The sequence below is a fragment of the Alteromonas sp. G5_S2_22_S1 genome (genome assembly GCF_054968525.1).
Window position 1 is genome coordinate 57,672 of the sequence record NZ_JBQKUJ010000014.1, and the last position, 51,565, is coordinate 109,236.

Here is a 51,565-nt window from a genome sequence, read left to right on the forward strand (position 1 = left end):
GTAAAACGCGGTTCATTCAAACGTAGGTCAGCCGTCACGATAGCGGGAAGCTTCAGAGCTACAGTTTGTAGACCACCGTCGACTTCGCGTGTAACTAGCGCTTCGTCACCTTCAATTTTAACCACTGAGGCAAAAGTTCCTTGTGGGCGACCCATAATACCTGCAAGCATTTGACCCACTTGGTTGTTGTCGCTGTCGATAGCTTGCTTACCCATCATGATCAGGCCCGCGTCTTCTTGCTCGGCTACTTTCGCTAGTAAACGGGCAATAACTAATGGCTCTGGTTGCTCTTCTACATCAATACGAATGGCACGGTCAGCACCCATCGCAAGGGCAGCTAGGATCTGCTCTTTAACGATTTTGGGACCAATACAAACAGCGATAACTTCACTTGCTGTGCCCGCTTCTCTTAGGCGTAGTGCTTCTTCAACCGCTATTTCACAAAACGGGTTGATAGACATTTTGGTGTTGCTCAAATCGACGTCTGAGCCGTCCTGTTTAATACGTACTTTTACGTTGTAATCGATAACCCGTTTTACCGGAACAAGGATTTTCATAGTAAACCTTCTAATTCTAATTAAAATTGATCAACAGCAAATTCATACAGTGCTTGGGGGTTTTGTACCATTACACCAAAATGATGTAGTGCACGTGGCAACAAGCACTGGCTGTAGTACATCGCTGAAATACGCTTCTTAGCAAGGAACTCTTCACCGTACACGTCGTCGTTCGCGTCAGTTAAGGCGATAACGGCGAGTAAGGTACGGCCTTGCATCCAACCACCACACAAATAGCCCATTGCCATTAGCATATCGAAACAAACTGCTTGTGATAACTCTTTTTCGCTCGGTGCGTTAGTCAGTAGCCATTCTTTTGCCGCACGCGCTTTGTCCACGGCTTGGGCGAATGCTGCACCAAAGGCTTGCGCGTCGGCGTTGCTAGAAGCGCTCAATTCAGTGGCGGTAGCCGTCATGTCGTTTAATAGACTTTCCAGTGCTACACCACCGTCCATTAATACTTTACGACCAATAAGGTCGAGCGCCTGAATCGCCGTTGTGCCTTCATAAATAGGTAAGATACGTGCATCGCGGAAATGCTGCGCTGCACCTGTTTCTTCAACATAACCCATACCGCCATGAACTTGTATGTTAAGCGAAGTGAGCTCTTGTGCAAACTCCGTCATCCAACCCTTTACAATAGGTGTAAACAGTTCAAGACGCGCGTATTTTTCTTTACTGTTATTGTCGGCGTGAGCAAAGTCTAGCGCGGCAGACGCTTCTAGCGCTAAAGCGCGCATCGCTTCAACCCCAGAACGCATGGTTAATAGCATACGGCGAACGTCAGGGTACTCGATGATAGGCTTTTTACTACCATCTCTGTTTTTACCTTGAACTCGCTCACGTGCATACTGCACCGCTTGTTGGTAAGCGCGGTCTGAAATACCCAAACCTTGTACACCTACGCCTTGGCGGGCGTGATTCATCATGGTGAACATATACGGCAAGCCTTTGTGCGGTTCGCCAACTAAATAACCAATCGCGCCCTCGTTATCACCAAATGCCATAGTACACGTTGGCGAGCCGTGGATACCGAGCTTGTGTTCAATTGAGATGGGGTATACATCGTTGCGTTCGCCTGGTTCGCCGTTTTCGTCGAGTACGAACTTAGGTACGATGAACAGTGAAATACCTTTTACGCCCGGAGGTGCGTCGGGTAAGCGTGCAAGTACCAAATGCACAATATTGGGGGTCATTTGGTGATCGCCCCAAGTGATGAAAATTTTCTGGCCTTTAATGCGATAGTGATCGCCATCTGGTGTTGCAGTTGTTGATACTGCCGCGAGATCTGAACCAGCGCCTGGCTCGGTCAGGTTCATGGTGCCAGTCCACTCACCAGCGATTAAGCGGGGTAGGTAAAGGGCTTTTAGTTCGTCGCTACCATGAGCAAGTAATGCCTCTACAGAGCCGATGCTCAATAACGGGCAAAGTGCAAACGCCATATTTGATGCTTGCCACATTTCGCTGACTGCAGTGCCTAAAACCTGAGGAAGATTTTGTCCACCAAACTCTTCTGGTGCTGTTAATGTAGACCAACCGTTATCCACAAACTGTTGATAGGCTTCTTTTAATCCAGGAGATTCAGTGACGGCATTATCAGCCCACTGCGCAGGATTTTGGTCGGTGTCCCAGTTCAACGGAGCAAATACTTCTGAGCTCAGTTTACCGGCTTCTTCTAAGACCGCATCTGCTAGGTCAATATTAATATCTTCTAATTGAAGTTTTTCACACAAACCATCGAAACCGATTAACTGGTCAAGTACAAATTTAGCATCAAGTACAGGGGGTTGATATTGACTCATTTCAGAACCTATCCTAGTGATTAACGTTGTTGGATTATCCAAATAGTATAGGCACTAGTCTGCAATTTGCGCTTAATTTGTTCAATTACCAAAAAAGTCTATTGCTTGACATATTCGGACACTCGTTTGCTCACTTCATCAAACTATCTCAATCTGCATTTATATTAGTTTGGGCTGATGTTTTGGTGCTAGATAAGTGTGTTCTCGCGATATAAGGTAGGCGTCTGTCCAGTCCATTGTTTAAAGGCGCGCGTGAAGGCTGCTGGTTCAGAAAAACCTAATTTATTCGTAATGGTGGAAATCGGAATATCGGGTTGGCTGAGGTAATAAATCGCCATATTTTTGCGTAATTTATCTTTGATTTCTTGAAAGCTGGTACCTTCTTCGGTCAATTTCCGACGTAGCGTGCGTTCAGACACATTCACGCTATCAGCAATATCTTGCATGCTAGCTTCGTGCTCGCGGTACTCGGCCAAATAATCCATCACTCGGCGGGTATAAACTGGTGTGAATTCTTGACGTGTAAACCAGTTGAGTGGGGCTTGCTTGAAGTGTTCGCGCAGGTTCTCCGCGCGCTGGGTGACAGGGTTTACTAGTTCTTCTTCACTAAAAACGAAGGCATCGTAGTCATGGCCGTAGGTGATGGGGCAGGGAAACATAAAACGATACTCGGCGGCATGAGCGGGTTCTGCACCACGCATCTTAACTTGTTGCAGAGGAATACTTTTACCAATTAACCAACCCGGAAAACGGTGCCAAAGCAGCAAAAAGAAATCTCGAAACAGTAAGTTACGGTCGATTTCAGGTTGGACTTGACGCATGCGCAATTCAACCTGTCCTTTACTTATATACAATGACAGTGAAATTGACTGGTTAACCAAACTGTAAAAACGGCACAGGTGTTTATAAACCCGATGTAAATTTTGCTCTTGAATCGCCCCATCGGCGAATAAACGGAACACGCCATACTTACTGGGCTGCGTGGTTAAGCCTAAAAATTCATCGTCACTTTGCTCCCATACCGAGCGCATAAGTTGACTAAATTGTTGAGAGGTTATACGACTTTGCGGATTGTCGAGCAGAGGCTGGTTAAGTCGAGCACTTTGTAGAATCGGCTCCAAATTCAAACCGAGTTGGCGCGCTGCGTCTAACACCGCATTGGCAAAGTGCACAGAAACACTGTGACTGTAGTGAAGCGACATACCTAGCTCAATGAGTCATTCGAAATTGATGCTATTTTGCGAGAGCGGTAGCCGATTAGCAAGTACAACTTGGGTGGCTTTAGTGCGGGTGTGACAGCTCCTCTACTTGGAAAAGTAGTGTAATTGGACCAAGAAAATGGCGTAGTATGTGTATTCAAACACCGATACTCAGAAACATGAGTAATAACGACGACGAGAAAATATCATGCAAAAAAGACTGACGAGATTACTTTCTGGATTAGCTACCACGCTCGCTGTTTCAATGTCTGCAAGCTTCGCCGGCTATGCGTCTACAGTAGTGACCAACGTGACTGGGTATACGCTAAACCCGCAGGGTGAAATGGTAACCTTCAACACAATAGTGTTTGATGAAGGTAAAGTAGTGCAACTTAATCCCACCGAAATGCCAGCTGATGCAACAGTGATTGACGGCAACAATAAAGTATTACTGCCGGGGTTGATTGATGCTCACGGGCATTTGCTCGGTTTGGGCGGTAACTTAATGGAAGTCGATTTACGCGAGAGTTCCTCAATGCAACAGGCAGCCCAATGGGTAGCTGACTATGCCATGATGCATGCTGACCAAGAGTGGATAAAAGGCCGCGGATGGAATCAGGAGTTATGGAGTGATCGCTCATTCCCAACAGCCGCTGTACTCGATGCTAAACTGAAAAATAAACCCGTCTGGTTGACGCGAGTCGATGGCCATGCCGCTTGGGTGAATAGTAAAGCGTTACAGATGGCGGGTATCAATGACAGTACGCCTGACCCCGCTGGAGGCCAAATTTTGCGCGATGCTGATGGCAAGGCAACAGGTGTGTTGATTGACCATGCCATGGATTTAGTGTCAGCGATAATGCCAAAAGATTCAGCGTCACTCTATGCAGCACAACTCAACGCTGCAGGCGAGCATTTGCATTCGGTTGGCATAACCGCCATGCACGATGCGGGTATTGGCCATCATGTCTACGACTTTTACTTGGCGCGAGCCGCTCAGGGTGAACTGCCCGTGCGTGTTTATGCCATGCTAAGTGCGACAGATCCGCTGCTACCAGAGATGCTAGATGTTGGCATTATTCGCAGCCAAGACGACTTTTTACATGTGCGCAGCGTAAAAGCTTATGGCGACGGAGCATTGGGTAGCCGAGGTGCTGCGTTAATCAAGCCATATTCAGATGCACCTCATCAGCATGGGTTATTACTAACGCAACCTGAAGATTTTCCCAAAGTAGTACAGCAAGTGTTAGGCGCGGGTTTCCAGTTGAACTTTCATGCCATTGGGGATAAAGCCAATCAGTTAGTACTTGATGAATTTGAGCGTACCTTTGAGCTACTGGGTGGCCAAGCCCTGCGTAACCGAATTGAACACGCGCAAATCATTGCGGTTGAAGATTTGCCTCGCTTTGCCGAGTTGAAAGTATTGCCGTCGATGCAACCTACTCATGCCACCAGCGACATGAATATGGCGGAAGATCGCTTGGGTAAAGCTCGGATGGAAGGTGCCTATGCATGGAAAACATTATTGAACAGTGGTATTCCAATGCCACTAGGTTCAGACTTTCCGGTTGAGTTGGCCAATCCATTCTACGGCTTACATGCCGCAGTTACTCGCCAAGACCGCAATAATCAACCCGTCGCTGGTTGGTATCCCGAACAGGCTATGAGTATTCAACAAGCTTGGCGCTTACTCTACGTCAACAATTTTCAATGTATTGGTTGCACCCACTTTTTCCATTTCATCACCGTAAGTTAAGATGATGCTGTCACCACTTTTGACTAGCCCTTTTTCTTTTAACGATGCAATAACGTCGTATTTCAAACGGCCTGGTTCACTGTTAGATGAGTCGAAGAAAACTGGCTTAACACCACGACAAAGCGCCATCGTATTTAGTGTAGACTCGTGACGTGACATGGCAATTATTGGCAATGAAGTTGTAATGCGAGACATAAGTGTTGGCGTGCTGCCGCTTTCTGTTAAACCGACAATGGCTTTTACGCTTGGTAAGTGGTTAGCGGCATAAACAGCTGATAGGGCAATAGATTCACTTGTTGAAGAGAATTGTTCGTCCATGCGGTGTTTTGAAAGCTTAACACTTGGGTGGGTTTCTGCACCTTCACAAACTCGAGCCATAGCTGCAACGGTCTCAATAGGGTAGTTACCTGCAGCAGTTTCAGCCGATAACATTACCGCGTCAGTACCGTCTAGTACCGCATTGGCTACGTCCATGACCTCTGCACGAGTAGGCATCGGGCTGTCAATCATCGACTCCATCATTTGCGTTGCAGTGATCACCACTTTGTTTAACTGGCGAGAGCGAGAAATCAGCTTTTTCTGCACACCCACAAGCTCTGCATCACCAATTTCAACACCAAGATCGCCACGGGCAACCATTACCGCATCTGACGCTCTGATGATGTCGTCCATCGCTTCATCACTTGCTACAGTCTCAGCGCGTTCAACTTTGGCGCAAATTTTTGCATAGCAACCTGCTGCTTCAGCAAGCTCTCGCGCGTAGTTCAGATCTGCGCCACTGCGCGGGAAAGATACCGCAAGGTAGTCAACGCCAATTTTAGCCGCCGTCTTAATGTCTTCTTTGTCTTTCTCAGTTAAGGCATCAGCAGACAGACCACCACCTTGGCGGTTAATTCCTTTGTTGTTGGAAAGTTTGCCACCAACGGTTACTTCAGTAATAACTTTACGCCCTTCAACACCGGTCACTTTAAGCTGAATGCGTCCATCGTCTAGAAGCAAAATATCGCCAGCAGATACATCGTCGGGTAGGGCTTTATAATCAATGCCCACTTGCTCGGCGTTGCCTTCATCTCTACCTAGTTCTGCGTCAAGAATAAAGGTTGCACCCACCGCTAGTTGAACAGGACCTTCTGAAAAGCGGGCTACGCGAATTTTAGGGCCTTGAAGATCGCCCAAAATGGCGACGTATTTTCCAAGGTTTTGCGCTGCCTGGCGAACGCGCTTTGCTCGTTCAATATGATCCTCAGCCTGACCGTGAGAGAAATTCATTCGCACAGTGTTTGCACCTGCCGCGATTAACGCTTGAATTTTTTCTAGGGTGTCTGTTGAAGGACCAAGTGTGGCAAGAATTTTTGTTCTTCTAGTCATGAGATTCCGTCGCTGTTTCTAAGTTAGAAATGACAAAGAGTGATTGGTATCGGGTGATCCCCGCTACCTGTAATCGCTTTACGTAATTTTATTACAGAATAGTAGTTTAATTTGACAAAAATGTGAATGAAAGAAAGAAAAACTGCCAACTGGCTCGACCAGTTGCGGTGTTTTTTTGAATTCTGAACAAAATTTACAACGCGAAAGCAAAGAGCAAATCTTATTCTCCAATCACATTTTTAATTCACGTATTTAATTCACGTAGTGTAGAAATAAAAAGACGCTGTTAAGTAGGGTAGGACGCCATTAACGATATAGCAAATTGACCGAATAAACCGGTGTGTTGCTACACATCGTCAGTGGCTTTTTGAGCAGTGCCAAAGTGCACTTTGCGGATGGCTCATTGAGGCCGCATTGAGGACTAATTTACCGCTCGATTGAATTATTAGTAGTTTAGTCGTTTCGCTTCTCAAAGCGCGAGCCGCGCAATGTGTCTTTAACCCGCTTTAAATTCTCTCTAAACTTATTGCCTCGGCGCAGCGTAAAGCCTGTTGCAAGTACATCAATCAAGGTTAACTGCGCAATACGAGATGCCATAGGCATGTACATGTCGGTATCTTCTGGTACTTCAAGTGATAATACATAGCTACATTCTTGAGCCAGTGGGCTATCTGCAGAAGTAATGCCTACCACGGTTGCATCGTTCATGCGTGCAATTTGGGCAATCTCAACTAAGCTTTTTGTTCGTCCGGTATGACTTATCAAAACAACAACATCGCCGTCTGAACAATTCATACAACTCATGCGTTGCATGAGGATGTCTTCAAAATAGACAACCGGCACATTAAAGCGAAAAAATTTGTTAAGCGCGTCATGAGCAACAGATGCCGAAGCGCCAAGGCCGAAGAAAGAAATCTTTTGTGCCTGTGTAAGCAGATCTACAACGCGATTTACCACATTCACGTCAACAGATTGTCTTGCCACTTCTAAAGACGCCATGGTCGATTCAAAAATTTTATTGGTGTATTCGTCAGGGCTATCGTTCTCATCGACGTGACGATTTACATAAGGCGTACCGTTAGCAAGGCTCTGAGCCAAATGTAATTTGAAATCAGGGAAACCTTTTGTATCAAGACGTCGGCAGAAGCGGTTAACCGTTGGTTCGCTCACATCCGACATTTTAGCAAGGGTTGCTATACTCGAATGAATAGCTGTTTGCGGGTTAGCAAGTATAACCTCGGCTACCTTTTTCTCGGATTTACTGAATGCAGCTTTATTTTGAGTGATTTTTTCTAAAATGTTCATACAGACTATAGCAATTTAATGGTGCATGGATTTGTAAAGTACATGCGTAATAGTACCCATTGTGACGTCAGTGACAAGAAAAATGTAATTTTTTGACATTTTTTATTGATTAGATCGGGTTAAATCGGGGTAAACTGAGGGAAACAGCAAAGTTTCAGATCCGGTAGTTGGTTGAAGTTGTAATTTTACTACATTTGGTGTTAACTATGCAGTAATTAATGTCGATAGTATTGTAAACAACCATGCAATACATCGCACACACTCATTTAAAAGGTCGACGAATATGGTATTGGATAATTCCTACGAACCCTGTGATTTTGTACTTTTTGGTACACTGGGTGATCTTTCACGACGCAAGCTTTTGCCTTCGCTATATCAATTAGAAAAAGCCAATCTGATCCACCCAGATACCACTATTGTGGGTGTGGCGCGTCAAGAAATGTCGTTAGAAGCTTACATCGATGAGGTTCATGCCAACTTAGTTAAGTTCGGTGACAAGAACTTATGTGAAGCTACATGGGAAAAGCTAAAGGCGCGTTTACACTATGCGTGTGTAGACATGAAAGACGTTGGAAGCTACTGCGTTCTTGACGATCACGTAGACTCATCTCGTACAATGGTGTGCTATTTAGCTACACCTCCTTCAATTTATGGCGATATTTGTCGCGGTTTGCACAGCTGTAAAATTATCGACTCTAGCGTTCGCGTTGTTTTAGAAAAGCCAATTGGTCACGATTTGGCGTCATCGAAAGTTATCAATGAACAGGTAGCTGAATATTTCGATGAAAAGCAAATCTATCGCATAGACCATTATTTAGGTAAAGAAACTGTACTTAACCTTGTTGCATTGCGATTTGCAAATTCAATATTTGCGACCAACTGGGATCACAACTGTATCGATCACGTACAGATATCGGTTGCCGAGTCAGTAGGTATTGAAGGGCGTTGGGGTTACTTTGACGACGCTGGTCAAATGCGAGACATGGTGCAAAACCACTTGCTACAAATTCTAAGTTTGGTTGCGATGGAGCCGCCTACAACCCTTGATGCCGACAGCATCCGTGATGAAAAGCTCAAAGTCCTTAAGGCATTGCGCCCAATTAATTCGTTTAACATTAACGAAAGTACAGTTCGCGGACAATACACATCAGGTTTTGTTAAAGGTGAAGAAGTACCTGGTTACCTTGAAGAAGAAGGTGCCAATACACAGAGTAAAACTGAAACCTTTATTGCAATAAAAGCTGAAATTGACAACTGGCGTTGGGCCGGCGTGCCATTTTACCTGCGCACAGGTAAGCGTATGCCGACTAAGGTGAGTGAAGTTGTTATTTACTTCAAGCGTCAGCCGCACAACTTATTCGGTGACAGCTTCAAGAATCTTCCGCCAAACAAGCTGGTTATTCGTCTACAGCCAGACGAAGGGGTAGAAATCACCGTAATGAATAAAGTACCTGGCTTAACCAGCTCAGGCTCTATGGATCTACAAAAATCCAAGTTAAACCTAAGTTTCTCTGAAGCGTTTGCCGATGAGCGTATTCCTGATGCATACGAAAAACTCCTTCTTGAAGTTATGTTGGGTAATCAGGCGCTATTCGTTCGTCGTGACGAAATTGAACAAGCCTGGACATGGGTAGACTCAATTCTTGAAGCGTGGAAGCAATCGAGTGAGCCACCAGAACCGTATCAAGCAGGTACATGGGGGCCGGTAGACTCTATAGGTCTTCTTGCTCGCGAAAATCGCAGCTGGTACGAAAGCAAAACAGGGAAGAAAAAGTAATATGGCGTTAACAACTCTATCATTCGAAACACCTGATGCATTGACTGACGCATTTGCGCAAGACTTAGTCAGTATCTTAAAAACAGGTATTAAAACTCGTGGTCGCGCATCGCTTGTAGTGAGTGGTGGTCGCACGCCTCTGGCGCTTTTCAAACAACTAAGTGAAACCGAACTTGAGTGGGATAAGGTTGATATCACCCTTGCTGACGAGCGCTGGGTTGAAGAGGGCCACGAGGCCAGCAACACCAGCCTAGTCAAAAATAATCTAATTCAAAATAAAGCCGCAGCAGCTCGTTTTATCGAATTGAAAAGCGATGCTGATGATGCAAACGAAGGCGTAAATGCTGCAGAGTCAAATTTGGCTAGCATGTCGCAACCTTTTGATGCATTGATTCTTGGCATGGGGGAAGACGGTCACACTGCATCGCTTTTCCCTTGCTCTGAGCAAGTACTTGACGGCTTAGATATGAGCAGCGGCAGAACCTGTATCGCTGTTCAACCTACAACAGCACCTCATCAACGTATTTCATTAACGCTACCTGCGTTACTCAATAGCCGTAATATCTTTTTGCATTTAACAGGCGAGAAGAAAAAACAAGTCTTACTTGACGCTATTGAAAATGCCACCGAAGCGCAAAAGCCCATCACCGCCGTAGTTAACCGTGCGCCGGTTACTTTGATGTGGGCGCCATAGGAGACAAACATGAATCCAAAAATTGCTGAAGTTACGCAACGAATTATCGAGCGTAGTAAAGAAACGCGTAAGGCGTATCTAGAAAAAATTGAGAGTGCACGACGTCAAGGACCACACCGTGGTGTGTTGTCATGCGGTAACCTTGCTCACGGCTTTGCAGCATGTGGAACAAGCGAAAAATCTGACCTTCGTTCAATGACTAAAGCCAACGTGGCTATTGTGTCTGCGTATAACGATATGCTTTCAGCGCACCAGCCTTACGAGACTTATCCTGCGTTAATTAAAGAAGCAGTGAAAGAAGTAGGCAGTGTAGCCCAGTTCGCAGGTGGCGTACCTGCTATGTGTGATGGTGTTACACAAGGCCAGTCTGGCATGGACTTAAGCCTAATGAGCCGTGATAACATTGCTCAGGGGGCTGCCATTGCGCTTTCTCACAATATGTTCGATAGCGCATTGATGCTAGGTATCTGCGACAAAATCGTTCCCGGGCTACTAATGGGCGCACTAACGTTCGGTCATTTGCCAACCGTTTTTGTGCCAGCCGGTCCAATGCCATCGGGTCTTCCAAACAAAGAAAAGGCCCGCGTTCGTCAAGAATTTGCCGAAGGTAAAGTAGGGCGTGACGCGTTGCTTGAAGCTGAATCTCAATCTTACCACTCTGCTGGTACCTGTACGTTCTATGGAACGGCAAACTCGAATCAGCTAGTGGTTGAAATGATGGGCTTGCACCTTCCGGGTTCGTCGTTTGTTAACCCAGGCACGCCGTTACGTGATGCACTAACAAAAGCCGCTGCTGTTCAAGCAACGCGCCTAACAGATCTTGGCGATAACTACACGCCAATCGGTCATATTGTCGATGCTAAAGCGATTGTAAATGGCCTTGTTGGTCTATTAGCTACAGGTGGTTCAACTAACCACACCATGCACCTTATTGCTGTTGCTCGTGCCGCTGGCTATATCGTGAACTGGGATGACTTCTCAGATATTTCAAACGCTGTTCCTTTGCTTACCCGTATTTATCCTAACGGCTCTGCAGACATTAACCACTTTGTGGCTGCGGGCGGTATGGCGCTGCTTATCAAACAGCTGCTTGATGCTGGACTTCTTCACAACGATGTAAAAACGATTGTGGGTGAAGGCTTAGATTTCTACACCAAAGAGCCTGTGCTTAAAGACGGTGAACTAGAATGGCGCGATGGCCCAACTGAATCACTCGATAAAGAAGTACTTGCAACGGTAGAGCAACCGTTCAAACCTGATGGTGGTTTAAGCGTGCTCGACGGTAACCTTGGCCGAGGCGTAATCAAAACGTCAGCGCTACCTACACCACATTGCACTATTAAAGCGCCTGCGGTTGTTTTTGAAGATCAGTTTGAACTGGATGACGCGTTTAAATCTGGCAAGCTAGATAAAGACTGCATTGTTGTTGTTCGCTTCCAAGGCCCATCAGCGATTGGTATGCCAGAGCTTCACCGCTTGACGCCTCCGCTAGGCGTGCTGCAAGATCGTGGCTTTAAGGTTGCGCTTGTTACAGACGGACGAATGTCTGGTGCGTCAGGTAAGGTACCAGCTGCAATCCACGTGACTCCAGAAGCGTATAAGGGCGGCCTACTTGCTAAAGTGCACGAGGGCGACATTATAGAGCTAAACACAGAAACTGGTGCGCTTACCTTACATGTCGATGAAGAAACGCTAGCTGCTCGTGAAGCTGCGCCTGCTAGCTTGGCTAAACACCATGTTGGTATGGGACGCGAAATGTTTGCAGGTATGCGAGCCATTCTAACTGGCGCTGAAGAAGGTGCGTGTTCACTGTTTTACACGCAGGAGCAAGCGTAATGAGTCAGAAGTTTGTGGCTGATGTTGGCGGAACGAACATTCGTGTTGCGAGAGTAACCGACTCAGGTGTCGCCGACATTAAAAAATACATGTGTAACGACTTTGCCAGCATTGATTTAGCTATAGGACAATACTTTGCTGACATGCCGCAATACAACTTTACTCAAGGTTGTATTGCCATAGCTTGTCCGGTACTTGGCGATCAGGTCGAAATGACCAATCACAGCTGGGCATTTTCACAAAATGCCTTGCGCACTCAGCTTAAGTTAGACGCATTATTTGTGATAAACGACTTTACTGCGGTAGCGCACTCCTTGCCTGTATTAGGCGAAGACCAAGTCGTTCAAATTGGTGAAGGCATAGCGAAAGAAAATGGCAATATTGCTGTTTTCGGGCCTGGGACGGGATTAGGTGTTGAGCACATCACCATGACCTCGTCAGGCTGGCAAACCCTGGATGGTGAGGGCGGTCATGTCGATTTTGCTCCCGTTGATGAGACTGACGTAGTGGTATGGCGTCATCTACAAACAACATTAGGCCGAGCGTCTGCTGAAGAAGTCATGTCTGGCCGTGGTTTACACAACATCTATACCGCGCTAGCTAACGATGCGTCTGCACCGGTTGCATTTACTGAGCCAGCGCAAATCACTGAAGCTGCACTAAACGGAACCTGCAAGATAGCAGAAGCCACTTTAACGCAGTTCTGTCGCATAATGGGAAGCTTTGCAGGTAATCTAGCCCTTAATATGGCGACAACAGGCGGTATCTTCATTGGTGGTGGCATTGCCAACCGTTTCCCTGAGTTTATTCAAAACAGTGACTTTAGAGCGCGTTTTGAAGCAAAGGGGCAAATGAAGCATTACGTGAAAGACATTCCCACCTTTTTAATTGCAGAGCCTGATCATGGTCTATTAGGTGCGGCTGCATATCTGAATCAAAATACAGCGAGCTAAATTATGACATCGAAATGGAAAACCTCTCCAGAGGAAATTTTTGCGGCCGGCCCAGTTGTACCTGTGTTGGTTATCAATGACGTAGAAAAAGCGGTACCTCTGGCGAAAGCGCTAATGGAAGGTGGTATCAAAGTGCTAGAAGTAACCTTACGTACACCAGCGGCCATTGACGTGATTAAGCGAATTGCCGATGAAGTGCCTGATTCTTTAATCGGTGCAGGTACGGTAACTAATGCACAACAGCTAAAAGCTGTTGTTGAAGCCGGTGCTAAGTTTGCTATCAGCCCGGGAATGACTGCAGACCTGCTTAAAGCGGGTATGGATGCGGATATTCCTCTCATTCCGGGTATTTCTTCAACGTCTGACCTGATGAAGGGTAAAGATGCGGGTTATACTCACATGAAATTCTTCCCTGCAGAAGCATCAGGTGGCGTAAAGGCGATTAAGTCTATCAGTGGCCCTTTCCCTGATGTGACATTCTGCCCAACAGGCGGTATTGGTCCGAACAACTACAACGATTACCTAGCGCTTAAAAACGTGAAGTGCGTAGGTGGTTCGTGGTTAGCACCTGATGATGCAATCGAGTCAGGTGACTGGGCGCGTATCACTCAACTGGCTAAAGAAGCCGTTGCTGGTGCTAAGCAATAAACCAAGTATTGCTTCGACATTTTAAAAAAACCTGCCTTGCGGCAGGTTTTTTCTTTTTAGCTATTAAGAACGTATAAAACGTTATTTTACCAACCCAAACTATCTATAGTCGAACACTTGTATACGCAAACTTTAGACGTTGGCTTATCGTGGAACGATAGTTTGTTTCAGCGTGTGGCACTCGCTAGGTGCTAACGTTTTCCCTTGCGTTAATGATGTCTCTACGCACAGCATATGCTTGTAACCAAACGGGTCCATGTCTGAAATAGAGGCGGCACTTTGCCATGGGTTCCATACTACAAGTGAGTCATTACCCTCAGAAACGACTTGAGTAAAAGCATTACCGTCCACTTCAATGTCGGCCGTTTTGATTGGCGCTAAGTGAATGCGGTCAGTTTCACCGGTAATGGCGTAAGGGGTGGGTGTTGCTTTTAACGCCCAGTTATCCAGTTTATCTTTGTACTGGCCTTCAATACCACTAATTAGCGTATGTTGAATATGGTCAACATGGAAATAAGTGTGAAGCGCACAGTTAAATTCGAAAGGTGCCACGCCGGTATTTTCAGTAATTAAAGAGATGTCCATTGTATTGCCCACCTTGATCACCATGGACACGTTACACTCATTTTCAAAGCCATCTGCCCGTGTAAAGCTTGGTGACAATTCGATGGTTGTGCCGCTATCGTCGTCTTTTGAATCAATCAACTTCCACACTTGGGTTCTTAAAAAGCCATGGGAGGGAAGGGCACCTTTTTCCCGCCCGTGGTCGTCACTGAACCACGGCCAGCAAACGGGAATACCGCCGCGAATTGGCCGCTCTCCGTTTAAATAGGCGTGAGGGCTGACCCAAAGGCGTTCTTTATCATCGCTTTTAGGTACATAAGACAAGATATGGCCGCCAAACAGGCTTATTCGCGCCGTGGCTAATGCGTTATCGACATCTAAAAAGGTAAGTCCATTAGACTCGCTAACAGTGACTGAACTAACGGGTGGCATAAGCCCTCCTTGGACGAATAAAGAAACAGGTAAAGAAAAAGCGACAGGAAAGCTCTTGGGCGAATTAAAACTAAATAGCAAATAAACCAAGTATCGCTTTTGTTAAGTTTTAGTAATGACTAAGACCACTTAAAACAAAAAAGGTGCAAACGCAGTGTTTACACCTTTAGATTAACTCAACTTTAAAGCAAATAGTTTAACTATTTGATCTAAATTTTATTAATTATTTGGAAATGTGCGCTACAAGGTCTAGAACCTTGTTTGAGTAGCCCCATTCGTTGTCGTACCAAGACACTAACTTAACGAAAGTGTCTGTTAGCGCGATACCGGCTGTAGCATCGAATACTGACGTACGTGCATCGCCTACAAAGTCATTCGATACAACAGCGTCTTCGGTGTAGCCCATGATACCTTTAAGCTCGCCTTCTGATGCGTCTTTCATCGCCGCGCAGATTTCATCGTAGCTCGCCGCTTTTGCTAGGTTAACAGTAAGGTCAACCACTGAAACGTTTGGCGTAGGTACGCGGAAAGCCATGCCTGTTAGTTTGCCATTAAGCTCAGGAATTACTTTACCTACTGCTTTTGCTGCACCCGTTGATGACGGAATGATGTTTTGACCCGCACCGCGGCCACCGCGCCAGTCTTTCATAGAAGGGCCATCTACCGTTTTCTGCGTTGCTGTAGTCGCGTGAACCGTTGTCATAAGACCATCAACAATACCAAACTTGTCGTTTAGTACTTTCGCTAGCGGTGCAAGGCAGTTAGTGGTGCACGACGCATTAGAAACGATAGTTTCGCCAGCGTAGCTGTCCTGGTTAACGCCCATAACAAACATTGGCGTATCATCTTTAGAAGGCGCAGACATTACTACTTTCTTCGCGCCCGCTTCGATGTGCTTAGCTGCTGTTTCTTTTGTTAGGAATAAACCTGTCGATTCAACAACAACGTCTACGTCAACTTCATTCCACTTAAGTGCCGCTGGATCTCTTTCTGAAGTAATACGGATAGTTTTACCGTTTACAACTAGGTTATTGTTATCTACTGTTACTTCACCGTCGAATAAACCGTGAGTCGAGTCGTACTTCAATAGATAAGCAATGTAGTCTGTGTCTAGCAAGTCGTTAATAGCTACAACTTCGATGTCGTTGCGCTCTGCTGCTGCACGCATTACTAGGCGTCCAATACGGCCAAAACCATTGATACCGATGCGAATTGTCATAACGTACCCCGATTGTTTAAATAAAATGAAAATAAATTACGTAAAGTATGGATCAAAATGCCATAATTAGCAAAATAAATTGCTAAAGTGTTGCAAAATTACGAATTAATGCTATTGCAATCGTATTCAGATATCGCGAAGCCCTTGTTTCTAGAATAATGTTAAAAATTTGTATGTAGACGTATCTTGCTGCTTCAGCCTTTGCGTCTTTCACCGAATAACAGGAATGACACACCATGACACAACAACTTCTGCAACAACTGGTTGAAATGCGGGGAATAGAAACCCAATACGTAGACGCATGGGGAAAACCAGCAACCATCGCAGAATCAAGCAAAGCGAAATTGCTCAATACACTTGGCTATGACACCAGCAGTGACGAAAAAATTCAGTCACAAATTACACAAGATATAAAGTCGGTGTGGTTGTCGCCACTAAATCCTGTTCAGGTGGTTCGCAACACTCAAGAGATCAATCTAGCCGTGCGCTTACCTATTGAGTTGGTAAACGATGTACACACCCTAACTGTTACCTGTGAAGCGGGTAACGTACTTACTCATGACTTCACGCCGGTTGACCAAGAAATGACAACCATGGCGCACATTGATGATGTTGAATTTCATGAATACGTTGTAACGCTACCTTTAGATTTGCCGTTGGGATATCACGATGTCGCACTAAGTGCCGATGACGATGAATTTGCCCGCTCTCGCATTATTGTTGCACCAGAAGCCTGCTACACGCCGAATGAAATTAAAGAAGGCAAGAAAATATGGGGCCTAAGCGTACAGTTATATTGTGTGCGTAGTGAAAATAACTGGGGGATTGGTGACTTCTCGGACCTTTCTCAACTTATTGAAAAAGCAGCGGGCGTTGGAGCAGACTTTATTGGCTTAAATCCTATTCACGCCTTATACCCAGCGAACCCAAATGCATGCTCTCCTTATGGTCCAAGTTCTCGCCGCTGGTTAAATTACCTGTACATCGACGTTACGTCGATTGAAGGCTACGACGACACATCAGTGCAAACAATAGTGAACGATGACGAGTTTACCGCTACTTTAGAGCATGCACGCAACGTAGAACATGTAGACTACGAGGCAGTCGCCCATGTGAAATTGGCTGCGCTTAAGGCTGTATTTGAAGTGTATGAAGCCAAATACCTTCGTAAGAACACAAAGCAAAACAAAGCATTCAAAGCGTTTGTTGAAGCAGGCGGTGAAAGTTTAGATATGCTTGCGGTGTATGATGCGCTGCAATCTCACCTTAAGGGTGAGGGGAAAGAAAGTTGGGGGTGGCCTGTATTCCCAGAAGAGTTTAAAGATTATCACAATCCAGCCGTCGCTAAATTTAAGCGCGCCAACGAACACGAAGTGAAATTTTACTTGTTCTTACAATGGATTGCTGCGCAACAGCTAGAGCAGGCGAGCAACAAAGCCAGTGATGCTGGCATGACCATTGGCTTGTATCGCGACCTAGCGGTAGGTGTTAGCGAGGGAAGCGCGGAGATTTGGGGCAATAAAGACCTTTACTGTACTGATGCCAGTGTAGGCGCGCCACCAGATATTTTAGGCCCCCTTGGTCAAAACTGGGGTCTTCCACCAATGGACCCGCGCAAATTATATGAACAAGGCTATCAGCCCATTATCGACTTATTTGCTTCTAACATGGCGTCATCAGGTTCGCTACGAATCGACCACGTAATGGCGCTTCTGCGATTATGGTGGGTCGTTAAGGGTGACGATGCAAAAGAAGGCGGTTATGTTTACTATCCGGTAGATGATTTGTTAGGCATTCTTGCGCTAGAAAGTCATCGTAACCAAAGCCTTGTAATTGGCGAGGACCTAGGCACAGTACCTGAAGAGATTCGCAGTAAGCTTGCTGAAAATGGCGTGTATTCGTATCGCGTTTTCTTCTTTGAGCAAGCCGAAGACGGCGGTTTCTTCTCGCCAAGTCACTATCCGGTTCAGTCGATGTCGACGTTAACCACTCACGATATGCCCACACTTATCGGGTACTGGCATTGTTTAGATTTAGAATTAGGCAAAGAGATTGGGCTGTATCCAACAGAAGAAATCCTGCAAACCTTGTATACAGACCGCCACAAAAATAAGCAGGCTATTCTAGATACCTTGCACGGGCATGGTTCAATTAGCGATAGTATCAGTCACGATGTTAATTTTACGGGTATGAACCGTGAATTAAACAACGGAATGCAGGTACACATGGCAGGGGGCTCTAGTGCTCTGCTCAGTCTTCAATTAGAAGACTGGCTGGAAATGGACAAGCCAGTTAATATCCCTGGTACTTTTGACGAATATCCTAACTGGCGTAGAAAGCTGACAGAGAATATCGAGTCGATGTTCGAAAGACATGATATAAACGAATTAGCATCTAAACTTACTCATGCAAGAAAGCAAGCCAGCCAAGGTTAAGCTTTCACTATTAAAAAAATGTTAATAGGCAGTTGCCTAGTTAACTTAATCGAGTAAGATAAAGTACCACAAGGGTGCTTTTGATAGAGCTTAAACACATAAAGACGTGCTTAAGCTCTCAATTCAACCCGCTGCGATGCGGGTTTTTACTAGGAGTAGCGAATGCATTTAGCGCAGCAGTTCGAACAGGTAACATGTTCCCAACCATTTTCTCATCTTGGCGTCATTGCCAGCCAACAAGGTGCGATGCTTCGTGTTTGGTGTCCTGACGCCAGCGAAGTAACGATAAAATGGGAGAATTCTGCGCTAGCTGATCGAATTATTAAATCGGACAATGCGAATGGCTTATTTGAAGCGTCACTTCCCGCTGAGTACAACGGTGAAATTTACCGCGTAGTCGCTAATAAGGGGAGAGGGGATAATGGTTATATCGACCCTTACCAATTTACTGAACAGGCTTACCATGCCGTACATTATATCGATAGCACGCCAGCAAATTTGTACGAACAAGCGGGTGCGCAGTTAATTGATATCTCTACACCACAGGGCAAGACGGTAAGTGGCGTGAGGTTTTGTGTATTTGCGCCAAATGCAAGCGCGGTATCACTCATTGGCGATTTCAACCAGTGGGACGGACGTACTCACCCGATGGAGAAAACGTCGATGGGGTATTGGGTGCTCTTCGTACCCGAGCTCACTGAAGGCGAACGCTATAAATATCATATCAAAGACGCCAATGGTCATGATTTACCGCATAAAGCTGACCCCTTAGGATTCTGTGCTGAGCAGTATCCTTCTCATGCGTCGAAAATTTATAATCACCGTTCCTACCAGTGGAGCGATAGTGATTGGATGGAAAATCGCAAAGGGGATAAATACGCCAGCCCTATGAGCATTTATGAGGTTCACTTAGGCTCATGGAAACGACCTGACGCTGCTACAGAGGCGCGGTATCTTACCTATAAAGAACTTGCCGATGATTTGATTGGTTACGTTAGCGATATGGGCTACACCCATGTGGAACTGCTACCAATATCAGAGTTTCCTTTCGACGGCTCGTGGGGATACCAACCGGTAGGTATGTTCGCGCCTACCAGTCGGTTTGGCAATCCAGATGACTTCAAATACTTTGTCGATAAATGTCACCAAGCCGGCGTGGGCGTTATCATCGATTGGGTACCTGCTCATTTTCCTGAAGATGGACACGGTCTGGCAAGGTTTGACGGTTCGTGTGTGTATGAATATGAAGACCCTCGTAAAGGCTGGCACCCAGATTGGAACTCATGCATCTATGACTTTGGCAAAGATACCGTTCGTCAATTTTTAGTTGCCAATGCTCTTTACTGGCTTGACAAGTTTCACGTGGACGGACTTCGGGTTGATGCGGTAGCGTCTATGCTTTATTTAGATTACTCCCGCAACGAAGGCGAGTGGATCCCGAACGTTGACGGCGGTAATGAAAATTACGAAGCGATAAGCCTGCTTAAATGGATGAACGAGGAAGTATACAAGCACTTCCCAGACGCTATGACTATAGCGGAAGAGTCCACGTCATTTCCCAAAGTATCTCGCCCTGTTTTCGACGGTGGCTTAGGCTTTGGCTTTAAATGGAACATGGGCTGGATGCACGACTCGCTGCACTACATTGCAAAAGACCCTGCATATCGGAATTACCACCACGGTGATATTACGTTTAGCATGGTTTATGCCTTTGATGAAAATTTTGTTTTACCCATTTCCCATGATGAAGTCGTACATGGTAAAGGCAGCATGTTACACAAGATGCCGGGCGATGAGTGGCAACAAGCCGCTAATTTGCGCTGTTACGCAGGTTTCATGTATGGCCATCCAGGCAAGAAGCTTAACTTCATGGGTAACGAACTGGCGCAAGCACGGGAATGGAATCACGATAGCAGCTTAGACTGGCACTTGCTTGACTTCGAAAAGCACGCAGGTATTCAAGCGCTGTATAAGGCGTTAAACCATTTGTACACCTCAACCCCAGCCCTTTATGAACAAGATCATGACCCGGCGGGTTTTGCGTGGCTTGATCACAGCAATGCGGATCAAAGCGTTGTGTCGTTTGTTCGCACTTCAAAAGATGCAAAGCAAAAAGTCTACGTGGTGTCTAACTTTACGCCTGCTCCGCGCAAGAACTTTAGAATTGGTGTGGATGAAGCCTGCACGTTGACGCTGGCGCTGAACACCGACGATGGGGCTTATTGGGGTAGCAACTACGAAGTCGTTGCCAACACAACCGCACAACTTGTTCCGTGGAATGATCGTACACATTCAGTAGAGATAACCTTACCGCCACTTGCTACGGTGTTTTACGTTGCTGATTTGAGTGAATGAGCTTAGCTAAATAATAAGTCGAGAACGCTGTGAAAGAGATACAAAACGCTGCGCCAATTAAACAGAGTGGAATGGGAAAAGCGTTCCCTCTTGGCGCCACAATTACACAAGAAGGCTGTAATTTTGCTGTTTATGCCCCCGATGCAAAAGCGGTGGTGTTGTGCTTCTTTAATAGTGATACAGAAGAAGCGCTAGAAGAGTTCCCGTTACCCGAAAAAACAGGCGATGTGTGGCATGGTCTGTTTACTGGCGTAAGCGCCGGGCAGTACTATGGTTACCGGGTTGAGCGCAATGAAGCTGGTTTGCACTCAGTACCTACAGACAAATTGCTGATAGATCCCTATGCGAAAAAAATAAGCCGTGCAATAAAGTGGGACGCGCGACGATACAAGCATGACTCTCAATTTATGATCCCCAAGTGTATTGTCATCGACGACAGTGATTACGCTATCAGTCACGCCAGTGCACCAGTCATCCCTAAACACAAACGGGTTGTGTATGAGGCTCACGTTAAAGGGCTTACCAAGCTTCACCCCGATGTTCCTAAAGAGCACAGGGGGAAGTTTATCGGGGCGGCGCATTCAAGCGTTATTAAACACCTTAAAGCGCTGGGTATCACAACAGTACAATTTATGCCGCTGTGTTCATTTATGCCAGAACCCTTCGTCACCGATAAGGGATTAACGAATTACTGGGGTTATAATCCGGTAAACTTTTTCGCGCCTGAACCTCGCTATGGTGTGTCAGATGCCCTGGCCGAGTTAAAGGAGATGGTTGATGCTTATCACAGCGCGGGGCTTGAAGTCATCGTCGATGTGGTATTTAACCACACGGCAGAGGCAGGCAATGGCGGCCCTATTTTATCGTATAAAGGGTTTTGCCCGTATCAAGCGTATTTACTTGAGCAGACTAAAACCGGAGAACTGGTGTATTCCAACCATTCAGGCTGTGGCAATACGGTGAACACCGCGCAACCTTTCATGATGGGCCTTATTCTCGATGCGATGCGTCATTGGGTTACGGTCATTGGGGTTGATGGCTTTAGGTTTGATTTAGCCGTATGCTTGGGCCGAGAGCCGCAGGAGTACAATAAAAAGTCAGGACTGCTACGCGCAATAAGTAGCGATCCAGTGTTGCGAGATAAGGTTTTACTTGCTGAGCCGTGGGACATTGGCCCAGGTGGTTATCAAGTGGGTAATTTTCCTTCTCCGTGGCTAGAAGTGAACGATAAGTACCGCGATACGGTTCGCGCCTTTTGGCGCGGCGATGACGGTGTAACGGCAGACTTTGCTACCCGGCTGATGGGCTCCAGAGATATATTCCACAAAGGCCATCGACATATTAGTACCTCGGTAAATAACGTAACCTACCACGATGGTTTTACGCTACACGATATGGTGACTTATGCCGAACGTCATAATCTCGATAACTTAGAAGACAACAGAGATGGCCACGGCCATAACCTCTCGGCAAACTATGGCGTTGAAGGCGAAACCAACGACGAATCGATTATCGACATGCGCGAACGTCAAAAGCGAAACCTTTTTGCTACGCTAATATTTTCTCAGGGTACACCTCACATTCTTGGGGGAGATGAGCTAAGTCGCACTCAAAACGGCAATAATAATGCGTACTGCCAAGATAACCCTATTAGCTGGTTAAACTGGGAGATGAATAAGCGTAAACAAGACTTTCTGCGCTTCTGCCAATACGCTATTCGGTTGCGTCAGTCGTCTACCTTGTTAAGTGAGTTAAAGCTTCATGATGATGCATTCACACTGTCTCGAAACGTGAAGGAAATCAATTGGTATAAGCCGGATGGTTCTGATAAAGCATCTGAAGACTGGAATGTGCATCACAACAAAGCGTTTGGCGTTGAAATTAAAGGTTGTATCGTGGGCGACCAAAAACCAGAACACTGGTTTTTATGCGTAAATGCCAGTGAAAACGACGTGCGGTTTCACTTGCCTTCCGTGCTTCCTAAAGGGGGGTGGACGATGCATCTTGATACGCGCTATAACTCTCTTGAAGAACAACCTTCAATTTGTATACAAAAGGTGTTTTTACAAGCAAGCAAATCGCTCACGTTATTTAGCTTTGCGCATTTTTCCGGTTGAGAGACTGTTTTACAAACGTAGTCAGCGTCACTGAATGTATGTTTTATAATAACGCAGGTGAATCGGGCGCTAAACGAGAGGTTTAAAGGGCGCTATGAAATTTTTGTAGCCCACTCTTTACCTTTGTATTATTTTTGTACAGGCGTGATTCAAAAGCGCGAAATAGGTGGTGTAAATAAAGCTTAATTCGCCTGCTCAACCTGATTACCTTTACCGTTGGTGGCATTTACACCAGTGCGCACTAAATTATTAGGTTTGACTGTTCTTTATTCTTTCAGGTGGTATCATGCGCAGCCATCTGAAATGTGAGGGTGTTCCTATGCAAAATAAAGGTGGTAATTCCCACGACGACAAGTCGTGTGATATTGGTTTTATCGGTTTGGGGGTAATGGGAAGTAACCTGACCATGAACCTAGTAGACCATGGCTATCGTGTCGCGTGTTTCGATTTAGATCAAAATAAAGTTGAGTCTATTCTGGCTAAAGACGCAAGCGAAAGAGCTGAAAATACTGAGCCTCGTGTGGAAGGCTGCAGTTCTTACACCGAGCTTTTGAGCAAGTTAAAAGCCCCGCATCTTATCATTATCTCTGTGCCAGCAGGCGCCCCCGTTGACCACGTGTGTAATCATCTTATCGATGCCGGTATTCACGCTGATGATATCGTTGTAGACACGGGTAATAGCTTATGGACCGACTCGGTCGCGCGTGAAGAGCAATACAAAGGCAAATTCATTTTCTTCTCTACTGCGGTTTCAGGTGGCGAAGTCGGCGCGCGATTCGGACCCTCTTTAATGCCGTCGGGTAACCCGTATGCTTGGACGCGTATTGAACCTGTGCTTACCGCCATTGCTGCAAAAGTTGATCCTGAAACAGGTAAGCCTTTAGAAAGTCATATACCTGGCCAACCTGTGGTAGAAGGTGAGCCGTGTGCAACGTATATCGGACCAGTTGGTGCTGGGCACTATGTGAAAATGGTGCATAACGGTATTGAATACGCCGATATGCAGCTGATCTGTGAAACGTATCACGTGATGCGTGAAGCCCTGAATATGAAACCTGCCGACATTGCCGACGTATTTCGCAAATGGAATGAAGGTAAGCTAAATAGCTATCTGATGGAAATTAGTGCAGAAGTACTAGAGCAGATGGACCCTGAAACTCATGTGCCCCTTGTTGATGTTATCTTAGACAGAGCAGGGCAGAAAGGCACAGGGCTATGGACAGCAGTGAGCGCTTTACAAGTAGGTAGCCCTGCACAAACCATTACATCAGCAGTGTTCGCTCGCAGTATTTCAAGTTTGAAAGACGAGCGCGTTGCTGCTAGTAAAGTACTCGCGGGCCCAGATACCCCCACGTTTAGCGACGAGCAAAAAACCGCTATCATCGACAAGCTAGAACAAGCGCTTTATTGTTCTAAAATATGTGCTTACGCGCAAGGCTTCCAGCTAATGGCGATGGCGGGCAAAGAACATGGTTGGACGTTAGAGTTTGGCGAAATTGCTAAAATTTGGCGTGCTGGCTGTATTATCCGTGCGGTGTTCTTGCAATCAATTTCCAAGGCCTATGAAAACAATGAAGACCTTGCAAACTTGCTAATGGACCCGTTCTTTGCCGAGCAAATTACGCAATACCAATCAGACTGGCGCGAGTCTATCGCGCAAGCCACGCTGGCAGGAGTGCCATGCCCAGCGATGATGTCTGCATTGAGCTATTACGATTCGTACCGCACTGCGGTATTACCTGCAAATTTATTGCAAGGTCAACGCGATTATTTTGGTGCTCACACCTATCAACGTGTCGATAAGCCAGCAGGCAAAAAATATCACATTGAGTGGAGTGATCCTGCGCGGCCTCAAACCGCTATCAAAAGATAACGGCTGACGATTATTGCAATCAGCGCTAGGGTCACTAAAGCCTAGCCAATATGCGAAAGTTGGAAAAAGGTGTATTTGGTCTCAAATACACCTTTTTTAATGATAAGAGGTAAGTTATGTCGACAGATAAAAAACAAGACGAATCCATTGCTGAAAAAGATTGGAAAGTTGAATTAAGCGAACAGGAGTACTATGTATGCCGCGAAGCGGGAACTGAACGTCCGTTTACCGGTGTATTGCTTGATGAACAGCGAGATGGGCTGTATGTATGCAAGTGCTGTGAAGCCCCGTTGTTTCCCTCAGATACGAAGTTTGATGCAGGCTGTGGATGGCCTTCTTTCTATAAACAGCTTGATGATGGAAATGTAGATTATAGAGAAGATGTGTCTCACGGTATGCGTCGTGTTGAGATTTTCTGTAAGCAATGTGGCTCGCACCTCGGCCATGTTTTCCCTGATGGCCCAGCACCTACAGGGCAACGCTATTGCGTAAACTCTCTATCTATGACGTTTAAAGGGGAAGATAACGTTGAGGTTAAAGGGTGAACAAGCTTTTGGGCGCCTTCGCGAGAAACAACTAAAGGTAAACATCTGGTCAAATTATAACCTTGTTGGTGTCGCCTGTTTTGAATTTGTAAAAAAACCGCCCATAAACGGCGGTTTTTTTAATTATTTAGCATTAAAATCATGAAAGTTAATTTCAAAATACTAGAGCTTTTGTAATTTTAGCGTTTCTGCATTAAAGGTCGCGCTTTCTAAATGGTTGGTTATCTCATCAACGATATTATTTAGGATTTCTGTGGGAAGGTGGTATTTCTCCCCTAGCTGCAATCGCTGTGTTTCATCAAGCCTTTCATCGAAACTTTCGGCAACGCCGTACCAAACATACGCAAGTCGATAGTTATCTAAGTCCATTCCAATTGAGGCCAGTGAATAAAAAATGCTGACATCGATATCGTCGCTATCTGTATACAAACTCAATGCCCGATACAGCGTTTCAACAGTGCGCGGTAGGTCAGTCTTTATTTGGACAGACGCTAGGGATACCAGTAGTGCAGGATCAGTAACCCGGTTACTTGCCGCGTAGCGTTCAAAGCGATGAAATGCCGCCTTGTCATTGAAGCGAGTCCAGTGGTAGTACGACAGGTAGGGGTCTAAGGAGTTTTTGGTTTCTCTGCTTAGTCGCTTAATCTCTCTTTGAGCCGTGATCACGCCTTTAAGCCGGGTCGCTTCTTTTCCTTTGCGCTTTACATGTTCAATGTGCTGCACTTCTTCCACACAAGTTAGGTATTCTTCGAAGTTTAATAGAAGCGGGTACTTATACGCATCATTTTCAGGGTCTTGATTGTAATATCGTATGCGTATTATTTCAGCGCGTTCGGCCCGGCAGCGGGCATCTAAACTTAGGTCTAGGCATAATACACTGTGCGATTCACATATCTCACTGATCGTTGGCTCGAAAAGATCGCCACAGCCACTAAGGGCAACGGCCGATATTAAGCCCATCGCTGATAAGCGCTTTTTTGTTGGAAACTTACTAAATAAATTCTTCGTAGTGTGAGTTTTCATGGTGGTTTTGAAACTTATCAACAATTTGGTCTTCCTTGCTTGTTTATTTAAGATACTGCTCGTCACCGTCAGACGAAAACTCACCTAGTGTACCCTAAAAATAATAAAAAACTGACGCGTAATTAGGATTTGTTATAGGCCGTAGCCCACTATCAATGGTGGACAAAGCTATAAACAACGACAACACCGTTAATTTAATATCGATGAAGGCAGAAGCATGAATCAACAGTTTGAGCAGGAGTTACAAGGCAGCTGGCAAGAGCGTCAGGAATACGCAGAAATGATGTTGCCCCTTATTGGGAAGCTATATCGCAATAAGGCAGTTGAAATTTCAGTTTATGGACGCTCGCTACTCAATGCCAGCGCGATTGATATTATCAAGGCGCACCGCAAAGTGCGTTTGCACGAAGGGATCAAATTACGCCTACGTGAAAGCTATCCAATTTTGGAAGCGTTGAGCGCTATGCAATTGGCGCCTGCTCAAATTGATATCGGCAAACTTGCTTTCGATTTCCATTACGGTTCTGCGGTTGACAACAGCGACCTTACGGCCTACCTCAATGAAAAACTAAACGACGTTGCAGGCAAAGCGGACGACCAGAAACCGCAAGACGTTGTACTTTATGGTTTTGGCCGTATAGGTCGCTTACTCGCTCGCTTACTGATTGAACGTCAGGGAAAAAACAACAAGCTTCGTTTACGCGCTATTGTAGTGCGTGGAGGCCGTGAAGGTGATTTAGAAAAACGCGCAAGCTTGCTTCGCCGCGATTCAGTTCACGGGCCATTTAACGGCAGTATTACGATTGACCACGAGCGCAACGCGCTTAAAGCTAACGGCTCTTACATACAAGTGATTTACGCTAACAGCCCTGATGAGGTTGATTACACCCAGTACGGTATCGACAACGCCATTGTCGTCGATAATACAGGTATCTGGCGTGACCGCGACGGCCTAGGGCTTCACCTTAAAGCGAAAGGCGCGGCTAAAGCCATCCTTACTGCACCGGGTAAAGGCGACATCAAAAACATCGTTCACGGTGTTAACGATGAAGAAGTAACGCCAGAAGATACTATCGTTTCTGCGGCTAGCTGTACCACTAACGCGATTACGCCGGTACTTAAAGCGCTAGATGAAGAATATGGTATTGAAAATGGTCACGTTGAAACGGTTCACTCTTACACTAACGACCAAAACCTTATCGATAATTATCACAAAGGCGACCGTCGCGGGCGGAGCGCGCCGCTGAACATGGTAATTACCGAAACAGGTGCGGCTAAAGCCGTGGCAAAAGCGTATCCAAAGCTTGATGGCAAGCTAACGGGCAACGCTATTCGCGTACCAACCCCTAACGTATCGTTAGCCATTTTAAACTTGAACCTTAAGACGTCGGTAGATCGTATTGCCGTAAATGAGTTCTTGCGTGATACGGCACTGTTTTCTAAATTGCAGCATCAAATTGATTACACAGCGAGTAAAGAAATCGTATCGACTGATTTAGTGGGCTCACGTGCCGCCTCAGTCGTTGACTCGCAAGCGACTATTGCCGCTGATAGCCGGCTGACACTGTATGTGTGGTACGACAATGAGTTTGGTTACAGCTGTCAAGTATTGCGCGTGGTGCGCGATATGGCAGGATTGAGCTTCCCAACGCTGCCTTTATGAAGGCAAGCTATTAACAAGCGAAAACGAAAGCGAAAGCGATAACGGTTAAGCGTTAAATTGTATAAAAAAACCGACCCAAGTGGTCGGTTTTTTAATGGTGTAAACATTTTGGATACTTTGGTCAGTACAAAACCCGTCGAGTGCGTGGAATTTTTGTTTACGTCTATGCTAAATTAGCGCTCAAATAATGAGGAAAACGACAGTCTATGCATATTTCCAGTCAATTCGACAGCGGTAACATTGAAGTAGTTAGCGCACAATCACCAGATGATATCCGTCTAACCATTCCCAACGACAATCAATCTGAATTTGCGCAGTGGTTCCATTTTCGTCTAGTGGGCGAAACGTTTGTAACGCACACAATGACCATTGGTAACCTAGCAAAATCAGCGTACCCCGAAGGTTGGAAGGGATATAAGGTTTTAGCGTCTTACGACCGCCAAACGTGGTTTAGAATTCCAAGTGAATTCGACGGTGATAATTTGTCATTTTCGTTAACGCTTGAACAACCCAGCGTGTATTTTGCTTATTTCATTCCCTATAGCTACGAACGCCATTTAGACCTTGTTCACGATGCGCAAATGTCTTTATTGTGTGAGCATAAGTTTTTAGGCCTTACCCTAGACGGCCGCGATATGTCTTTACTTGTTATCGGTGAAGAAACGCCCGAAAAGAAAAAAGTGTGGATAACGGCCCGTCAACACCCAGGTGAAACCATGGCCGAGTGGTGTGCTGAAGGTATTATATATCGCTTGCTCGACGAGCAAGATGGTTTGGCGCGACAGTTGCTTGATAATGCCGTGTTTTACGTAGTACCAAATATGAACCCAGATGGGAGTGCCCGAGGCCATTTACGTACTAACGCTGTAGGTACCAATCTTAACCGTGAATGGGCGACACCATCGGTGGAAAAAAGCCCTGAAGTGCTTTACGTTCTCAATGCAATGAGTGAAATTGGTGTAGATATGTATCTTGATTTGCACGGTGATGAGGCATTGCCGTACAACTTTGTGGCAGGAACTGAAGGTAACCCTAGCTACACCGACAACATAAAAATGCTTGAAAACACGTTTAAAGATGCACTGTTAAACGCAACGCCTGAGTTCCAGGATGAATTTGGTTACGATAAAGACGAGCCAGGCAAAGCTAACCTTACCGTTGCATCGAACGCGGTGGGTGAGAAGTTTAAGTGCATGGCCTACACGGTTGAAATGCCGTTTAAAGATAACGCAGATGTGCCTGACGATATTTATGGCTGGTCAGTACAGCGCAGTCGTCAGTTAGGCGAAGATTTACTTATTGGTGTTAATGCTGTTGTGAAAAAACTGAAAGCAGCTAAACAGTAAAATAGGAATCAGGAAGTGAAAGCTTCCGTAAAAAGGCCTCGACAAAAAGAGGCCTTTTAATTATTAAAATAAGACAAAAAATAATTAAACATAATAAAAAAGGGGAATTACCTTGGAAGGGTTATATGGTTTTCTAACTATGCTCGATGGTTTCTTAGGGGGGGCGTTCTGGTTCCCTTATGTGCTGTTAGGTGTAGGTCTTTTCTTCACAGTTTATCTCAAGTTTCCGCAAATTCGTTTTTTCAAACACGCCTGGCAAGTAGTTACCGGTAAGTTTGATAAAGAAAGTGATCCAGGCGATACCACGCATTTTCGTGCCTTAACCACGGCGCTGTCTGGCACCGTAGGGACGGGTAATATTTCAGGTGTGGCCTTTGCTATCTTCTTAGGTGGCCCAGCAGCGTTATTTTGGATGTGGGTTACCGCCTTTTTAGGTATGACAACGAAATTTGTTGAAGTGACCCTTTCGCACAAGTACCGCGTTAAAACGGAAGATGGCACCATGGCGGGTGGGCCCATGTACTATATGGACCGACGCCTAAACATGAAGTGGCTAGCTGTTGCTTTCGCGATTGCTACGGTAGTGAGCTCATTCGGTACAGGTAACCTTCCGCAAAGTAACGGCATTGCACAAAGTATCGAAGCGACTTTTGGCTTTGAACCTTGGGCGGTAGGCAGTGTACTTGGTATTCTTCTGGCCTTGGTTATTCTTGGCGGTATTCAGCGAATTGCGGCGTTTACTGCTCGTGTAGTGCCGGTAATGGCGGTGATTTACCTTATTGGTGCACTCGCGGTTATCTTCGCAAACCTTGAAAACATCGGGCCGTCGTTTGCTGCGGTTATCGGTGATGCTTTCACTGGCTCTGCGGCTGCGGGAGGGTTTTTAGGGGCCTCGCTTGCTTATGCATTTAACCGAGGTGTAAACCGAGGTCTATTCTCAAACGAAGCCGGCCAAGGTTCTGCACCTATTGCACACGCTGCAGCAAAAACAAAAGAGCCAGCGTCAGAGGGGATGGTGTCATTGCTTGAACCTTTCATCGATACCATTCTTATTTGTACAGTGACAGGTTTAGTTATCCTGTCGTCGGGTGTTTGGAAAGAAAAACATGAGAACGTGTTTGACCGTTCTGACATGTATTTCGTTGCCGGCCAGTATGACGACACGAACCAAGCGGATGTCGATAAACTTTATGGCTACCTCAATGAGGTTGAAGGCAATGTGGTTGAGCCTTACACCGGCTCTATTACGGTTGTTAACGGCACCGCAGTCAGTGACGGTTTCACACTACTTAACGCGCGCTCAATTGCTGAAGATGTTAAGTACGCGGTGGGAAGTGAAGATCTGTTTACAGGTACGCTAAAAGTTGTAGACGGTAAGCCAGTAAAAGAGAATTTAGAAGTAAGTGGTAAGTCGCTGGTTCACTCTGCGGCATTGACAACCATTGCGTTTACCCGAGGCTTCTTCGGTGACGCGGGTCAATACATTGTTTCTATTGGTCTAATGCTGTTTGCTTTCTCTACCGCTATCGCGTGGTCTTACTACGGCGACCGTGCCATGACATACCTTTTAGGGCCGCGCTCAGTGATGCCTTATCGCGTTATTTACGTAGCCGGTTTTGTATGGGCAGCGTTCTCTGATACGACTCTAGTATGGGCACTTTCTGCAGTGGCAATTGTCGTTATGACCCTGCCGAACTTATTCGGTATTATGCTGCTTTGCAAAGAAATGAAAGAGACCGTGAACGACTACTGGGCTCGCCATAAAAAGTAAGTGTAAATAGGCTTATCGCTCGCTTTTGTCAGAAACAGAGCAAAGGCAAAAACGGTAGGTCAACCCATTGAAATGCGCGGAAGTGTACTTTGTTCAAAAGTTAACACCCCGCGCATTTTTTGTTTTGCGGTTGTCAGCTTAATCAACATAATCGACTTCATTGTTGTGCTGAACTTAAGTATGATACCCGTCCGCGTATAAATGCTCAGCACAGATAGCGCGAGTATTTCCATTTCGCACCCAATCAATAGGAGCAACATATGGCATTAGTTGACTGTCCTTCGTGCAATAAAAAAACGTCTGATAAAGCCCAGACGTGCCCTCACTGCGGTTTTAAGATAGGCGATGCGACTTCCGAAGACATCGAGCGAAAGCAAAGCTTACAAAGATTTAAAAAGTTGCAGAGTATCCAGAACCAGTCACTCCTTGCTATGCTGATCTTCGTAGCAAGTTTTGGATTCATGTACTGGGGCGGAACGCGCCCTGGCGACTTGCAACATAACCTGGCTATTTTGGGCGCAGTGGTTGGCTTTGTATGGTACTTAGTAAACCGCGCGCGAATTGTATATATAAAGCGTTTTTCCTAAATGAATATAGAAGCACTTGTAGGCAGCATGACGCCAGAAATATATGAGCGTTTACGTCAAGCAGTTGAAACCGGAAAGTGGCCCGACGGTACGCCACTTAATGAAGAGCAAAAGGCTAGCAGTATGCAGGCCGTAATGCTTTATCAAGCGAAAATTGAAAAGTCCTCAGAGCACATGACTGTAGGGGAAAGCGGTGAAATTGTTCATAAAAGCAAAGCCGACTTTAAACGCTCGTTAAGTAACGAGCATGATGATAAAAATACTATAGCGCGGTTTAAACAGGATGATATTTAGTCGTATATTTACGCCTTCACACCAAAGCCCAAAACCAGAGAAACGCATTCAGGCAATTGAAAGTCTCTCTCCAGTTAAGGCACAAGAAAAAACAATTCTTCACGAATTAGCCTTCAATGACGAAGACAGTAATGTCAGTTTGGCTGCTCTTGAAAAGCTTAATAGCTTTGTTCTTTGGCTTAAAATGTCGCAAATTGCAAAGCAAACACGAGTAAAGAAAACCGCTGAAAAAAAGGTAAACGAAGCGCTCGTAGGGGAAGGCGACCTCTCACTTTCATCTCAGGAAAAGTTTTCGTTTTTAACCGAAACGGCCAGTGCTGACTTAGTGGTGCAGATGCTACCGCAAATGCTATCAAAAGACCCCGCGCTTTTATCAGACGATAGTCTTGCGAAAGCGTTAATCGAAAAAGTCGACAAGCCCTCGTTTACGCAATACGTATTTCTGGAAGGGGCGAGTGCGGGTTTACAAACCCAGCTCATCAATGCTCAAGATAAAATATCCGAGTTGCAGAAGCTGGCCAAAAAGGTCTCAGATAGCGAGTTACTTGCGCAGATTGATACGCGAGTAGCGGCGATAAAAGACGCTCAGCGCCGCCCCGTGGAGCTTAAAAAACAGCTTACGTTAGTGTTGTCTAAATACCAAGCGCTGCTCGATAAGTCTGACGTGCAATTCATCGATGAAAAACAGCGGGAATTCGACAGCGAGTTAACGGGATTATTTGCGCAACTTGATTTACTCACTCAGGACGAGCGCGCAGAGTATGACGAAAAACGCACCCGTATATCTGAACAGGTCGAGCGTTATTTACAACGTATTCGTCCGGCGTGGGAAGAGAAGCAGCAGGCCGCGCAGCTTGCCAATACGAAGGCTTTGTGCGAGCAACAGCTAACATACGCTAACGAGCAAGTATCTTGGCTATATAATAATCGTCTTTGTGAGGCTACGCTTGCCGATGTCGCCACGGTCAACGAAAGTGTACGCGGCGTAGAAGCGACGTTAGAACAGCTTTCTCGAATGGAAAGCGAAAACTCAAACGAGAAACGTATTGCAGAAATTAAGCGCGAAGTGGACGGGTTGAATGACCAACTAGAGCGGTTTTCAATGCAGCAGCAATATGGACAAAAGCTGCTTATTAAGCTGCAAACGTTAGAAGATATTGCCGCTAAAATTGTTGATGCTTCTCAAAACGATGTGAACGAAGATAGCGCTAGTGAAGGTCTAGCAGCAGAAAGTAATAACGTGGCCAGCCTTAACGGTGCTTTCATTGAAGCGCGAAACGATTATCAAGTGTTAAGCCGTGAATTAGCGACTATTCCAAAAGCGTTGATGAAGCGCTTTAACGCTGCGACTAAACGGGTGAACGCTAACGAGCGTGCGAAGAAATCGAAAGAAAGTGAGCAAGTGAAGCACGTTAGAAAGCAAATTAGCGTTATCGATAACCTTATCGGGCAGGGTAAGTTCCGCGTCGCTATTGCTAAGTTTACTAAGCTTGACGAAAGCTATCATGCGCTGCCTAGTAATGCGAAAAAGCAGGTCGAAAAACGTTTTGTAAAAACAGCTGAGGAGGTGTCGCATTTGGAAGGCTGGCAAGATTACCTTGCGGCGCCAAGAAAGCCCGCGTTGGTTGAAGAAGCCAAAGCGCTAGCCTCAACACAGGCCGACAATATAAAAGCACGAAGCGAAGCAATTAAATACTTGCGCAAGCAGTGGCTGTCGTTAACCCCCTCATCTACCAGTAATGGAAGTGACGATGGTGAAGACGCTGCATTACAGCAGCAGTTTGACGAAGCTCTTGAAAAAGCGTTTGAGCCTTGCCGAGAACATTATGCCAAGCTTGATGAGCAACGCGCTCAGGCTCGTGAAAAGCGTATGTCGATCATTGCAACTGTTAAGGCGATAGACATCAATACGCCTGAATCAGAGTTGGTAAAAGTGTTCGATAAAGCTGCGAAACAATGGCATAGCGCCGGTCAAGTTGAGCGCGAAATATACGAACCACTTAAACAAGAGTGGAAAGCGGTATCGTCGCCAATTCAAAGCAAAATACAGCAGTGGCAAAGTGGCAATCAAGCGCAAAAGCGCGCCTTGGTTGCACAGGCTCAGCAACTTGCTACGGAAGATGATGTGCATAGCGCTGCCGACAAATCACAGGGTTTACAGGCTCAGTGGAAGCAAATCGGGCATGCAGGCAAGCGAGAAGAAAGTAAGCTTTGGGCAGAGTTTAAAGCGGCAAATGACGCGGTTTTCGAGCGACTTAAGGCTGAGAGAAAAGTACAAAGTAACGCGTTTAATGCGCAAGTCGATGAGCTGCTTAGTAAAGTCGATAATATCGATATTAAGAGTGACAGCGCGGCTTTCGATGAGATAGTAAGCGAAATCAACGAACAACTTCGTGATTTACCTAAACCACAACGCAGTAAAGTGGAAAGAAAGTTAGAAGCCTTAGAGGCAAAACGTGTTTCGCTCGCGAAAAGCGCTCAATCTCAAGCTCGGGTACAAAAAGCACAAGCGCTTAGTTCATTACTTCTTCTTAACGTAGGGGAGGGCGGCACCGCTCGGGAAGGCGATGAAGAGACCTTACTTGAAACAGTGGGCAGACGGTGGTCAAGCCTTCTTAGGCAATCTGATGGTAATGCCAGCTGTCAGCACGATAGGCAGTGGCTAACGGTGGCGTTAGAAGTTGCTACAGATATGCCAAGTCCGGCCGCTGATGCATCAATACGTTCCAGCGTACAGTTACAAATGATGACGGCGAAGTTAGAACAAGGGCAAGCCGCTACAGCGCCCGATATTTTGGCCGATTGGCTATCCTTTGATGTGCTGTGTGAAAAGGACAAACACTTGGCGCAACGGGTTGTTGCGGTTATTGATGCGTACCCAGAGGTGGTGGCTTAAATGGAAAACGCGGTTGAATATCATTTCGAGACAGAAATGTCCGCTTATCGATTTTTAAACACGGTTAAACATATTGATGCTGAAGGGCTAAAAGTGAAATTTGGGCGGTCAGATCATCACGTAAGCGTTAAATATCGCTACGTGGTAGGCGTGTTCGATTCCACACTGTCCACTCTTGATGATTTAGCCAGGGAGTTAGGCGGTGAAGAGGTGGCGTAACCGTTAGCCTTAACACAAACTAAAAGGGCCAGACATATGTCTGGCCCTTTGGCGATAAAGTGCTGATTAACAGTCTTTATCTTCAGCTTCTACGCCTTCTTTCACATCTTCACACGCGTCTTCAACGGCGTTACCTGCGTCGGTAACCATCTCGTCTAGCTCTTCGCCTGCGTCTTCTGCTTCACCATCGCCACATGCGGCTAGTGATAAAGCAAATGCTGATGCTACTAGTACTTTTGATAGATTTTTAAATGAAAACATATCCTTACTCCTTTTTCCTACTAAAATAATTATTACTTTTAGGCTTTTGGTGCTCTGCCACGAAGCGCGTTAGCGATAAGTGAGATTACTAGCAGCGCGATAAACACAAAGAATAAAAACTGTGCTATACCTGTTGCTGCACCAGCGATGCCTCCAAAACCAAAAACTGCTGCAATAATGGCGATGATAAAAAATGTGATTGCCCAACCTAACATAACTAAATCCTCGTATTGCTTCCGTTACTTTCACTATGAATAATGCTAGCTTCGTGCCGAGTTTGTATGTTTATGATATATATGACTAAATTTTAATTTGACCAATGTTTGGTTTAGTTTATTTCCAATTATGGAAGTCACGATTACACGAAAAAATGCATTTTTTACAGGCTCGTGATCACCTATGGTATTAGCAGTGTGTTTGCTAAGGTGATAGGTTAGAAACGTCTAAGATGAAAGTGAAGGAAAAAAGTTTATGGCAGAAACACATTCTGCGTTTATCGGTCTTATGCAGCGCGCTCGCAATGTGAAACGGTGGCCGCTTATGGCACAATTCCAGGAAGAGATGTTATCGACCCACATATACGAAGCCTCCTTTGTGGCCCACATGCTTGGTGCGATAGCGTGCGATGTATTTAACGAAGACATCAACCCTGATAGGGTTGCGGCAATGGCTATCTTTCACGAGGGAAGTGAAATTGCAGGGATGAGTGATATACCTAGCCCGGTTAAATACCACGACCCGGAAACCACGGCTGCAATAAAAAAGCTAGAGCGTCGCTTTGAGCTAATGCTCATTAAGACTTTGCCCGAGGAATTACAGGCTAGATATATTCCGCTAATTGAGCAAAATAAAGATGACGATCACGTAACGCTAGCAAAAGCTGCCGATGTCTTATGCGCATATTTAAAGTGCGATTATGAACTGTCAAAATCAAATTCTGAGTTTTCTAACGCGATGAGAGAAATGGAAGTTCAGCTAAAGCGCTACCGCGAAAAGCTGCCCGCGGTAGACTATTTCTGTCAGGTCTTCTTAGAAGATGCAAAGGGTACGTTAGACGAGCAAACCAAGAGCCTAGAGTGGATAGAGCGCGCTAATACGCTTCACCTCACCTCAGATGACGCTTAGATGCCTAAAATGGAAAGGTCCGAGTATTTACCGGTTTAATTACTGCCTTTAGTCTCAAGCGGCTCAGCAAGCACTTCTTCTACAGTGAAGGCGTTTTTACCTAAGCTTGCCATATCATTTGCCATTTTAACGACGATGGTAAAATAAATATCGTTGATCTGTGTTTTTACCACGTCACTGGAATTAGGCACGGACATCGGCTGTGCCACTTCTTCACATCCGGACATGGTGCATTGTCTATCAATTTGAAATGCTGCCGGCTTTTCATTATTAGCCACAATTTCTCGTGCCAATACAGGCTTTTTATCTACGTTAGTTTTTACTATAGATAAATAGCTGTACCCCTGCTTTTGCGCAATTTGTGCAGCGCGATGGAGGGCGTATTGCTGAACTTTATCTGCAGGAGTTTTGTCTGTGGCCTTAAAGAGAACTTTGTATTCGCTGCCCGAAAGTTTCTCACTAGAGTATCCATAACCGGCTTTTGTGTTTGCCGATTTATAAGGGGTAGGCGCAGCGACTGGCGTCGATGAGCAACCTACTATTACAAGACTAAATGCTATACCAATACCAGCAAGCATCTTGCGACTTTTCGACGTAGGTTTTCCGGTCATCTCACGTACTCCTTAGATTATTTAGGTCATTGAAACAATGACAATAGCGCGGTTCTGCCTAGCGCCATCATGGCCTGATTGCGTTTTGCTTTAGGCTTAGCATCAACTGCACCTTTGTAACCGCCAAATGCAGCAATACCCAATAGCGTCTCGGGTTTGCCCATTAATAGCTTACATTGCCTTTTTGCTTGCGTAACTGCAACATCTGCATGATGCTTTTGCGAAAAGTAAGCATGCTCCTTTTCTGCGATGTCACGCATATTAGCCTTTAAAAAAATGTTCATCGTGGTTACCTTACGCTATTTTTGACAAAAAATATGAATTAGTTTGTAGCAAGGAGTAGCTAACCGAAAACTCGTCTCCACGTTTGTACAAGCCGGTGAAAGCTGATATACCCAAACGCGTTTTGGGCAAGTCTAAATAGTCCAAATGCTGTTAACACATTAATAGCCAATAGCACTAACGGTACTATCACGTAATGCACTCCCACACTGTGAAGAAAAGCGCCAATAGCGATGTTTAAGATAAGCCAGCAAACAGTTCCTACCGCAAAAGCAGCTAAGCAAGCGAATACCGTAACAAAAATACTCTTTTTTATGAGCATCAATTCACTGTTAGTCAGTTCTAAAAACGCGAACCCTTGTGCTTTTCTTTGAGAAAATGCTTCTTTAAGCGCAGATATGATGCTTGAGAAGGAAGGGTCGGGGTAGTTTTGCTCAGTAGTAGAATTTGATGATTTATTAGCGCTTGAATGTCTATCGGCGTTAAGCGTCGCCTGAGCGCCAGGAGGCGTCAGGCGAAACGGATTTTCTTCACACAATGAAAATTGTGCTTTGTGAAAATCAGGCACTGTCATCGGTTATTTCTTGCGAAGTAGTGAAGTTACCAACATGCCTGCGGCGAATGCAATACCCGCAGTGGTTACCGGGTTTTCTATGGCGTATTTACGTACTTTTGACGCTTGCCATTTTTGTTCTGCAAGGCGCTTTCGTGCCGACATATTTTCCGCAGAAGACGATGCTGTTTTACGAATGTTTTCTTCGGCGATACCGGCACTGTCTGCTAACTTGTCTACCGAAGAGTGAAGAGATTCTTTCAGTTGATCCGTTACTGGGTGGCTCGGCTCAGTTACGCCGTTAGTCGTACTCGTTTTTACCGTTTGCGATTTTGCTGATGCTTGTGTAGCCATAATACTCTCCTTAATATTTTGGGTTCAATATTAAGGGTGCAACCTGTATACCATTTATGTAAGCTATTGTTTTATTTGTTTTTTATGTATATATAGGGTTTGGGAAAAAGGAGAGGGTTTGCAAGTCTCACACGTTCGTTTGCAAACCCTTGTAATATTTTCTTAGTCTTTGCGCCATTGGATTCGATTTAACCTACTACGGAGGCCAAATCGTCTTTAGATACGGGTTTTAAAAGCGCACTATCTATGCCAATAGATGACATGGCATCGGTGTCTGCTTCGTGGCCGCTTACAATCGTTAGTACGGCATCAGGGAGTTTCTGTTTCAGTTCTGCGGCAAGGTCGTAGCCATTATAGTCAGGCAGGGTTAAATCCATCAGGATATGATCAAAATTCTGACCTTCTGCTGTGTTTAACGCGTCAGCCCCACAATACTCTGTGGTGACGGCGTGGCCTAAATGAGTGAGAAAAAGCTGTAGCAATTCAGCTGCGTCTTCGTCGTCTTCAATGACAAGAATGCGCTTATGTTTTGGCGCAGCCTCGCCATTTTCTGGGTGAGTATCGTTTGGCTTATTGTCCGAGCTTTGCACTGTTGTTTCACCTATGTACTCTAGATAGAGGTTACTTTTAGGCGTCTTGTTTTCTTCCGGTGCATAGGGCTTTTCCATTGGCATATCGGCGACTTGACTCTCTACATTAGTAAAGGTTACATAATTGCCTGGAGGCAAATATTGAGAAAGCAAATTTGCCAATGCAAAGCGGTCTATAGGTTTGCCTATAACATCGTTAAACCCTTCTCGAATTAGCGACTCCCGCAGGCCTTTACGGCTCGCGGCGGTGACAGCAATAACAGGAATATCTTGCCCGTGCCGGCGGATAGCGTGGAGGGCTTCAATACCGTTCATTACGGGCATATGAATATCCATAAGAACCAAATCGAAAGGTTGATTGTGTTCATCAGCTTCTAATACGGCTTCCAGCGCTTTTACGCCATTTTCAGCGTAGCTTATGTCAGCTTGTGACTGACTGACAAGGTGCCCCGTTAGTCTGCGTATCTCTCTAAGGTCATCTACAATTAGCACTCTACCTGTAACGCACAGGTCAATGCTGCTCGACTCCACCGGTTGAATTTGACCGAGCTGTAAGTCAACCAGTGGTTGTGAAGATAGCTCACCGGGATTTATATCAAAGGTAAACGTACTTCCTTCGCCAAGTCGAGAAGTAACCGCAATATCCCCGCCCAACTTAGAAACTAACTCATTACAGATTGCAAGCCCTAACCCTGCACCTCCGTGATTGGCACGCATAACATCTTCAATTTGTTCAAAGGGCTGGAAGATATTTTTCAATTTATCTGGCGCCATGCCAATACCTGTATCATCAACGGAAAACCTGAGTAGAGGAGGGGAGCCATCCTGAGGCGTGTATTCATCTAGTTCGATGGTTAACGTTATACTTCCTTTATCAGTGAACTTTACGGCATTCGATATTAAGTTCAGCAGTACCTGACGCAGGCGCGTTGGGTCGGTTTGGATAAACTCTGGAATTTTGGTTTTTGACACAACGTTAAGGCTCAGACCCTTATCTTTGGCATTAAGCCGCATCAACGAATGAATATCGGTTAAAAAGGCTGATAAATTAACGTCTTGAATATTAAGCTCAAGCTTTTCCGCCATAATACGGGACATATCAAGTAAATCATTTAGCAGGCTTAACAAGTGTTTTCCGTTTGAGTGGATAATCGATAGCTCCTGTTGAAAAGCGCTGTTGCGCGCGTCATCAATAAGGAGCTCTGTGTACCCTAAAATGGAGGTTAGCGGTGTTCGAAGTTCGTGGCCTAAGTGGGCAAGAAACTTGTCTTTCGCCCTGTTCTTCTGCTCGACTTTATTACGTTCAATGCGTTCGTTTTCAATATCGCGGCGCACCATCGCGTAGCGAATAGTACGCATAAAACGAGGCGTTTCTATTTCTGATTTTTGAAGATAGTCTGCAGCACCAGCACGCATAACCATTTCATCAACCGCTGAGTCAGACTGGCCAGTGAGGATCACCACGGGTAAGCTAATTTGATTAGATTTCAAAAGCCCTAGCACGTCGATGGCATTTTCAGCACCCAACAAATAATCTAGCAAGCACAAATCAAAATTATTAGTTTTGAGTGCCTCTACGGCATCTAGACTATTAGTCACCCAGGTTAGTTCAAACGAAGGTGACTCACATTGTGCTAGATAATCAGAGGTTAAGAAGTAATCATCTTCATCATCCTCTACTAACAGAATTTTTATAACCTCTGTCATCTAGTACTCCAATTATTCGCTTGGTAACTCAACGAACTCAATCCAATAGCGTCCGAGGGCCCGCATTAATTCCACCAAACCTTCGAAGTTTACGGGTTTGGTAATGTAAGAAGCACACCCTAGGTCATACCCGCGAAGCATATCCTCTTCTTCTTTCGACGTTGTCAAAATAACAACAGGAATGCTGCGCAACTTCGGATCGTTCTTTAATTCTTGAAGTGCTTCGCGACCATCTTTTCTAGGCATGTTTAAATCGAGCAGAATTAGGCTTGGTCGCGGCGCAGAAGCTGGGTCTGTATATTTGCCCTCATGGCGCAAGAATTCTAAAAGCTCAACGCCGTCTTCAACGCAAAACAAATTGTTTAATACTCTGCTTTCTGCAAGCGCATCGACAGTGAGTAGACGGTCATCCTCGTCATCATCTGCCATTAATATATTGATTGGTTGGGTTTGTTTACGCGTCATTGTGTGTATCTCCATTATTATTGTTTGAAAAAGGATCGCTATCTTTAGGCATAATCATCAAGAACGTTGCCCCTTCCCCGGGGGTGCTTTTCGCGGTTATGTGGCCATTGTGTCGTTCAACAATGCGTCGGCAAACGGCAAGTCCAATGCCGGTACCTTTGTACTCACTTCTACCATGCAGACGCTGAAAAGGAGCAAATATTTTTTCTGCAAAAGACTGTTCGAAACCAATACCGTTGTCAGATATCGCTATTTTTATCCATTCGTTTTCCTCATGCATCAATATATCTTTCAAATCTTCTTCCGTCGCATCAGTAACGGTTATATTGACGATGGGCACCACGCTTTCGCTTTGAAATTTAAGCGCATTAGAGATGAGGTTCAAAAAGAGCTGTTCGAGTTGGGACTTGTCCCCTCGAATTGTTGGCATTTCGCAAACGTTTATCTGCGCCGACTTTTCTTCAATGGCTATCTCTAAATCTCCAAGTACGCTTTTTATAACCCGATCTAGGTTAACTTCTTCAAACTCTCTACCTCGGGTTGATACTCGAGAAAAAGCCAGAAGATCAGAGATAAGCATAGACATACGCTCAGCCGCATTAAGCATGCGAGCAAGGTAATCTTTGCCCCTCTCGTCAATCACGTCGTTGTAGCCGGATTCTAACCTATTGCCGAACGCCCTGATTTTTCGCAGCGGCTCCTGAAGATCGTGAGAGGCGACAAAAGCGAAGTCTTCAAGCTCTCTGTTACTTCTGGCAAGTTCGTCAGAGTAAACGCTGAGTTCCTGAGTACGCTCTACAATCCGCGACTCCAAATCTTCATTTACAGACTCAAGGTCAGCTTGATACCTTTCATGCTCACGGGAGTTAATTTTTAATAATAAAAATACGGTGATTATGAGAAGAAGCGTTGTCGCTGATGAAATAATCAGCGTATTTACAGAATCACGTCTTAAACTCATCAAGTTGGCAAGGTGTGTTCCCTGCATATCTCTTTCTGAGTTGTGAATATCATTAAATACGGTTTCAAAACGCCGATAAAGGGCAATGCCTTTATCACTATTTAATGATTCTATGGCTTGTTGTTCATTGCCTTCTTTTATGAGTTCAACAACTCGAATCACCTCATTGACTTTCGCTTTAGTAAGGTCGAGTAGCTCTTCAATCCTAACGGATTGGTCATCGATATCGGAAGAAAAAGAGCTGACTTCGACTTCGCTCATCAGTTCGCCAATAACACTTAACGATTCGCTGTAGTCCGTCAGGTATTTTTCATCGTCTGTTAACATATAGCCACGTTGTCCAGACTCTACGCGCAAAACGGCTACGTGTAGCCTGTTTATGGCATTAATAACACGGTTTGTAGTAAACAATCTGGCTTCAAGCGCAGAGAGGTCATTTAGTGTGCTTACCACATAAAATGAATTTGCCGTTATCACAACGATAACAAGCACAACGATAACAATCCAACTGTATATCGAAGACAATACTTTAGAAATCATCTATTTATTCCGAAACATTTTCGCCCAGTTCTGAAGTCATTTCAGTCAGGGTGTGGCTGCAGTCTTTTGCGCTGCTTATTATTTTATCCAATGCCGTTAACGCCTTTTCAGGCGGAACGTCTCCGTTTAATGCCATTTTTACTAGCTCAGCTTGCATCGAAATCCTGTTCAGCGGCTTACGCGCGTCGTGAACAAAAACACTAAGTTGAGAAAACTCGTCGCTAGTCATACTGAATACCTCATTGTTTTTATTCGTCTTTACTTAAGTCACCATATGCGTGAAGGCGGTTATAGAGGGTCTTAGTACTGATCCCCAGCATTTCAGCAGCCGTTGTTTTATTGCCGTTGACCTTTTCTAGCGTGGCGTAAATAAGCTCTTTCTCAACGTCTTCAATGGTGCGTCCTGCCTGAAGTGCCGGTGTCGTACTTTGCTTTTGAGCGAAAGGCGATTCAATGGTTTTTGGTAACTCTATTTCACTTTTTTCGGGGTCACTCATGATAGCTGCACGATGCACAAAGTGTCTTAATTCACGAACATTGCCCGGCCAATCGTAGGCTTGAAGTGTATCAAGTTGAGCGTCTTCCCACCTAAAGTTAGAGCCATTATCCTTATTAAATTCAGCGATGAACGTTTTAGCTAACAAAGGAATATCTTCTTTGCGCTCTCTTAGTGGGGGGATAGTGATAGGAAAAACGGCAAGCCTAAAATATATATCCTCGCGCAGCACTTTACTTTGCGCAATCTCTTCCATTGTCCGGTTTGTTGCAGATACAACGCGACAATTAACGGGGATAGTTTTAGTGCCGCCAACGCGAAGCACGACCTTGTTTTCTAAAACGCGAAGCAGGTTTGGCTGCATATCTATGGGCATTTCAGTAATTTCATCCAGAAAGAGTGTTCCCCCCTCGGCTTGTTCGAATACCCCTTCTTTTCGACCCACAGCGCCAGTGAATGCGCCCTTTTCATGACCGAACAGTTCACTACCAATGAGTTCTTTAGAAAAGGCACCACAGTTTGTGGCAATGTAGGGGCCTTCACTTTCTGAAGCGCGATGAATGGCGGCGGCGACCACCTCTTTACCCACGCCACTTTCACCGAGCAGCATGACATTTGCGCTTGTTTTACTTACACGAGAAATTAACTTATAAAGCTCTTTCATTATCGGTGACTCACCGATAAGCAAATCGAAATGTTTTTCTATCTTCTCTTCTTTAGGCGCTTTTTGTTTGTTTTTCTGACTTAAAACCGCCTCAATTTCTTCTCGTTGTATAGGTTTAACGAGATAGTCAACCGTAGGCCCACACAGCCCTTTAATAACGCTTTTGACAGAAGGGTGGCCGGTTATAAGGGTAACTCTTGGTCTTTTAGGAAGCGCGTCTAGTTCATTAAATAAATGCGCGCCACTACCATCTGGTAGCATAAAATCGAGTAATACGTGGTCGAAGGTTTCTTTTTCTAACCAGTCTCGGGCTTCTTTTAATGTTCCTGCGGTAAGCACTTCATGACCCAAGAATTCAATAATGGTACAGGCAACTTCTGTGAACTCAGCGTCGTCATCAACTAAAAGTACGGTTAGCACGTGGATGTCCCTCTCTTTAGATTCCTATTCGGAAAAATTCGGAATAAAAACAATGTTATAGTTTTATCATAATTTAACAGTCTTTGGGTATCAAAGCGCAAGTTTCGACTATTTTGATATCCAAAAAGTGTGTTAATTGGTTTTTCAAAACGAAATAGCTAACGCACTTATCAATGACAAGGTTTTTATAACCATTTCACGACTTTATTTGTCATTAGCGTTCGTAAATATTTCCCCTTGTTATTACAAATTTACTCTGTAACAACTCTGTCGTTTTTACAAAAATTGCAAAAACTATTCCTACACGCGCAAAAAGGGCCGTTAATCGTCCAATGGCATATTTTTCGCACAACAAGGGGCTATTAACTTCTTTTTACATACAGCCCACCTTATATAGGCCAATTGGGTTCGGCTGCCGTTTTATAGATAAGGATTGTGCTTAACCGCTTGGCGGACGATTCGAGTTGTTAAATCAAAGGAATTGAATATGTTAGGAAAAACAGCTGAAAGATCAATGACCTTGTATGAGCTGCTTGGGAAAATGCAACCCCATGCGAGGCGGGACGAGTTTCTTTTTGCTGACTTCTGGACCGTAATGGAAAAGCGCGGGTTTGGGCCAATGCTTGCTTTGCCGTCGTTTATCGCCTGTACACCCATTGGCGCCATTCCAGGCATCCCATCTTTAGCGGGTGCGACGATATTACTCATCGCTTTGCAAATATTACTCGGTCGTCGTCACCCTTGGCTACCGGAAAGGGTAATGGAGTTAACATGTGATGCCGACCAACTTAGATACATCGTTGAAAAGGTCAAACCGCTCGCGGTGCGCGTGGACAGGTTTTTAGTTCCGCGTTGGTTTTTCATGCGCCAGCCAGTTGTTCGCTCATTCATTGCGTTGAATTGCGTGGCATGCGGTCTTGTGATGATTCCTTTAGAGCTCATTCCTTTTATGGGGCTAATCCCTGCTTCTGCCGTATTTATTATGGCAATAGGAATGGCCACCGATGACGGGGCAGTGGCACTTGTCGGTGTTTCAATTTCGTTATTTGGCTTTGTCTTGGGGTCTGAACGACTCGCTGCCCTAATCGTCTAAACCATTTGAACGCGTAAGTTCTCTAATCTTTGCATTCGTCCATAATAAAGTCCGAAGAGGGCAGGTTCATCGTTTGATACCTGAGCTCTCCAATGAACGCGCGAGCAGCGGGGCCTAAGGTATCACCATCTTCAAACGACAAATACAGTAATGCTTTTCTTAGCGCGGCATTATTGTCTAAGGGGAGTGGTTGCAAAGTACCGCTTTCTAGCTCTTCTTTAATAATAGCAATTGGTAACCATGCAAATCCTAATCCTTGGGCAATGATATCCAGTGATGTTCTTACATGGCTTACTGTCCAGCGCTGTTCGGCGCCTAGCCACCCAATATCTGCCTTTCGCTCGGCAGAGGAGTCGCGCACTACTATTTGCCTATGTGCCTTTAAATCTTCAAGGGTGAGTGTTCGGTTTAACTGATGTAGCGGGTGGTCTACATGGGCAACAGCGGCAAACTCAATTTCACAAAGGTCTTCGCTGAACCCATTAGGCAACACGAAAGGGGATATCCCTAAATCTACTTTCCCACTACTTAGCAGTGAATTAGCGCCACTTAATACGGTTTCCTCTATCTCAATACGCAACTGGGGAAATTCGGAAGAGACTTTAGCGAGAACGTTGTATAACAGCTCAGAGGGAAAGATTATGTCCACCGCTATACGTAGTGTTGTTTCTGTTCCGGCCTGTAGGCTATCAGCCACCGCTTCCAGTTTATGGGCTTCACTAAGCAGAAAAGAGGCACGGCGGTACATAAGTTCACCCTGTGGAGAAAGCTTTACTTTGCGGCCTATATTTTCAAATAAAGTAACCCCAATCGCGTTTTCTAGCTTTTGTACTGCGTGGTGAACGCTTGATTGACTTTTATGTACTTCTGCAGCGGCTTGATTAAAGCCGCCTGCATCTACAACGGCTTTAAACATACGCCACTGTTCTAGTGTGGATTTAAGCATAAAACGCCTTTTGACTTCGTTTAGCGTCTCTTATAGCACATACGGCTTTACTTAGTCATTTGTGCTGGCTTGATTAATTGTAGGTACAGAACACGTGATAACCGACACATTCTCATAACCCATCTTTAATAGCTGTTCTGCTGCGAGCGTAGCACGCACGCCAGACGCACAGTGAATATAAAGAGGCGTGGAAGCATCGCTAAAGTGTTCCAATGCCTTCATTTCTAAAACGCCACGCGGGATATGAAGGGCGCAAGGGACGGGCTCTTTGCTGACCTCTGCTGCTTCCCTAACATCAATAAGCGTACCCCCATTATTTTTTTGCTCACTGACGGCTTGTTCTGCCGTTATTGTTCTTATGTCCAGGTCGATATTTTCTAGCCGTTTCTTGATATCAATTAGCATTATATTTCCTTTAAAAATCGCTTTCGCTGAAACTGAGGTATAAATAAGATAAAACCAATATTCATAGGGTAGCACTACAAAATTTCATAAAATACGGGAATTCATCGCATAAAATGGCAAGTCGGCAAATTGTCTTATACTTTAGTATAGTAAATGGATAAATTGACGTTGAAATACTTTACAGATAGAGAGTGCTTATGTCCGAGGATATGGTGATAGGTTCAGATGATATAATGGAACATGCGGTGGAGGCTGAGATCTTCCTTAAGCAATTTGCGAACAAAACACGCCTTATGGTGCTTTGCTCGCTATTAAAGGAGGAGAAATCGGTTACCGAGCTGCTAGAGGTCGTTAGCGTATCACAACCTGTAATTTCACAACATCTTGCCCTACTGCGAGAATCAAAAATGGTGGCCACGAGAAGGGAAGGTCAAACCATTTATTATCGATTAGCTGACGAACGTGTTAAACGTTTAATTGCGTTAATGTACGAATTTTTCTGCGAGTAGTGTTTTTCGTTTTTCTTCCTTTCTAAAGTGCAATGTCCGCCTTAGCAAACGGACATTGCATTATCTATCAGCATGAAATTTTCTCGTTAGTCCTTAACGCGTTTCACTATTTATTTGTGCGCATAATGTAGGAATATAAGATTCTTCAGTAATTTTATCACTGTCTACTTCTGGTCGATTAATTAGCTCGTCATGGCTTAGCTTAACGCTGACGCAGTGTGCAGCCCAGTCGATTTTATCTACATCGGTCGGTAGAAGAGCAAGGTGTTTTCCGCCTGGAAGCCAATTATTGGTATCTACAACCAGCAGTACAATTTCCCAGCTTCGCGTATCAATAATAAAGTTACTGATGTGGCCGACATTATCAGTGGTTGTAGCCACCTCGTATCCGCCCACCTCGGCAACAGCACGCAGATGATTCGTGGATTTTTTAGGGTGGACCGTGTCTGATTCCTCAGCGTGCTGTAATTCAACTAACTCATCGGGATGAGCAAACTCCCCCCAAGCTCCTGGTCCTATCCAATAATAGCCATACCCGAAGTATTTGAAGAGATTCTCCTCATATTCACGAGATACAGGTTTATGCTCATCAATAGACGGACTGTTTTTAAGAGTATCAACCGTCATGTTTATTTGAATGGACTCCTCCTCGGCTTCCAAACCTGTCACAGAGATAGGAGATATCACAACCTTGCGGCTAAGTGGAAGCCAGGTGTTTGTATCTGCAACCAAATAGCGTACGGTAAAGGTCTCGTCATCAAAAAGGATATCGCGGATGCCGCCCACTTTGTCATCCACGGCGTGAATGGAAAAGTGAGTAAGCTGTTTTGAACTAATGATCATCGTTGCGCCTCCTTTGCTTGGGCTCGTTATTCAAAGCGATATTAACAAGTAAATTGGCATCGCTTTGTATTAGTCTAAGTGTAGACAGTCCTTAACGTTTCTTCATTTTGTTCTTGCCAAAAGTTGATTGAGATCATTTCGAGTCGTAAAACAAAAAAGCTCGCCGAAGCGAGCTTTATTAAGAGGGTGGAATGATTATGCTACATCGAATTCATCGTCGGAAAAGTCGTCGTCATAATCCGATTGATTACTCGCGCTGCTGTGAAGCGTATAAAAGTGCTTCTTGCCTCTTGCTAACCGGACATACTTCGCCCACGCCTTTTCTAGGTTGTTACTTGCTTCAACCTTGCCGCTAATGAAGTCAACAAAATGCGTTTCATCGTCGTTTTGTGGTGTAAGTTCACCCGTTTCTAATTGCAGTAACGTTTTACCGTATTGAGTAAGAAGATCTGCTTCTGCAATGCTAAAGTCACCTGATTTGCGAAATCCATAGGGAAATTTTTGACGGTCAATATAAGGTTTTGCTGATGGTCGAATAGCTAAACGTTTCATGATGTACCCAACGTAATGTTTTGTTCAGCGCACTTTTATGACAATTAAAAACGAAGATAAAACAAAAGATTTTTCTCTTATCAATAAAAAATTTTTAACGGTTTAAAAAGTAACAAAAAAATCAAAATGTAGCTTGCTTTTTGAGCAGTTGCTCGACAACGAGAAAGGGGCGCTGTTATTGCTTTAACTACTTGTAAAATAGCAATAAAAATTATTTTTATAGGGTTTTATAACTTCCGCGCTTACGGTGCACCATAGTACAGCTAACTGGCAGAAACATAGTTTTAAGCCAATCAAAGCGTGAATCATCAAAAATTATTATCGCTACGATGATTAAAATTCGTTTTTCATTTTATGGCTTAGGATAATAATTAAGGCGTGTTAACTACCTAGAGAATGCAATGAGCAAAGACTATCGTTACCAGCGTGAAGAATGGGACTCGGTAGAAGACGAAGGTTTTCACGCTAAAAAGCCAAATGCTAAACGTCATAGCGATGTGAAGGCAAAGCAAAAGCGTGACCTGCAACGTCGTGATAAACAGCGTCGCCTGCACCAAGAAGAGTATTAATTCATCGAGTTGGTGAAATTTTAATAAAGCGTACCGTTACATGCGGTACGCTTCTGTGCTTTTGTGTTTACTTGCCGTATTATCTGTGTCAACTTAGTTTTACTTTGATTTGGTTGTACAACAAGCATGGATATACGCTTTCTCACCACGTTTATAGAAGTGGCAAAAACCCGTCACTTTGGTAAAGCCGCAGAGAATCTTTACCTCACTCAGTCTGCCGTAAGCGCTCGCATAAAGTTACTTGAAGAGTATTTTCATACCACGTTGTTCATAAGGCAAAGAAATAGTATCCAGCTTACTCAATCGGGCGAAAAATTATTGCCCTACGCTCGACAGCTTTGCGCGACGCTAAACGAGGCAAAACAAGAGCTACAAATTCAGTCATCTGAATATGTTGTGTGCGGCGCCACACAACTAGCGAGCGAGTTATTATTACCCCAAATGTTAAGTCACTTGCACAGTACATTTCCCGATTGGTCAGTGAAAGCCGAAGTGCTTACGCTCGATAGCTTGTCCAGACAACTTCATGAGCGTGTAACCGATCTTTCTTTTTCCACCGAACCGCTTAAGTCAGAAGAAGTAAACAGTGAGGTTTTACTAGAACAAGAGTTAGCGCTTTATCGCATTGGAGAGACATCCGATACCATTGATGCGGCAGACTTTGTGGCTATTGATTGGGGAACCAAAGCAAGAGATTGGTTACTGACAGCTTACCCTCAACTGCGCGACGCCAAGTTGAGAACAAATTCACTTAATCTTGCACTAAACAATTTGCAAAGCGAGGGGGGCGTAGCTGTTTTGCCAATCCACGTTGAAAAGCAGTTACCGCAACATATAAAGGTGACGAAAATAAAGGCAGTAGAAAACGTATCGCTAAAAGTATACGTACATAGCATGAAGCAAGTGAGACGCGTAGGTTTAGCTGAAATTATTGACAGCGTATCTACCGCGTACTAACTGCGACCAGTAAACGAAATTTGCATGATGTGCCTATCGCGCCTGCAAAAGACAGAATTTAAGTGAGAACCTTATGTCACAATTACACCCATTATTAGAAAAAAATGCCTTTCAACGCCTAGAAGCGAGCTTAGCTACAATAAAAGCCGAAGAAAAATTATTCATTTTAAAAGATGAGCATGGCTGCGTGATGCTGACAACCGATGAAGAAGACGGCGTACCTGTATGGCCTGACGCTGAGCTAGCACTACTGTGGGCCACTGAAGATTGGGCTCACTGCGAGGCTATGGAGTTAACCACACAGGAATTTTTAACGAAATGGGTACCAGGAATGACGCAAGATGAGCTAATGGTTATAGTATGTCCGGTACCTGCAGAAGAAGGTGAGGTGATTACACCTGAAGAGTTCGCAGAGTATTTATAGCGTGTGATCTTAGAGGCTTTTGCTTCGGTAAACATTAAGCAGGGAGTGTAAGGCTGCTTTATTATGGAAATTTGAACACCGGTTTAAATACGCCAGCGACGCTTAATAAGTACTCCCTATCTCTATAGTATCAAGGAGGCGTTATGTTTACCGAGCAACCCACAATGAATAGCTTGTTTAGTCAACTTGGCTTAGGTAGTTCAGATGAAGAAATTACCGAGTTTTTCGAGACACATCGCGGTCTAAACAAGAGCCAACATCTTCACGAAGCCCCTTACTGGAATGAGAGCCAAGCTGCTTTCTTAAAAGACGCCATTGTTGAAGATGCCGCTTGGGCCGAAGTCATTGATCAACTTAACATAGAGCTTCACGAGTAGCGGTGGCCCTGTAAACCGGTTTTCGATCTCTTTACTTCGCTTTATTTTAATCAAAGGTAATATCAATTTTGTTGCACCCAACTATTGACGACTTGTGGTTTGTCCCCTTAGGGGGCACTGGCGAAATAGGGATGAATCTCAACTTGTACGGCCACAACGGCCGTTGGTTAATGGTGGACTGCGGTGTATCGTTTGACGAGCCTCTCGTTCCAGACTATAAAAAGGGCAGCAATATTGGTTCCACTGAATCTAAAGGTGCAACACATCGGGTGGTTGCGCCAGACCCTTCCTTTATTGCAAATCAAAAAGACGCGTTAGCGGGGATTGTTATCACTCATGCTCACGAAGATCACGTGGGCGCTATTCCTTACTTGTGGGAAAGGTTTAAAACGCCGATTTATACAACGTCGTTTACCGCTGAGGTACTAAGGCGCAAGCTGGCAAGAAGTAAATTGGCAAATCGGGTGCCGATAATAGAAGTAGATGCAGGTGATACCCTTCAAATTGGGCCTTTTAGCGTTAACTGGCTTGCCATTACTCATTCGTTGCCTGAACCATTTGCCCTTAAAATTGCGACGCCGGTAGGTACTGTCCTTCATACCGCAGATTGGAAAATTGATGCTAACC

At 45.0% G+C, this 51,565-nt stretch carries 49 protein-coding genes (1 of these 49 running past the window's edge); 26 read left to right on the forward strand and 23 right to left on the reverse strand.

Translation table 11 applies throughout. The features are described from left to right. From ACTRWF_RS14685 to ACTRWF_RS14695, 3 genes are all read right to left on the reverse strand, one after another. Positions 1-557 carry the 5' portion of an electron transfer flavoprotein subunit beta/FixA family protein gene (locus ACTRWF_RS14685; protein WP_008305469.1) on the reverse strand. 193 nt of this gene lie to the left of the window's left edge, so only the first 557 of its 750 coding nucleotides appear in the window; it begins with the start codon at positions 555-557; the stop codon falls past the left edge of the window. Positions 558-577: 20 nt separating this feature from the next. Next, positions 578-2,359, reverse strand: coding sequence for an acyl-CoA dehydrogenase family protein (locus ACTRWF_RS14690; RefSeq protein ID WP_008305468.1), 1,782 nt, complete (start codon positions 2,357-2,359; stop codon positions 578-580). A 188-nt stretch (positions 2,360-2,547) separates the two neighbouring features. After that, on the reverse strand, positions 2,548-3,561 hold the full coding sequence (locus ACTRWF_RS14695; RefSeq protein ID WP_008305465.1) for an AraC family transcriptional regulator: 1,014 nt from the start codon (positions 3,559-3,561) through the stop codon (positions 2,548-2,550). Between the two features lie 205 nt (positions 3,562-3,766). On the opposite strand from ACTRWF_RS14695, the gene ACTRWF_RS14700 reads away from it, so the two are divergent. After that, entirely contained in the window at positions 3,767-5,314 is a 1,548-nt protein-coding gene (locus tag ACTRWF_RS14700; protein WP_015067460.1) for an amidohydrolase, read from the forward strand. Here ACTRWF_RS14700 and pyk read toward each other — a convergent pair. Both pyk and ACTRWF_RS14710 read right to left on the reverse strand, forming a co-directional pair. Further along, positions 5,246-6,682 carry a pyruvate kinase gene (gene pyk, locus ACTRWF_RS14705; protein WP_015067459.1) on the reverse strand — a complete coding sequence of 479 codons (1,437 nt, stop codon included), beginning with the start codon at positions 6,680-6,682 and terminating at the stop codon, positions 5,246-5,248. The two genes, ACTRWF_RS14700 and pyk, sit on opposite strands and share 69 nt — an antisense overlap. A 453-nt stretch (positions 6,683-7,135) precedes the next feature. After that, positions 7,136-7,987, reverse strand: coding sequence for a MurR/RpiR family transcriptional regulator (locus tag ACTRWF_RS14710; RefSeq protein WP_015067458.1), 852 nt, complete (start codon positions 7,985-7,987; stop codon positions 7,136-7,138). Between the two features lie 283 nt (positions 7,988-8,270). Here ACTRWF_RS14710 and zwf point away from each other — a divergent pair, with 283 nt between their 5' ends. From zwf to ACTRWF_RS14735, 5 genes are read left to right on the forward strand one after another with little or no spacing between them, the layout of a single operon-like run. Further along, positions 8,271-9,764: a glucose-6-phosphate dehydrogenase gene (gene zwf / locus ACTRWF_RS14715; protein ID WP_015067457.1), complete on the forward strand. Its 1,494-nt coding sequence runs from the start codon at positions 8,271-8,273 to the stop codon at positions 9,762-9,764. A gap of 1 nt (position 9,765) precedes the next feature. Continuing rightward, positions 9,766-10,458, forward strand: coding sequence for a 6-phosphogluconolactonase (pgl, locus tag ACTRWF_RS14720; protein ID WP_014979596.1), 693 nt, complete (start codon positions 9,766-9,768; stop codon positions 10,456-10,458). Positions 10,459-10,467: 9 nt separating this feature from the next. Continuing rightward, a complete protein-coding gene (edd, locus tag ACTRWF_RS14725; RefSeq protein ID WP_462835769.1) occupies positions 10,468-12,294 on the forward strand; it encodes a phosphogluconate dehydratase in 1,827 nt (608 codons plus the stop codon). After that, positions 12,294-13,247: a glucokinase gene (gene glk / locus ACTRWF_RS14730; protein WP_012518793.1), complete on the forward strand. Its 954-nt coding sequence runs from the start codon at positions 12,294-12,296 to the stop codon at positions 13,245-13,247. Before edd ends, glk begins: the two co-directional genes overlap by 1 nt. Before the next feature lie 3 nt (positions 13,248-13,250). After that, positions 13,251-13,895 (forward strand): bifunctional 4-hydroxy-2-oxoglutarate aldolase/2-dehydro-3-deoxy-phosphogluconate aldolase, encoded by a 645-nt coding sequence (locus ACTRWF_RS14735; RefSeq protein ID WP_012518792.1) that lies wholly within the window; start codon positions 13,251-13,253, stop codon positions 13,893-13,895. A gap of 144 nt (positions 13,896-14,039) precedes the next feature. Here ACTRWF_RS14735 and ACTRWF_RS14740 read toward each other — a convergent pair whose 3' ends face one another. Both ACTRWF_RS14740 and gap read right to left on the reverse strand, forming a co-directional pair. Continuing rightward, positions 14,040-14,891 (reverse strand): D-hexose-6-phosphate mutarotase, encoded by an 852-nt coding sequence (locus ACTRWF_RS14740; protein ID WP_012518791.1) that lies wholly within the window; start codon positions 14,889-14,891, stop codon positions 14,040-14,042. Positions 14,892-15,114: 223 nt separating this feature from the next. Continuing rightward, complete coding sequence (gene gap, locus ACTRWF_RS14745; protein WP_020743788.1) at positions 15,115-16,110, reverse strand: type I glyceraldehyde-3-phosphate dehydrogenase; 996 nt, start codon at positions 16,108-16,110, stop codon at positions 15,115-15,117. A 236-nt stretch (positions 16,111-16,346) separates the two neighbouring features. Between gap and malQ the strand changes: the two genes are divergently transcribed. The 5 genes from malQ to msrB all read left to right on the forward strand — a co-directional run bounded on the left by malQ (position 16,347) and on the right by msrB (position 25,435). Next, a complete protein-coding gene (gene malQ, locus ACTRWF_RS14750) occupies positions 16,347-18,545 on the forward strand; it encodes a 4-alpha-glucanotransferase (protein WP_462835770.1) in 2,199 nt (732 codons plus the stop codon). A gap of 162 nt (positions 18,546-18,707) precedes the next feature. Continuing rightward, on the forward strand, positions 18,708-20,900 hold the full coding sequence (glgB, locus tag ACTRWF_RS14755; protein ID WP_462835771.1) for a 1,4-alpha-glucan branching protein GlgB: 2,193 nt from the start codon (positions 18,708-18,710) through the stop codon (positions 20,898-20,900). Positions 20,901-20,971: 71 nt separating this feature from the next. Beyond that, on the forward strand, positions 20,972-23,017 hold the full coding sequence (glgX, locus tag ACTRWF_RS14760; RefSeq protein ID WP_414631241.1) for a glycogen debranching protein GlgX: 2,046 nt from the start codon (positions 20,972-20,974) through the stop codon (positions 23,015-23,017). A gap of 319 nt (positions 23,018-23,336) precedes the next feature. Beyond that, positions 23,337-24,890 carry an NADP-dependent phosphogluconate dehydrogenase gene (gndA, locus tag ACTRWF_RS14765; RefSeq protein ID WP_012518786.1) on the forward strand — a complete coding sequence of 518 codons (1,554 nt, stop codon included), beginning with the start codon at positions 23,337-23,339 and terminating at the stop codon, positions 24,888-24,890. A gap of 116 nt (positions 24,891-25,006) precedes the next feature. Then, positions 25,007-25,435 (forward strand): peptide-methionine (R)-S-oxide reductase MsrB, encoded by a 429-nt coding sequence (gene msrB, locus ACTRWF_RS14770; RefSeq protein WP_012518785.1) that lies wholly within the window; start codon positions 25,007-25,009, stop codon positions 25,433-25,435. Between the two features lie 162 nt (positions 25,436-25,597). Here the strand turns inward: msrB and ACTRWF_RS14775 are convergent, their stop codons facing one another. Next, the gene (locus ACTRWF_RS14775) at positions 25,598-26,482 is read right to left on the reverse strand and encodes a DUF2989 domain-containing protein (protein WP_462835772.1); all 885 of its coding nucleotides are present in this window, start codon (positions 26,480-26,482) and stop codon (positions 25,598-25,600) included. 193 nt (positions 26,483-26,675) lie between these two features. Between ACTRWF_RS14775 and ACTRWF_RS14780 the strand changes: the two genes are divergently transcribed. The 7 genes from ACTRWF_RS14780 to ACTRWF_RS14810 all read left to right on the forward strand — a co-directional run bounded on the left by ACTRWF_RS14780 (position 26,676) and on the right by ACTRWF_RS14810 (position 35,234). Beyond that, positions 26,676-28,121, forward strand: coding sequence for a glyceraldehyde-3-phosphate dehydrogenase (locus tag ACTRWF_RS14780; protein WP_012518783.1), 1,446 nt, complete (start codon positions 26,676-26,678; stop codon positions 28,119-28,121). Between the two features lie 206 nt (positions 28,122-28,327). Continuing rightward, positions 28,328-29,467: a M14 family metallopeptidase gene (locus ACTRWF_RS14785; protein ID WP_024016467.1), complete on the forward strand. Its 1,140-nt coding sequence runs from the start codon at positions 28,328-28,330 to the stop codon at positions 29,465-29,467. A gap of 112 nt (positions 29,468-29,579) precedes the next feature. Continuing rightward, complete coding sequence (locus ACTRWF_RS14790) at positions 29,580-31,238, forward strand: alanine/glycine:cation symporter family protein (RefSeq protein WP_012518781.1); 1,659 nt, start codon at positions 29,580-29,582, stop codon at positions 31,236-31,238. Between the two features lie 260 nt (positions 31,239-31,498). Then, the gene (locus tag ACTRWF_RS14795) at positions 31,499-31,825 is read left to right on the forward strand and encodes a zinc-ribbon domain-containing protein (RefSeq protein ID WP_012518779.1); all 327 of its coding nucleotides are present in this window, start codon (positions 31,499-31,501) and stop codon (positions 31,823-31,825) included. Next, on the forward strand, positions 31,826-32,119 hold the full coding sequence (locus ACTRWF_RS14800; RefSeq protein WP_012518778.1) for a YeaC family protein: 294 nt from the start codon (positions 31,826-31,828) through the stop codon (positions 32,117-32,119). Next, positions 32,109-35,015 (forward strand): DUF349 domain-containing protein, encoded by a 2,907-nt coding sequence (locus tag ACTRWF_RS14805; RefSeq protein ID WP_462835773.1) that lies wholly within the window; start codon positions 32,109-32,111, stop codon positions 35,013-35,015. The genes ACTRWF_RS14800 and ACTRWF_RS14805 overlap by 11 nt, the downstream gene beginning before the upstream one ends. Further along, a complete protein-coding gene (locus ACTRWF_RS14810) occupies positions 35,016-35,234 on the forward strand; it encodes a hypothetical protein (protein WP_012518776.1) in 219 nt (72 codons plus the stop codon). A 66-nt stretch (positions 35,235-35,300) separates the two neighbouring features. Here ACTRWF_RS14810 and ACTRWF_RS14815 read toward each other — a convergent pair whose 3' ends face one another. After that, on the reverse strand, positions 35,301-35,495 hold the full coding sequence (locus ACTRWF_RS14815; protein WP_012518775.1) for a hypothetical protein: 195 nt from the start codon (positions 35,493-35,495) through the stop codon (positions 35,301-35,303). 38 nt (positions 35,496-35,533) lie between these two features. After that, positions 35,534-35,710, reverse strand: a complete 177-nt coding sequence (locus ACTRWF_RS14820; RefSeq protein WP_012518774.1) for a DUF1328 domain-containing protein — start codon at positions 35,708-35,710, stop codon at positions 35,534-35,536. 256 nt (positions 35,711-35,966) lie between these two features. Here ACTRWF_RS14820 and yfbR point away from each other — a divergent pair, with 256 nt between their 5' ends. Continuing rightward, positions 35,967-36,620 (forward strand): 5'-deoxynucleotidase, encoded by a 654-nt coding sequence (yfbR, locus tag ACTRWF_RS14825; RefSeq protein WP_012518773.1) that lies wholly within the window; start codon positions 35,967-35,969, stop codon positions 36,618-36,620. Between the two features lie 35 nt (positions 36,621-36,655). On the opposite strand, the gene ACTRWF_RS14830 is transcribed toward yfbR, so the two are convergent. From ACTRWF_RS14830 to ACTRWF_RS14870, 9 genes are all read right to left on the reverse strand, one after another. Next, positions 36,656-37,231, reverse strand: a complete 576-nt coding sequence (locus ACTRWF_RS14830) for a CC0125/CC1285 family lipoprotein (protein WP_012518772.1) — start codon at positions 37,229-37,231, stop codon at positions 36,656-36,658. Between the two features lie 26 nt (positions 37,232-37,257). After that, complete coding sequence (locus ACTRWF_RS14835) at positions 37,258-37,515, reverse strand: hypothetical protein (protein WP_012518771.1); 258 nt, start codon at positions 37,513-37,515, stop codon at positions 37,258-37,260. Between the two features lie 59 nt (positions 37,516-37,574). Beyond that, positions 37,575-38,087, reverse strand: coding sequence for a hypothetical protein (locus ACTRWF_RS14840; RefSeq protein WP_348680710.1), 513 nt, complete (start codon positions 38,085-38,087; stop codon positions 37,575-37,577). 3 nt (positions 38,088-38,090) lie between these two features. Continuing rightward, entirely contained in the window at positions 38,091-38,420 is a 330-nt protein-coding gene (locus tag ACTRWF_RS14845) for a hypothetical protein (protein ID WP_012518769.1), read from the reverse strand. A gap of 188 nt (positions 38,421-38,608) precedes the next feature. Next, positions 38,609-40,717, reverse strand: a complete 2,109-nt coding sequence (locus tag ACTRWF_RS14850) for a response regulator (protein ID WP_462835774.1) — start codon at positions 40,715-40,717, stop codon at positions 38,609-38,611. Between the two features lie 12 nt (positions 40,718-40,729). Further along, positions 40,730-41,182 carry a response regulator gene (locus tag ACTRWF_RS14855; RefSeq protein ID WP_012518767.1) on the reverse strand — a complete coding sequence of 151 codons (453 nt, stop codon included), beginning with the start codon at positions 41,180-41,182 and terminating at the stop codon, positions 40,730-40,732. Further along, positions 41,172-42,683, reverse strand: coding sequence for an ATP-binding protein (locus ACTRWF_RS14860; protein WP_462835775.1), 1,512 nt, complete (start codon positions 42,681-42,683; stop codon positions 41,172-41,174). Before ACTRWF_RS14860 ends, ACTRWF_RS14855 begins: the two co-directional genes overlap by 11 nt. Before the next feature lie 4 nt (positions 42,684-42,687). Then, complete coding sequence (locus ACTRWF_RS14865; protein ID WP_012518765.1) at positions 42,688-42,912, reverse strand: hypothetical protein; 225 nt, start codon at positions 42,910-42,912, stop codon at positions 42,688-42,690. Between the two features lie 19 nt (positions 42,913-42,931). Beyond that, positions 42,932-44,263: a sigma-54-dependent transcriptional regulator gene (locus tag ACTRWF_RS14870; RefSeq protein WP_012518764.1), complete on the reverse strand. Its 1,332-nt coding sequence runs from the start codon at positions 44,261-44,263 to the stop codon at positions 42,932-42,934. Between the two features lie 487 nt (positions 44,264-44,750). On the opposite strand from ACTRWF_RS14870, the gene ACTRWF_RS14875 reads away from it, so the two are divergent. Further along, positions 44,751-45,356 carry an exopolysaccharide biosynthesis protein gene (locus ACTRWF_RS14875; RefSeq protein WP_024016462.1) on the forward strand — a complete coding sequence of 202 codons (606 nt, stop codon included), beginning with the start codon at positions 44,751-44,753 and terminating at the stop codon, positions 45,354-45,356. A 22-nt stretch (positions 45,357-45,378) separates the two neighbouring features. On the opposite strand, the gene ACTRWF_RS14880 is transcribed toward ACTRWF_RS14875, so the two are convergent. Next, on the reverse strand, positions 45,379-46,302 hold the full coding sequence (locus ACTRWF_RS14880; protein WP_462835776.1) for a LysR substrate-binding domain-containing protein: 924 nt from the start codon (positions 46,300-46,302) through the stop codon (positions 45,379-45,381). A 51-nt stretch (positions 46,303-46,353) separates the two neighbouring features. Then, on the reverse strand, positions 46,354-46,707 hold the full coding sequence (locus ACTRWF_RS14885) for a rhodanese-like domain-containing protein (RefSeq protein WP_012518761.1): 354 nt from the start codon (positions 46,705-46,707) through the stop codon (positions 46,354-46,356). A 197-nt stretch (positions 46,708-46,904) separates the two neighbouring features. On the opposite strand from ACTRWF_RS14885, the gene ACTRWF_RS14890 reads away from it, so the two are divergent. Continuing rightward, positions 46,905-47,216 carry an ArsR/SmtB family transcription factor gene (locus ACTRWF_RS14890; protein ID WP_015067442.1) on the forward strand — a complete coding sequence of 104 codons (312 nt, stop codon included), beginning with the start codon at positions 46,905-46,907 and terminating at the stop codon, positions 47,214-47,216. Between the two features lie 93 nt (positions 47,217-47,309). Here the strand turns inward: ACTRWF_RS14890 and ACTRWF_RS14895 are convergent, their stop codons facing one another. Further along, positions 47,310-48,059 (reverse strand): PRC-barrel domain-containing protein, encoded by a 750-nt coding sequence (locus ACTRWF_RS14895; protein ID WP_012518759.1) that lies wholly within the window; start codon positions 48,057-48,059, stop codon positions 47,310-47,312. 195 nt (positions 48,060-48,254) lie between these two features. Continuing rightward, positions 48,255-48,611, reverse strand: coding sequence for a MaoP family protein (locus tag ACTRWF_RS14900; protein WP_333970704.1), 357 nt, complete (start codon positions 48,609-48,611; stop codon positions 48,255-48,257). Positions 48,612-49,012: 401 nt separating this feature from the next. Here ACTRWF_RS14900 and ACTRWF_RS14905 point away from each other — a divergent pair, with 401 nt between their 5' ends. The 5 genes from ACTRWF_RS14905 to ACTRWF_RS14925 form a co-directional block, all read left to right on the forward strand. Continuing rightward, positions 49,013-49,180 (forward strand): hypothetical protein, encoded by a 168-nt coding sequence (locus ACTRWF_RS14905; protein ID WP_015067440.1) that lies wholly within the window; start codon positions 49,013-49,015, stop codon positions 49,178-49,180. Between the two features lie 126 nt (positions 49,181-49,306). After that, positions 49,307-50,137, forward strand: coding sequence for a LysR family transcriptional regulator (locus tag ACTRWF_RS14910; RefSeq protein WP_020746123.1), 831 nt, complete (start codon positions 49,307-49,309; stop codon positions 50,135-50,137). A 73-nt stretch (positions 50,138-50,210) separates the two neighbouring features. Then, positions 50,211-50,561, forward strand: a complete 351-nt coding sequence (locus ACTRWF_RS14915; RefSeq protein WP_012519160.1) for a DUF2750 domain-containing protein — start codon at positions 50,211-50,213, stop codon at positions 50,559-50,561. A 143-nt stretch (positions 50,562-50,704) separates the two neighbouring features. After that, entirely contained in the window at positions 50,705-50,938 is a 234-nt protein-coding gene (locus tag ACTRWF_RS14920; RefSeq protein ID WP_278384592.1) for a DUF2789 domain-containing protein, read from the forward strand. A 68-nt stretch (positions 50,939-51,006) separates the two neighbouring features. After that, positions 51,007-51,565, forward strand: a 559-nt coding sequence (locus ACTRWF_RS14925) for an MBL fold metallo-hydrolase (protein WP_462835777.1), incomplete at its 3' end; no start/stop codon positions are given.

What these genes read in the sequence shown, in the direction of transcription:
- ACTRWF_RS14890 (WP_015067442.1), top strand. Translation starts at nt 46,905, where the DNA reads ATGTCCGAGGATATGGTGATAGGTTCAGATGATATAATGGAACATGCG.
- ACTRWF_RS14860 (WP_462835775.1), bottom strand. Translation starts at nt 42,683, where the DNA reads ATGATTTCTAAAGTATTGTCTTCGATATACAGTTGGATTGTTATCGTT.
- ACTRWF_RS14920 (WP_278384592.1), top strand. Translation starts at nt 50,705, where the DNA reads ATGTTTACCGAGCAACCCACAATGAATAGCTTGTTTAGTCAACTTGGC.
- ACTRWF_RS14690 (WP_008305468.1), bottom strand. Translation starts at nt 2,359, where the DNA reads ATGAGTCAATATCAACCCCCTGTACTTGATGCTAAATTTGTACTTGAC.
- edd (WP_462835769.1), top strand. Translation starts at nt 10,468, where the DNA reads ATGAATCCAAAAATTGCTGAAGTTACGCAACGAATTATCGAGCGTAGT.
- ACTRWF_RS14820 (WP_012518774.1), bottom strand. Translation starts at nt 35,710, where the DNA reads ATGTTAGGTTGGGCAATCACATTTTTTATCATCGCCATTATTGCAGCA.
- ACTRWF_RS14780 (WP_012518783.1), top strand. Translation starts at nt 26,676, where the DNA reads ATGAATCAACAGTTTGAGCAGGAGTTACAAGGCAGCTGGCAAGAGCGT.
- gap (WP_020743788.1), bottom strand. Translation starts at nt 16,110, where the DNA reads ATGACAATTCGCATCGGTATCAATGGTTTTGGCCGTATTGGACGCCTA.
- ACTRWF_RS14700 (WP_015067460.1), top strand. Translation starts at nt 3,767, where the DNA reads ATGCAAAAAAGACTGACGAGATTACTTTCTGGATTAGCTACCACGCTC.
- msrB (WP_012518785.1), top strand. Translation starts at nt 25,007, where the DNA reads ATGTCGACAGATAAAAAACAAGACGAATCCATTGCTGAAAAAGATTGG.
- glgB (WP_462835771.1), top strand. Translation starts at nt 18,708, where the DNA reads ATGCATTTAGCGCAGCAGTTCGAACAGGTAACATGTTCCCAACCATTT.
- malQ (WP_462835770.1), top strand. Translation starts at nt 16,347, where the DNA reads ATGACACAACAACTTCTGCAACAACTGGTTGAAATGCGGGGAATAGAA.
- ACTRWF_RS14710 (WP_015067458.1), bottom strand. Translation starts at nt 7,987, where the DNA reads ATGAACATTTTAGAAAAAATCACTCAAAATAAAGCTGCATTCAGTAAA.
- ACTRWF_RS14875 (WP_024016462.1), top strand. Translation starts at nt 44,751, where the DNA reads ATGTTAGGAAAAACAGCTGAAAGATCAATGACCTTGTATGAGCTGCTT.
- ACTRWF_RS14785 (WP_024016467.1), top strand. Translation starts at nt 28,328, where the DNA reads ATGCATATTTCCAGTCAATTCGACAGCGGTAACATTGAAGTAGTTAGC.
- pgl (WP_014979596.1), top strand. Translation starts at nt 9,766, where the DNA reads ATGGCGTTAACAACTCTATCATTCGAAACACCTGATGCATTGACTGAC.
- ACTRWF_RS14880 (WP_462835776.1), bottom strand. Translation starts at nt 46,302, where the DNA reads ATGCTTAAATCCACACTAGAACAGTGGCGTATGTTTAAAGCCGTTGTA.
- ACTRWF_RS14895 (WP_012518759.1), bottom strand. Translation starts at nt 48,059, where the DNA reads ATGATCATTAGTTCAAAACAGCTTACTCACTTTTCCATTCACGCCGTG.
- ACTRWF_RS14830 (WP_012518772.1), bottom strand. Translation starts at nt 37,231, where the DNA reads ATGACCGGAAAACCTACGTCGAAAAGTCGCAAGATGCTTGCTGGTATT.
- ACTRWF_RS14915 (WP_012519160.1), top strand. Translation starts at nt 50,211, where the DNA reads ATGTCACAATTACACCCATTATTAGAAAAAAATGCCTTTCAACGCCTA.
- ACTRWF_RS14795 (WP_012518779.1), top strand. Translation starts at nt 31,499, where the DNA reads ATGGCATTAGTTGACTGTCCTTCGTGCAATAAAAAAACGTCTGATAAA.
- ACTRWF_RS14900 (WP_333970704.1), bottom strand. Translation starts at nt 48,611, where the DNA reads ATGAAACGTTTAGCTATTCGACCATCAGCAAAACCTTATATTGACCGT.
- gndA (WP_012518786.1), top strand. Translation starts at nt 23,337, where the DNA reads ATGCAAAATAAAGGTGGTAATTCCCACGACGACAAGTCGTGTGATATT.
- glk (WP_012518793.1), top strand. Translation starts at nt 12,294, where the DNA reads ATGAGTCAGAAGTTTGTGGCTGATGTTGGCGGAACGAACATTCGTGTT.
- ACTRWF_RS14910 (WP_020746123.1), top strand. Translation starts at nt 49,307, where the DNA reads ATGGATATACGCTTTCTCACCACGTTTATAGAAGTGGCAAAAACCCGT.
- ACTRWF_RS14800 (WP_012518778.1), top strand. Translation starts at nt 31,826, where the DNA reads ATGAATATAGAAGCACTTGTAGGCAGCATGACGCCAGAAATATATGAG.
- ACTRWF_RS14840 (WP_348680710.1), bottom strand. Translation starts at nt 38,087, where the DNA reads ATGACAGTGCCTGATTTTCACAAAGCACAATTTTCATTGTGTGAAGAA.
- ACTRWF_RS14845 (WP_012518769.1), bottom strand. Translation starts at nt 38,420, where the DNA reads ATGGCTACACAAGCATCAGCAAAATCGCAAACGGTAAAAACGAGTACG.
- ACTRWF_RS14695 (WP_008305465.1), bottom strand. Translation starts at nt 3,561, where the DNA reads ATGTCGCTTCACTACAGTCACAGTGTTTCTGTGCACTTTGCCAATGCG.
- ACTRWF_RS14865 (WP_012518765.1), bottom strand. Translation starts at nt 42,912, where the DNA reads ATGACTAGCGACGAGTTTTCTCAACTTAGTGTTTTTGTTCACGACGCG.
- ACTRWF_RS14815 (WP_012518775.1), bottom strand. Translation starts at nt 35,495, where the DNA reads ATGTTTTCATTTAAAAATCTATCAAAAGTACTAGTAGCATCAGCATTT.
- ACTRWF_RS14740 (WP_012518791.1), bottom strand. Translation starts at nt 14,891, where the DNA reads ATGCCACCCGTTAGTTCAGTCACTGTTAGCGAGTCTAATGGACTTACC.
- yfbR (WP_012518773.1), top strand. Translation starts at nt 35,967, where the DNA reads ATGGCAGAAACACATTCTGCGTTTATCGGTCTTATGCAGCGCGCTCGC.
- ACTRWF_RS14805 (WP_462835773.1), top strand. Translation starts at nt 32,109, where the DNA reads ATGATATTTAGTCGTATATTTACGCCTTCACACCAAAGCCCAAAACCA.
- ACTRWF_RS14850 (WP_462835774.1), bottom strand. Translation starts at nt 40,717, where the DNA reads ATGACAGAGGTTATAAAAATTCTGTTAGTAGAGGATGATGAAGATGAT.
- ACTRWF_RS14810 (WP_012518776.1), top strand. Translation starts at nt 35,016, where the DNA reads ATGGAAAACGCGGTTGAATATCATTTCGAGACAGAAATGTCCGCTTAT.
- ACTRWF_RS14735 (WP_012518792.1), top strand. Translation starts at nt 13,251, where the DNA reads ATGACATCGAAATGGAAAACCTCTCCAGAGGAAATTTTTGCGGCCGGC.
- pyk (WP_015067459.1), bottom strand. Translation starts at nt 6,682, where the DNA reads ATGACTAGAAGAACAAAAATTCTTGCCACACTTGGTCCTTCAACAGAC.
- zwf (WP_015067457.1), top strand. Translation starts at nt 8,271, where the DNA reads ATGGTATTGGATAATTCCTACGAACCCTGTGATTTTGTACTTTTTGGT.
- ACTRWF_RS14855 (WP_012518767.1), bottom strand. Translation starts at nt 41,182, where the DNA reads ATGACGCGTAAACAAACCCAACCAATCAATATATTAATGGCAGATGAT.
- glgX (WP_414631241.1), top strand. Translation starts at nt 20,972, where the DNA reads ATGGGAAAAGCGTTCCCTCTTGGCGCCACAATTACACAAGAAGGCTGT.
- ACTRWF_RS14835 (WP_012518771.1), bottom strand. Translation starts at nt 37,515, where the DNA reads ATGAACATTTTTTTAAAGGCTAATATGCGTGACATCGCAGAAAAGGAG.
- ACTRWF_RS14905 (WP_015067440.1), top strand. Translation starts at nt 49,013, where the DNA reads ATGAGCAAAGACTATCGTTACCAGCGTGAAGAATGGGACTCGGTAGAA.
- ACTRWF_RS14885 (WP_012518761.1), bottom strand. Translation starts at nt 46,707, where the DNA reads ATGCTAATTGATATCAAGAAACGGCTAGAAAATATCGACCTGGACATA.